We start from the raw sequence: 55,715 nt of genomic DNA on the forward strand, positions 1-55,715 counted from the left end.
CGCGACCGCGCGTGGCCGAACGCGCGCGCGAAACGCCGCCGCCGGGCACCGCCGCCCCGGGCACCGCGCCGCGCGCGACGGTTCCCCCGCGCCCGATCGCCAGCCAGTCGCCGCCGCCGCGCTATCCGCCGCAGGCGCTGCGGCGCGGCGAGAGCGGCACCGTGCTGGTGCGCGTGCGGGTGGGTGCGGACGGCACGCCGGAGGACGTGTCGATCGCCGACAGCAGCGGCTCGCGCCTGCTCGACCGCGAGGCGCTGGAGGCGGTCCGCCGCTGGCGATTCACGCCGGCGACCGCGAACGGCCGGCCCGTCGCGGACACGGTGCAGGTGCCGATCGACTTCCGCACCGAGCGCTGATCGCGCCTTGCAGGCGCGGCTTCAGCCGCGACCGCACGCCGGTTGCGGACGGTTGTGCGCACGCGCTGGGCCGCCGCCGAAGCCGCCCGTAGGCGCACGGCGGGAGTAGCTGAAGCCGCGCCTACAGGGCGGGTTCGAGGGCGAGGCCGGCACGACGCGCGAGCTCGTCGAAGCCGGGGAACGAGGTCGCCACGTTGTCGACGTCGTCGATGCGCACCGGCGCGGCGGCGCGCTGCGCGGCGATCGCGAAGCTCATCGCGATGCGGTGGTCGCCGCGGCTGTGCACGGCGCCGCCGCGCAGCGGCGTGCCGACGATGCGCGCGCCGTCCGGCGCCTCCTCCACCTCGCACCCCAGCGCGCGCAGACCTTCGGCCATCACCGCGATACGGTCGGACTCCTTGACCCGCAGCTCGGCCGCGCCGCGCACGACGGTGACGCCCTCCGCACAGGCGGCGGCGACGAACAGCGCGGGGAACTCGTCGATCATGTCCGGCACGCGATCGACCGGCACCTCGATGCCATGCAGCGGAGCGTGGCGCACCACCAGGTCGGCGACCGGCTCGCCGCCCTGCTCGCGCCGGTTCGTTTGCTCGATGTCGGCGCCCATCGCGCGCAGCACGTCGAGCAGGCCGGTGCGGCGCGGGTTCATCCCCACCGCCTCCAGCGTCAGGTCCGAGCCGGGGATCACGCTGCCGGCGACGAGGAAGAACGCCGCCGAGGAGAAATCGGCCGGGACGTCCACCTCCGTCGCGCGCAGGCGATGCCCGCCGGCGATGCGCGCGAAACCCGGAGCGAACTCGATCGGCCAGCCGAACGCGGCCAGCATGCGCTCGGTGTAGTCGCGCGTGGGATGCGGCTCGCGCACGACGGTCTCGCCCTGCGCGTACAGGCCGGCCAGCAGCAGCGCCGACTTCACCTGCGCGCTCGCGACGGGCGTGGCGTACTCGATGCCGCGCAGCGCCCGTCCGCCGCGGATGCGCAGCGGCGGCAGGCCGCCCGGCTCGGCCTCGATCAGGGCGCCCATCCGCGAGAGCGGGTCGATCACGCGCCCCATCGGCCGCCTGGACAGCGACGCGTCGCCGATCAGCACGCTGTCGAACGGTTGCGCCGCCAGCACTCCGGCCAGAAGACGCATGCCGGTGCCGGCGTTGCCGCAGTCGAGCGGCGCGGCCGGCGGCCGCAGTCCACGCAGTCCGACCCCGCGAACGATGCGCTCGCTGGCGTCGGGCGTCTCGATGCGCACGCCGAGCCGTTCGAACACCCGCGCGGTCGCGCGCGTGTCCTCGCCTTCGAGGAAACCGCGCACGCGGGTCACACCCTCGGCGAGCGCGCCGAGCATGATCGCGCGGTGCGAGACCGACTTGTCGCCCGGCACGCGCAGGCGGCCACGCAGCGGCGCGCCGGGCCGCGCGATCCAGGCGGTCATGCGCGCGCTCCCGTCGCCCGCGCGGCGGCGCGGACGTGCGCGCGCCACGGCATGCGGGGCGCGCGGGAATACGTCGGAAGGGCCGGGCGTCCGGAGGGCTCGCGCATCGTCGAACGGCGTTCGCGTGGCGCGGCAGTATAGCCCCGGCGCCGGCGCCGCCGGACGCGCGCGGCTCAGGCCGTCCGCGTCGCCTTCCCGGCGTCGCGCGCGCCCTTCGCGCCCTTGCGCAGCACGCGGTCGAACAGCGCGATCGCGCGTTTCCACGCCTCGCGCGCGGCGGCCTCGTCGTAGCGCGGCGTGGTGTCGTTATGGAAACCGTGCTGCGTGCCGGGCGGCCGATAGAGGCTGTAGCGCACGCCGGCCTTCTTCAACGCCGCCTCGTAGCCCGGCCAGGTGGCGTTGACGCGTTCGTCCTCCGACGCCAGCACCACCAGCATCTCGGCGCGGATCTTCGGCACGTCCTCCAGCGGCGGCGCCGGGCCGTAGAACGGCGCGGCCGCCAGCACCTCGGGCCGCTGCGTGGCGATCAGGCTGGTCATCGCCCCGCCCCAGCAGAAGCCGATCACGCCCAGCCGGCCGTTGCCGCCCTCGAGCTTGAGCACCATGTCGACCGCGGCGAGGAAATCCTGCCGCGTGCGCGCCTGATCGAGCTTCGCGAACTCGGCGCGCGCGGCGTCCTCGTCGCCCGGATAACCGCCGCGCGGATGCAGCGCATCCGGCGCGAAGGCGATGAAGCCCTCCAGCGCCAGTCGCCGCGTCACGTCCTCGATGTGCGGGTTCAGGCCGCGGTTCTCGTGGATCACCAGCACCACCGGCAGCGGACCGCGCGCCTTCGCCGGACGCACCAGATAACCGCGGCCGGTGCCGTGGCCGGCGGGCGAGGCGAACTCGACGTGGCGGGCCACGATGCGGCGATCGTCGGGCCTGACCTGCTGCGCGGCGGCGAACTGCGGACTGAGCGCGGCGAGCAGCCCGGCGGCGGTGGTCGCGCCCACCGCGAAGCGCGCCGCGCCCGAGAGGAAGCCGCGCCGGTCGATGAGGCCGTGCACGTACTGGTCGAACAGGCGCAGCACTTCCGGGTCGAAGTCGCTGGCCTTCCTGCGGGGAGGCGTGCTCATGGCGAGGCTCGGCGGTCGGCGGGCGTCCGACCTTACTTCAGGCCGGGGGAAGGCGGCGTTCCGGTCGCGCATCGGTCCGATCGGCGGTCGTGGACGCCGCCTGCGCGCGCCGCGCGTAGGCTGGGGCTCCGACACCGGAGTCCGCGATGGCCACCGTTCCGATGCCCGCCGCATTCCTCGGCCACGGCAGTCCGATGAACACGCTCGAGCGCAACCGCTACACCGCGGCATGGCGCGCGCTCGGCGCGAGCGTGCCCAAACCGCGCGCGATCCTGATGGTCTCGGCGCACTGGTACGTCAACGCCACCGCCGTCACCGCGATGCCGCATCCGCGCACGATCCACGACTTCTACGGATTCCCGCAGGCGCTGTTCGACGTGCAGTACCCCGCGCCCGGCGCGCCCGAGCTTGCGGGCGAGGTCGCGGAACTGGCGCGCCCGGACCACGTCGGCGCCGACCTCGACAGTTGGGGACTCGACCACGGCACGTGGTCGGTGCTCGCGCATGCGTTTCCGGCCGCCGACGTGCCGGTGGCGCAACTGTCGATCAATGCGCTCAAACCGGCCGAGTACCACTTCGCGCTCGGCGCCCGGCTCGCCCGCCTGCGCGAACGCGGGGTGATGCTGATGGGCAGCGGCAACGTGGTGCACAACCTGCGCGCGATCGACTGGCGCGACCGCGACGGCGGCTTCGACTGGGCTCGGCGTTTCGACGAGCACGTGCGCGAGGTGCTCACCCTCCGGCCGGAAGACGCGCCCGGGCTCGTGCGTCATCCCGATTACGCGCGCGCGGCGCCGACGCCCGAGCACTTCCTGCCGCTGCTGTACATCGCCGGATTCGCCGCCGCCACCGGCATCGCGCCGCAGGCGCTGGTGGACGGCTACGCCTACGGTTCGCTGTCGATGATCAGCTACGGGGTCGGCGTGCCCTGCCCGCCCGACGCCCACGGCCTGCCCGGCAGCGCGCCGCTGCCCGGCGCGGCGCCCGCCGACGGCAGCAACGTCTGACCGCGCGCCGCGGATCGGTTAGGGTGCGTGCCCCGCCGTCTTCCGGAGCTGTGTCGTGGCGCGCTATGCCGGCCCGCTGATCACCCGCCCGCTCGCCGATGCGTTGCGCGCCGCGCGCGACGCCGGCGACGAAAGCTGGCGCGGCTCCCTCGATCTTGGCCGCTCCGAGGACGACGTCGCGCTCGCGCCGGACGCCTGGAGCTGGCGCGGCGTCCGCTATCCCTATCCGGAGCGGCTGAAGGACCGCACGATCCACTACTGGGACGGCGAGGCGTTCGTGCCCGCATCGCGCTACGCCGGCGCGCTGATCAAGCTGGTGCCGACCGGATGGGGGCCGCCGACGTTCGAGATCGACGGCATCAAGATGCTGCCGACGGCGAAGACCTCGCCGCTGGAGGACGCGCGCCGCAAGGTCGCGCTGGTGGAGCCGCGCGGTCGCGCGGTGCTCGACACCTGCGGCGGCCTCGGCTACTTCGCGGCCTGCTGCCTGGAAGCGGGCGCCGCGCACGTGCGCTCGTTCGAGAAGAACGACACCGTGCTGTGGCTGCGCACGCTCAACCCGTGGTCACCCGATCCGGAGGCGCCCGAAAGCGGCGGCCGGCTGCATCTGGCCCAGGCCGACGCGACGCGCGCCGTCGCCGGACTTCCCGACGCCTCGTTCGACGTCGCCCTGCACGATCCGCCGCGCTTCGGCATCGCCGGCGAGCTCTATGCGCAGGCGTTCTACGACCAGCTCGCGCGCGTGCTGCGCCGCGGCGGCCGCCTGTTCCACTACACCGGCGCGCCCAACGCGCTCACCAGCGGCCGCGACGTGCCGCGCGAGGTGGCGCGTCGCCTCGACAAGGCCGGCTTCCGCACGCAGCTCGCGCTGGACGGCGTGCTGGCGGTGCGGCGATGAGCGGAGGCGGCGCCCGCATCCGCGAGCGGCTCGCCGCCGGCCGGTGCGGTCATGCGTTCGCCAACGCGAAATCCAGCGCCGCGCGCACCGCCGCCACCTGCGCGGCGTTGCATTGCTCCGGCGTGGCGCGCGGGCTGTCGGGGTAGACCTCGGTGGTGGTGACGTAGCGCGCGCGGGTGATGCCGGCGCACAGGCCCAGCTCGCGCAGCGGATAGCGGATGACGCCCGGCGCGACGACCGGGGAGCCGATGATCTTGCCGTCGGCGTCGGCGGGCGCGATGTGCGTCACCTCCGCCACCGCCTCGATGATCGCCTGCTGGAACGCGGGCTGGGGATTCTCGGTGTCGTCGACCAGGTAGAAGCCGTCGGGGATGTGGCCGGGTTCGAACGGCTTGCCGTCGCGCGCGGCGAGCGCGGGCCGGAACTCATGCTCGTCCGAGTCGGTCGTCTCGTGCAGGTCGATGTGCACGAGCACGCGCTCGCGCAGCGGCGCGATCAGCCGCAGCAGCGCCGCCGATTCCTCCGCCGGGCTGCCGTCGCGGAACGAGCGGTTGGGATCGACGGCATGCGGGTTCCAGCGATGGATGCGCTCGTACGCCCACGGGCTGATGCACGGCGCCACCAGCACGTCGAGACGGCCGGCGTAGTCGGCCATGTGCCGCTCGGCGAACTGCAGCGCGCCGTGCACGCCGCTGGTCTCGTAGCCGTGCACGCCGCCGGTGACCAGCGCCACCGGCCGCGTTTCGCTCCAGTCGCGGCTGCGGATCGCGTACAGGGGATAGCACTCCGGCGGATAGTCGAGCTGGCCGTACCGCACCACGTCGAAGCGCGGGCGCAGGCGCTCGATGACGCTGAGCACGTCCTCGGCGTAACTGCGCTTGCGCGTCTGGCGCGCGCGCCACAGCGCGCGCTCCTCCTCGCCCCACGGGCGGCCGGGGATGCCGATCGGATACGGGGTGGTGCTCATGGCGTGGGCGGTGTGGTCGCGACGGGCGGGCGACTGTAGCACCGGCCGTCGTGCCCGGCCTCGTTTCCCAGGCCGGGCGCCCCCTTGCCGGCACGCGGAGCCGATATCGCGTAGGATGGGCCCCGTCCGGCGCCCGGCATCCGCCTCCGGGCGCGTTTTCCAGGGTTCTCGCAGGTCCGCACGGACCGCCGCTCGCGCGGCAACGCGACGTCATCCGCACGCATCTCAGGCGCCGACGCGCACCGGGACTCCCGAGTGCGTTCCACACTCGCAGCGCGGTCAAGGAAAGCTTCGAGTCGCCCCACGGTTCGCCGTGGCTCAACGTCATCCGGAGTTTTTCAATGACCGTCGATACCTCGACCTTCGAGGCCCTCGGCCTGCCGCCCGCCGTGCTGCGCGCGCTCGCCGACAAGAACTACACCACCCCCACCCCGATCCAGCGCCAGGCGATTCCGCTGGTGCTGGCCGGCCGCGACGTGCTCGGCGGCGCCCAGACCGGCACCGGCAAGACCGCCGCGTTCGGCCTGCCGCTGCTCGGCCGTCTCGCCGCCGCGACCGCGCCTGCCGGTCCGCGCGCGCCGCGCGCGCTGATCCTGGTTCCGACCCGCGAGCTGGCCGTGCAAGTCACCGAAAGCCTGCGCGCCTATGGCCGTCATCTGCGGCTGTCGATCGTGCCGATCTTCGGCGGCGCCGGCATGACCCCGCAGATCGACGCCCTGCGTCGCGGCGTCGACATCCTCGTCGCCACGCCCGGCCGCCTGATCGACCACCTCGAACGCGGCACCGCGCGGCTGGACGGGGTGGAGATTCTGGTGCTCGACGAGGCCGACCGCATGCTCGACATGGGCTTCCTGCCGGCGATCAAGCGCATCGTCGGCCGGGTGCCGAAGCGGCGCCAGACGCTGCTGTTCTCGGCCACGTTCGAAGCGCGCATCCGCGCGCTTGCGCTTGAGTTCATGCGCGAGCCGGCCGAGGTGGAAGTGGCCGCGCGCAACACCGTGGCCGCCACCATCCGCCACACCGCGCACCCGGTGGAGAGCGCGCGCAAGCGCGAGCTGCTGACGCACCTGCTGGCTGCGCGCTACCAGGACCGCGTTCTGGTGTTCGGCCGCACCAAGCACGGCTGCAACCGTCTGGCCGAGCAACTGGAGAAGTCGGGCATCCAGGCGGTCGCCATCCACGGCAACAAGAGCCAGGCGCAGCGGCAGAAGGCGCTCGATGCGTTCAAGGCCGGACGCTCGCGCGTGCTGGTGGCCACCGACGTCGCCGCGCGCGGGCTGGACATCCCGCAGTTGCCGCTGGTGATCAACTTCGACCTGCCGATGGTGGCCGAGGACTACGTCCACCGCATCGGCCGCACCGGGCGCAACGGCGCGACCGGCGAAGCCATCTCGCTGGTGGGGCTGGAGGAAGGCGCGCTGCTGGCGCAGGTGCAGAAGCTGCTCGGGCAGCCGATCGAACAGGTGGCGGTGGACGGGTTCGCGCCGTCGCATGCGCTCCGTCTCGAATCGACGGCGACCCCGCGCCGCGCCTCCAAGCCCGCCCGCCGTCCGCACGGCAAACCGGCGACGCGCCACGCGCACGGCCCGCAGGCGAAGCCGCGCGCGCAGGCCCAGCGCAGCCGCGCCGCGCGCTGACGTCGGCACCTCCAACCCGGCATAAGCGACACGCCGACACGCGCTCAAGCCCCTCTCCCGTCCACGGGAGAGGGGTTGGGGTGAGGGCGCGCGGCAGGCGCGCAGGGTTGATCGCACAGGCGGCGGGACAAGTCCCGCCCTACGCAAGGCGTGATCCGTGGGTTGGGCTGAGCCGAAGGCGAAGCCCAACGTGGGCCCCCGCCACGCGATGTCGGGCTTCGCTGCGCTCAGCCCAACCTACGAAACCCAGACGAACGCCCGCCGCGCTGCGGCGGGCCGGATGAGGGGTTGGGGTGAGGGCCAGCGCACTCCGCCCGGCGTCATCCAGCAACGTGCGCCGTATCGCCCGCCGTCGCGGCCTGCATCTGCCGCGCGCGCCGTTTCTCGGCGTACATCGCCTCATCGGCCGCGCGCAGCAGGTCGGGCACGGTGCCGTCCGCGGGCAGGCCCGCGCTGCGACCGAAGCTGGCACTGACCACGCCTACCGCGGCATCGATCGGCGTCGCCCGCAACGCCGCGCGCATGCGTTCGATCACCGCATCGGCGACCGCGGCGTCGGCATCGGGGAGGAACGCGGCGAATTCGTCGCCGCTCAACCGCCCCAGCAGATCGCCGGGGCGCACCGAGGCCGCGCAGCGCGCCGCCAGCTCGGCCAGCACCGCATCGCCCACCGCATGGCCGTGGGTGTCGTTGATCGCCTTCAGCCCGTCCAGATCGAACAGCACCACCGCCACCGGCCGGCCCTCGGTCCGCGCGCGCTCCAGCTCCTGCGTCGCCCGATCCTCGAAGTAGGCCCGCGTCATCACCCGCGTGAGGCGGTCGCGCGTCACCTGATCGCGCAGGCGTTCGTTGCTGGCGTACAGCGCCGGCACCGCGAGGCCGAAGTAGGTGTTGACCGCCAGCCCGATCGCGGCGAACTGCAGCGCCACCACGTCGGTGGCGGCGTCGAACAGCGCGCCCGCGCCGACCGTCAGCAGGCCGAACAGCACCACGCCCTTCAGCGCGGCGGCGCGGTTCTCGCTGTGCACCACCCACAACTGCAGGATCAGCGGCACCACCAGCAGCGCCAGCAGCAGGCTGCGCTCGCCGAGCGCGTGCGCGGCGGCCAGCATCGCCACGGTGGTCGCGGCCATGGCCGCAAGCTTCAGCGCCGCCGTGCGCGAGCCCGGCTCCGGATCGCTCTGGAACGGGCTGAAGCGGGACGCGCCGTGCGCGCGCGCGGCTCCGGCCGCGCGCACGATCCAGCGGATGAACAGCGGGCCGAGCGTGAGCAGCGCGACGAAGTCGCCCATCCACCACGCGGCCATCAGACGTCCGGGCGCGTCGGTCTCGATCAGCCCGGTCGCGCTCAACGCCAGCACGCCGCCCAACGCCGCCAGCGCCGAGCCTGCCGCACCCAGCAGCACGAACTTCGTCACCGCGCCGAGCGTGACATCGCGCGGCCTGCGCGCGTGGTGCCGGCGCAGCAGCATCGCCGGCAGGGCATAGGCCGCACCGTGGGTCAGCGCGAAGGCGACGCTGGATGCGGCCAGCACGCCGGGCCGCACCACCCCGGCGTACTGCAGCTCGGCCAGAAACGTGGCCGCCGTGCCGGCGACGAGGATCGCGGGCAACGCCCGTGCGCCCACCACCAGCAGCGCGGCGAACGTCACCGCCGCCGGCGGGAACCACAGGCTGGCGTGCGGCGCGTGCTCCAGCACCCGCGCCAGCACGAACGTGCCGAGCCAGAGCGCGAGGATCGCCACCTGCAGCCGCACGCCCGCCGCGAATCGCACGGCTGCGGCCCCTGGTCGTCTGACGCCCATCTCGCCCCCTCGGATGTCGGGATGCCGCCCTCCCGTCCGCTGGCGGGGACCGCACACAGGGTAACCCCGCCGAGGCCCGGGCGGGCGACCGGCCGCGTCGCGGCCGACCGGACGCGCGGCTATCCGCGCCAGTTGGCGTGCGTGCGCCAGAACTCGACGCTGCGCAGGTACGCCGCGCGGTCGATCGGCACGCCCGAGCCGCCCTCCTCCACGCCGAGCGCATTGCGCATCATCGTGATCGGCGCCATCGGCGTCTCTTCCGGCTCCATCGTGTACATGCAGCCCACCACGCCCCAGTCGGCGTCGATCCGCGTGCCCTCCCTCGCCAATTGCTCGCGGCTGTAGAGGATCGGGATCAGGTACTTGGCCACCGGCGGTTCGATGCCCTCGAACCAGCGCACCAGCACCGGCAGTTCGTCGGTGGTGCGCGCCTCGTAGTCCGAACGCAGCAGGTGCCGGTTCTCGTCCGTGATCGGTACCGCAAGGCAGCGCGTCGAGGTCCAGTTACGGTGCACGTGCAACTTGCAGAACGGCGCATAGCCGTCGAGCACCTTCAACGGCGGCACGGTGTTGAGATGGCGCTCGAACGCCTCCGGCGTGCAGTCCTGGATGGTGTTGCGGCGCGGCTCGCGCGGAAACAGGCGGGAACGGGCGAACTCGGTGAGGACGATCGACATGGCTCCGGCGGCAGGCGTGGAAAGGCGCGGATTATCGCGGCTGCGCCGCTGCCCGCAACGCACGTCCCGAGCGGCGCGACTATCGCCGCGAGCCGCGACTCCCCGGTACCGCATGCGTGGCGTTGTAGTCGATCGCCTCGCGCAGCAGCGCGCGCAGCGCCTGGGTGTCGACCGCGTCGCCCTGACGGAAATCGATCGCACGCCATCTGTTTCCGCCCAGCCCGGCGTTGAACAGGCCGTGCGGATCGCGCAGACGGGCGCCGTGGAAGAAGGTGAGCTTCACCTTGTCCTTGTGCGCATTGGCGAGCGCGACCATGCCCCCGTGCGACCATACCGGCGTGCCCATCCACTTCCATTCCTCGATCACGCCCGGCTCGACCTCGCGGATCACGCGCCGGATCCCGGCGAGCGTCGCGCCACGCCAGTCGGCCAGTCCGGCGATCAGGCGGTCGATCCGGACCGCGGCATCCTCGCTGCCAGCCCGTGCGGTGACGGGCCTGGCGGCCTTCTTCGGCGCCTCCCTTGCAGCCGTCGTCCCGGCGCGAGCGCGCGCGGCGGCGGGCGGGGATCGGGTTTTCGTTCCGGTCATCGTCGGCTCTCCGTCAACCGCGGATGCGTTCGTCGCCGGCCGGTGCGCCCGCGGCGCGCGCTGCGCGCCACCGCGCCATATGCGGCAACGCGAACAGATGGAGACCGCTGAGCAGCAGCAGCGCGAGCGGAATCAGCGTCAGCACGCCGACCCAGAACGCCAGCGCCTCGCGCCCCTGCACGGCGAAGTTGGCGATCACCGCGAGCGTGAATGCAATCGCCAGCGCGCGGTGCACCCGCCGCACCCATCCCCCGGCGATCATCGGCCGGCCCCCTCACGACGCGACTGGATCAGCTTCCAGCCGTTGCCCGACGGATCGCGGAAGCTCGCATCGACGTTGCCGTAACGTTCGATCGGCGGCTGCGTGAACTCCACCCCGCGGGCGTGCAGGCGCTCGTAGGTCGCGCGGCAATCGTCGACGTTGAGCACCAGCGGCGGCATCGCACCCTTGGCGACGATCCCGTGCAGGGCCTGCGCGGTCGCCTCGTCGTGAACCGGCGGCCCCGGCAGGAACAGGCCGAGCTGGAAGCCCGGCTGATCGGGATGCTGCACCGTCAGCCAGCGGTAATCGCCGTTGCGCACGTCGCTGGCGATGCGCAGGCCCAACTTGTCCACGTAGAACGCCAGCGCCTCGTCCTGGTCGCGCACGTACAGTCCTACCACGCCGATGCCTTCGCTCATATCGCCTCCGTTCCGGTCGATGCGTCCATGCTAGGCATCGCCTCCTGCCGGCGCTTCTCCGAAACTGCGCGAACGAGGTGCGGCCGGTGCGCGGCGGCCAGGAAGCACGGCGGCACGGCGGCGAGCCGGTGCGTCGTCGCCTTCATGCGCGCGCGCAACGCGCCGGGGGTTTCGCCGGTGACGTCGCGGAACACGCGGCCGAAGGTGCCGAGGCTGTTCCAGCCGGTCTGCAACGCGATGTCGAGGATCGGCAGGTCGGTATCGCGCAGCAACGCGATGGCGCGCTCGATCCGGCGCGTCAGCAGGTAGCGGTGCGGTGGAATGCCGAACGCCTCGTTGAACGAACGCGCGAAATGCGCTTCCGACACGCCGCTCACCTTGGCCAGGCGCGAGACCGGCCAAGCCTCGTGCGAGGCCGCATCCATGCGGTCCTTGGCGCGCAGCAGACGGCGCAGCAGACGCGGGTCCTGACCGGTGGCCATCCGCAGCGGCCTACATGCGCTCGCCGGGCAGGCGGCTGGCCTGTTTCACCCAGGCGACGAATTGCGCTTCGTCGAACGGCTGGTCCTCGCGCACATGCAGGTAGCGCGTGTCGCCGCTTTTCGAGGGCTCCGGCGGCACCGGATCGAGCCGGGCGCCGCGGAAGAACGCCACCTTGACGTAGCGCTCGAAGCAGTGAAGGCCGAGGAACCAGCCCTGCCCGTCGATGCCGTACAGCGGCGAGTTCCATTTCACCGCCTTGCGCACGTCGGGCACCGCACGCCCGATCAACGCGTCGAGGCGCTCGCCGACCGCGCGCTTCCAGCCGGGCATCGCGGCGATGTACGCCTGCACCGGCGCATCGCCCTCGCCTTTCGGGATCTGCGGATTGCCGCCGGCCAGCAGCTTCGGCGTGCCGGAGCCCTGCGCGCCCGCCGGTGCCTGTGTTGCGGTTCGGCCTGTGTTCTTCGCGGACGTCCTGCGGGCCACGCCCAGGCCTCCGTGACAAGGGTTGGGGACGGCGGATCGCGCGGCGCGCGGCCGGCAGTATCGGCGTGGAAACGTCCGGGGCGTCCGCTGCGACTGGACGGTGGGCGAAGGCCCGCCTCGCCCCGTTTCCAACGTATATCAGCGCCAGGGGCTTGCGGCAAGGCGCATCGGCAGGGGCAGAGTCGCCGGCCCCGGACCGAGCGAGGTAGCCGTATGCCCCTGTCGCATGACGTCGTGATCGTGGGCGCGGGCCCGACCGGATTGACGCTGGCGGCCGAGCTGAAGCTGGCCGGCGTCGACGTCGCGCTGGTCGAACGCCGGACCGATCAGTCCGTCGCCGGCTCGCGCGCCGGCGGACTGCACGCGCGCACGCTCGAGGTGTTCGACCAGCGCGGCATCGCCGGGCGTTTCCTCGCGCAGGGCCAGACCGTGCCGGTGGTCGGATTCAATCTGGCCGCGCTCGCGATCGACGATCTGCCCACCCGCCATCCCTACACGCTGGCGCTGTGGCAGCACCGGATCGAGCGCGTCCTGGCCGAGTGGGTCGACGAGCTGGGCGTGCCGGTCCTTCGCGGCATCGACGCCGACGGCTTCGCGCAGGACGACGCCGGCGTCGAGCTCGCCCTCGCCGACGGCCGCTGCCTGCGCGCCTGCTACCTGGTCGGCTGCGACGGCGCGCGCAGCCGCATCCGCAAGGCCGCCGGCATCGGTTTCCCCGGCTGGGACGCCACCACGAGCTGGCTGATCGCCGAGGCCGACACCGCCGAGGAACCGCAGTGGGGCTTGCACGAGGACGCGCACGGCGTCCACGCGATCGGCAGGACCGAGGACGGACGCGCACGCATCGTGCTGACCGAGCGCCGGCTCGCGCCGGGCGGCGATCCGACGCTGAAGGACGTCCGCGGGGCGCTGGCCGGCATCTACGGCACCGACTTCGGCATCCACTCGCCGACGTGGGTGTCGCGCTTCACCGACATGGCGCGACAGGCGGCCGAATACCGCCGTGGCCGCGTGCTGCTGGCCGGCGACGCCGCGCACGTGCATCCGCCGCTGGGCGGCCAGGGCCTCAACCTCGGCGTGCAGGATGCGGTGAACTTGGGCTGGAAGCTGGCGCAGGTGGTCGCCGGCCTCACGTCCGGGGCGCTGCTCGACACCTACCACGCCGAACGCCACCCTGTGGCCGCGCGCGTGCTGCGCAACACGATGGCGCAGGTGGCGCTGCGCCGCACGGACACGCGCAGCCGCGCCCTGCGCGGGATGTTCGCCGAGCTGCTGCAGGTGGATGAAGCGCGCCGCCGCCTCGCCGCCGAGATGTCCGGCCTGGACGTGCGCTACGACCTCGGCGCTGGCCATCCGCTGCTCGGTCGCCGCATGCCCGACCTCGACTTCGACACCACGCACGGCCCGCTCCGCACCTACGCGCTGCTGCACGGCGCGCGGCCGCTGCTGCTCGATTTCGACGTGCCCGGCGGCTCGACATCGCGCCGCCCTGGGCGGATCGGGTCCGGCACGTGCGCGCGCGCTGCGCGGGCCCCTGGGACGTGCCGGCGCACGGCACCGTCCCCGCCCCCGCCGCCGTGCTGGTGCGGCCGGACGGCCACGTCGCCTGGGTCGGCGACGGCCGCGATGCCGGACTCGCCGACGCCCTCGCCGCCTGGTTCGGCCCGCCCGCGCGCGAGGCCGGGGCTGTCCGTAAAACCCGCGCCTGATCGCCCCTCGCGCCACGCCGCTCTACGCACCCCCCCCGCGGGCGTCGTGGCTATGATGACCGCCCTGCCGCTTTGCATCGCCTGATGACTCCGCGCCCCGTTCCCGGCTGGTTCGACGCCGACCGCGCCGCGTTCATGCAGTCGATCGTCTCGATCAGCCTGGGCGCGCGCGATGCCCGCCTGCGTCCCTCGGTGACCAAGGGCCTCGGCTGTCGCGTGCTCGCGGGCGGCGAGGTGCGGGTCTACGTCGATGCCGCCGTGTCGCAGGACCTGCTGCGCGACATCGCCGACAACCGCCTGATGGCCGTCGTCTTTTCCGACATCGTCCGCCACCGCACCCTGCAGGTGAAGGCCGCCGACGCCCACGCGCGGACGCCGGACGACGACGACCACGGCGCGGTCGAGGCGTACCTCGCCGGCTTCACCCGCGCCGTCGTCTCCGCGGGCTATCCGGAATCGCTGGCGCGCACCCTGCTCGCGCACGAAGCGGCGGCGCGCGTGGCCGTGGTCTTCCATCCGCACGAAGGTTTCGAGCAGACGCCGGGACCGCAGGCCGGCCAGCCGCTGGAGCCGTCGCGGTGAGCTGCGACCTGTTCGCCATCCGCGAATGCCTCGACGGCGGCGTGCCGGCGGTGGTCGCGACCTGTGCGCCCGACGGCACGCCCAACATCACCTACGTCTCGCAGGTGCATCTGGTCGATGCCGGCCACGTCGCGCTGTCGTTCCAGTTCTTCAACAAGACGCGGCAGAACGTGCTGGTCAACCCGCAGGCGGTGGCCTACGTCATCAATCCGGAGAGCGGCGCGCGCTACCGCCTGCACCTGCACTACCTGCGCACCGAGAGCGAGGGGCCGCTGTTCGAGAGCATGAAGGCGCGCCTGGCCGGTATCGCCTCGCACTCGGGCATGAGCGAGGTGTTCCGCCTGCGCGGCAGCGACGTGTACCGGGTGGAGGCGATCGAGCCGGTGGGCGGCGCGCCCGCGCGGCCCGAGCGCTACAAGCGGCTGCTGCCCCGCGTGCGCGAGACCGGCGAACGGCTAGCGCGCGCCGACACCATGGCCGCGCTGTTCGAGACCCTGCTGGAAGCGCTGGGAACCCGCTTCGACATCCGCCACGCGATGGTGCTGCTATGCGACCGCGAGCGCAGCCGGCTGTTCCTGGTCGCCAGCCGCGGCTACGCCACCTCGGGCGTGGGCTCGGAGATCCCCTACGGCGCCGGCGTGATCGGCGTGGCCGCGCAGCAGCGCGTGCCGATCCGCATCAACTACTCCGCCGCCGAGTACGCCTACGGACGCGCCGTGCGCGACAGCGCGCTGGCGCGCGGGCTGGCCGATCCGCTGGAAACCGCCATTCCCTTCCCCGGCCTGGCCGAGCCCGGCAGCCAGATGGCGGTGCCGATCCTGCTCGGCGAGGACGCGCTCGGCCTGGTGTACGTCGAAAGCGAGGACGAGGGCCGCTTCAACCACGACGACGAGGACGCGCTGGTCTGCCTGGCCGGCACGCTGGGCTGGGCCATCCGCGCGCTCGAGGACGACGCCGAGACCGACGACGCGCCGGGCGCGCAATCGTCTCGGCCGGAACCCGATGGCGCGCCGCCGCTGCTGGTACGCCGCTACGCGCGCGACAACAGCGTCTTCCTGGACGAGGACTACCTGATCAAGGGCGTGGCCGGCGCGATCCTCTGGCGTCTGCTGCAGACCTACACGCGCGAGGGCCGGGTCGACTTCTCCAATCGCGAGCTGCGCCGCGATCCCGCGATCGGCCTGCCCGACGTCACCGACAACCTCGAAGCGCGCCTGATCCTGCTCGCCAAGCGGCTGGCCGAGCGCGGCGGCGCGCTGCGGCTGGAGAAGACCGGCCGCGGCAGGCTGCGCCTGCACGTCGGCCGGCCGGTGGTGCTGTGCGAATCGCCGTGAGCCGCGCTCAGGCCGCCGCGTGCAGCGGCGCCCCGGCCATCGCCGCCTCCAGCCGCCTGCGCGCCTTGCCGTCCAGCAGCGCGGTCGCCGCGGCGTAGATCGCGGCGAACGCCTCCGGCGGCGCCGACGCCCGCACGCCGCCGAGCACCTTCGCCCGGTCGCGCGTGGGGACGGCCGGGATCATGCTGTGCAGGTACAGCGCCATCTTGTCCGGCGGAATCGACGCCACCAGCGCGCGCTCGATGCCGAGGATCTCCTCGTCGCTGTAGTGCGACCACAGCACCGCGTTGTGGTGGCGCTCCTCGTAGCGCATGTGCTCGAGGTTCTCCTGCACGAAGCCGTCGAACTGCACGTACAGCCGCCTGGCCAGCGCGGCGCGCGTGGCGGGCTCGGCGGCCGCCAGCGCCGCGCAGGCGTCCTCGAGCGCGCGGATGTCCTGCTCGTGATGCTCGTGCTCGCCGGCGATGCGGGCGGTCGAACCGGCCGCGCGCGCTTCCATCGCCGCGTGCACGAACGCGTTCTCGGCCTGCAGATGCCCGCGCATCATCGCCAGCGTGGTCCGCGTCTCCTCGACCACTTCGCGGACGCAATCGTCCTCATCCGCGTCCAACTGGCCGATGGCGACCAGCGTGCGCGACAGGCGCGCGCGCAGCGCCTTGTGGATGAGCTCGTAGATGTCGTGGCGGGACTGCATGGGCACACTCCGGTCGAACGGGGGAAGGGAACACCGCCGGCCGTGCGGGCCGGCGAGCGCAGCAGGCTACGCATCCGCGCCGGAGTCGATTGCTAAATGATGGCTAAGGCTTTCCTAAATCTTTGCTAAGCGCATTCGCGCTTGCGCGTATCCCGCACAGCAAAAGGCCCCGGCATGCCGGGGCCCGACAGGACGCACGGAGGCGCTCAATCCGGATCGGCGCCGCTGTCGCGGGCGCGATCGCGCGCCTCGCCGTACTCGCGCTCCTTCTCGCCCAGCTCCTGCTGGGCCCGGCCCTGACGCTCGCGCACCGGGTTGCCGGTGAGATCGCCGACGATCTCGTTGACCTTGCCTTTCAGGTTCTCCTTGGTGCCTTCCTTCCGATGCGGATCCATGATTCACCTCCGAAGACGCGCGGCAGTGCGCATGAGCCGTTCTAGCGTGACGTCGGTGGTATCTCCGTGAGCGCCCAAGTCCCCCGTCCAGTCGCGCGTTGGGTCGGGCCCGCGTCACACGCCGCCCGGCGGCCGCTGCTCGCCCGCCAGACCGTCGCCGCCCGGCCTCGCGCGAGCGCCCTCGTGCGCCGCATCGAGCGGCTCGTTCGACGCCTCCGGCAGCTCCTGCAGATACACATCGACGCGGAACATCCCGCGGGCGCCGCCTTCGTTGCCCTCCAGCGGCACGAAACGCCGCCCGACGATGCGATACGCCTTCGCCGGCGGCTGCGCGTCGGGCGCGAGCGCGACGAGCCGCCCGTCGGCGGGAAGATCGGCAAGCGAAGACACCCGCACCACCTCCTCGCACAGGCAGTCCGCATGAGGACGACAGCGGGCGTCGTCCCACTGGTAGTACCGCACGAGGTAATCCATCTCGACATCGCATCCGCAACGACCGCGCAAGCGCAGGATTGTCGTGCGCGGCAGGTGGAGCGATCGTCACAGCAGCGCCCGTCCGTGCGCCCGCCCCCCCTGGGGCGTGCCCCAGTTGACACGCAGCCGACTCGCGTTCTCCGCCGGCTCCGACGAGCGACGGCACGCTGCGATGGGACATGGTGCTGGCGCGGCGAACCGCGGCGCGATGCCGCGCGCAGGCTCAGCCGCGCTGCAGAACGGGCGCCTGGTGCACGGGCGGCTCGTGCGCGTACTCGTGAGCGACAGCGCGATCCGCCGACCGACCCGGATGCCGCTCGATCGCCTGCAGCGCGCGGAACGACTCGTCGACCGGCGTGCCCACCGCCTGCTCCGTCGGCATGTGCGCGCGCAACGCGGCCGGATCGTTCGGAGCGCCTTGCACGACGAACACGTTCTGCCCTCCCGCCACATGCCCGGTCTGCCGACTGAGAACCACGTGATCGATACGCTTGAAGCCGTTTTCCTTCGCGAGGCGCAGCACGCTGGCGATCATCCGCTCGCTGGCCGCATCCGGCGCGCGGCCGAGGCTCGCATCGAGCGCGTGGACGGCACGCTGCGCCTGGCGGTAGAGCGCGTGGTCGGGATGGTCGGGGTTGCGGGGGTCGGGCGAGCCCGCGGGTGGCGTCACGGCAGGCGCGCGCGCTGGCGCCAGGCGAATGCCGAGGTCCCCGTCGCGAAATCCCTCGATCCGCACCGAGTCGCCCCGGGCATTGGCGACCGTCAGCCGCGAGCCGTCCAGTCGATAAGTGAACGCGCCATCGGCGCTACGGAAGTGCCCGCTCGAAGGGTCGAGAACGCCGCCGTCCAACACCCGACCGTTCCACACCAGCGTCCCGCGTCCGTCCGCGTCCTTGACGACATCGCCCGCGTCCACCTCGTAACGGTCGTGCCCGGTGCCGCCCAGCATGACGTCCGCACCGAGCCCGCCGCGCAGGACATCATCGCCACCTTCACCAATCAGCAAATCGTTGCGCGGCTGCTCGACGCCGTTGCGAACATGGCGGGCGTCGAGGGTGGCGGCGTGCGCGTCGCTCACCTGCTGCGCATGGAGTCCGGCCATGAAACCGCCGCTGCCGTTTGACGCGGGAAAGGCGGACTGCGCAACGCTCTGCCGGGGTCGACGAACACGGACAGCGGCGGAAATGCGTCGGGACCCAGGCGGTCTGCGAGTTCCGGATACTGCTCGCGAAGGTCACGCAGCAGCCGATCCCGCGCCGGCGTCAGCGCCTCGGTGATGGTCGGTACCCGACCGTAGACGCGCACCAGATCGGGGTAGTCGCGGTTCGCCATCGTAACGATGTTGTTCGCACCACGCTCCGACCTCCCATCGAACGCCACACCCCAACGCCTTTCCAGCGCCTCGATGTTCTCGCGGTGCAACTCGAACATGCGATAGACGCTCAGAGCTTCTTCGCGTGTGACGTTCTGCGGATCCTCGTAAAGGCCGAAGATCTGCGCTTCCATGCCACGGCGCTTGCGAAGGCCCGCTTCGTCCCGGCTCGATGTCCCCCAACTGTTGTAACGGATCTGGTACCAGGCCTCCGCACGATCATCCTGCTCGAGCGCCGCTCGAAAGGGGTGCATCGCATCACCGAGCACCCGCCCACTTCCGCGGTTGTACGTTATGGAAACAACGACGGCCCGCTCGTCGGAATAAGGCAACCGCATGCGGTTCGCGGCGTCCTCATAGCGGTCCAAACTGGCGAGTTCGAGCAAGTCACGCGCTTGCTGTCTCGTCAGGACGATAGGCGCTTGCAACCCGAGCGCGGTTCGTTGACCCGGCATCGCCGCATCGATCACGGCAAGATGCTGGCGTTGCCCTTCCGTCAGGGTGATTCCCGCCCGATCGAAGAGCTCGACGTTGTTATCCCGATTGAACGTATAGCCGTACCCGATGGTCGCTTTGCCGTCGCGGGCGTCGTAGGGGCGCGGATGGAAGCCCTCGAAGTGCATGATCATGTCGGCGGCCCGGCGCCGATACTCATCACGCGTGAGCTCGTCGTACCTCATGAAAACAGCCTCCGTGCTATCAACTGTTCAATCCGCGGGCCGCTTGGTCTCGTCTGGCCACCGGCAAGGCGCCTCGCGAACACGACCGAGCATTTCCAGTGCCTCGGAACTCTCGTCGCGCACAAGCGTTTGCGCCAGCGGGATGATGGCGGGCTCGTCCGTGGTCCCTCCCGAGAGCATGCCGATCATTTTCCAGCGCAGCCGGTTACCCTCGAGCCGCGCTGTCGCAAGATGCGTCGAGCCGTTGCGGGAGTTGGTGATGACGACGGTGGCGGTGCCGCCGTCGTAGGTGCCCTTGACGCTGTCGTACTCGCCCTCGTCGATGCGCGACAGTCCGGGCGTCGCCACGTAATGTCCCCCGCAGATGCGGTCGCCTTCCTGCGTAAGGTAAAGATCGAAACGACCGCACTTGTCCGGCGTCGGGTTGGCTTGGTCGCACCACGTCGCCTGCCATGCGCCGGCAAACTTCCCTGACGCTTCCTTCGACGGCCCGCTCGCGCACGCCGGCACCGCGACGATCATGCACCCGAGTCCGCCGATCAGACCTCGGGCGAGGCTGGCTCGCAACTGCTGAATATCCATTGTCGCTAACTCCATCTCCGTTGGTATTTGATGCTTCACCTGACGGTCGCTTCCTGACACGCGCCGTTGCCCGTCGGCTAGCTCATCCTCAAGGGACTTTCCGTAGCAGGAGACACTCAATCCGACGAGCATCGGATCACTCCGATGATGGCGACTCTCCCGGCACGCTCCTCTTCAGAACCTCGTCGTAGGCAAGCACATCGATATCGCCCGAGCCATCGACAACCTCGTCGATCACCTTCCATCGCAAGGCGTTGCCTACCCGCTCGGCGCGCACAGGACGACAGTACCGTTTCGGTTGCTTTGCGCTGTCAGAACGGCTGTTCTGCCGACGACCGTACCGACGATCAATCCTTCGTCGACCTGCCGCAGATTGACCAGCGCACCTCCGAAGTCGCCGGATAGGCGCTCGCCTTCCTGCACGAGCGTGACCACAAAGCCGGCACAGTCGAGGTTCGGGTTGTTCTTGCTGCACCACTCGACCGACCAGGTGCCGGCGAAGTCCGCTTGTGCCGAGGGCGCATCCGCGGCGGTAGCGCAGGCGGTGAGCAGCGTCACTGCGGCGACGAGTGCCAAAAGCGGGTTGATCCGGCCTCCTTGCATGTCCTCTCCTTAGCGGCTCCTTTCGCCCGGGCTGCAAGGGTAACGGCATTTCCCGTCGATAGTCTTTTGGGGGAAGGTGCCATCGCATCGTCCGGCCTGCATCTCGTGTCGCCTACAACGGAAGGAAACCTATAGTCCAGGCAAAGCCGGGCCGCGCCGGGGAACCGGGGAACGTCACCGCTTGACGCGCGCTCAGCCCGCGCGCTCCAGCGCGGTGCGGGTTTCGCGGCTGATGACGTCGGGCTCGCGCAGCGGGCGACCGGCGGCGTCGAAGAAGGACGTGGCGCGTTCGCGGCGCAGCTTCGCGCGAAGGATGCCGGCGAGGATGCGGAGGCCGCCCGCAAGAAAGCCGAGCGGCGTGGCGCGCACCGGCGCGGTGGCGGATTGCGTATTGAGCACGATGCGGTCGCGCGGGCCGAACGCGGCATCCACGGTCTGCGGCGGCGCGTCGAAGCAGGCGGTGACCAGGCCGACGTAGGGCAGCTTCGGGTCGCGCGGGGTGTTGCCGAGCGGCGTACGGCAGCACGCGGCGTACCAGCGCAGGATGCCCTTGGGGCTGAGCGACATGCAGGTGACATGCTCAGTGCCGGCGGTCAAGCGCACCGCCGCCGGTGCGGCCGGCACCACGTCGGTGCCGCCCGCGGCATCCAGCACGCCCGGCACGCCGAGGAAGCGCGCGTACGCCCGGCAGTCCTTGCAGTAGCACGTCGCCCGCGTGTACGCGCGGCGGGCATCCAGCTCGCCCTTCACCGTGCCGCAGCGGCAACGCAGGGGGATTGTCGTATCCATGGCCGTCCTCGTGGCGGGTTCGGTCGACGACCACTGTGCCCGATCGGCGGGCGTCGCGACGCGGAAGGGCGTGGCGGTGGCGGCGGTCGCCGACGTCATGGACAGGAGGCGCACCCGACGCGGCGCGACCTGGCCGGCCGCCCACTCGTCGTTCCCGCGCAAGCGGGAACCCATGGACGTTCCGCCGCGGCGTGCAGGACGTCCATGGATCCCCGCTTTCGCGGGGATGCCGACACCGGCGGAGCAGGCTTCCGGCGTTCCGCGCGGCCAGGCCGAAGGCCGCGACCGGGACCGCCCTCGACCAGACGCCCGTAGCCCGGGTAAGGCCGAAGGCCGCACCCGGACTTGGGTGAAGAACCAAAAACAAGCCGCCGAAGGCGGCCGCCGCGACAAAGGCCCCGGGTGCGCTTCGCTTACCCGGGCTACAGCCGGAATTGGGACGCCATGTGGGGAAGCTACGCAACCGGGCCGGTTCGCTGTCGCCTCCGGGCACGGGAAGAAACGAGTCCGCCCCGTCTGCGCCGCTCTCGTCTGCCGCTATCGCGTCAATCGCGCCTGAGACTGCGCGCCGTCGCGGCCGCGGCCTGCAGGACGCGGATGTACGCAACGCGGGTGCGCGGCGCCTGGCGCGCGGCGTTCTCCAGGCCCTCGACATACGCCGCCGCCAACGCGGACGCGTTGTACTGGTCGCCCAGCTCGCCCATGGTCGCGGACACCGCCTGGCGCACGTGCCAGTCCACGTTCATGCCCTTCTCGGCTTCGTTGGCGAGGTCGACCACGCGCAGCAGATGCGGCGTCACGAGACCGACGACGGTGGCGTTCATCCCTTTCACCCTGCATTCCAGAGGTCAATAGGCTAGCGCGGATGCGAGGCGGCGGGTCGAAGACCCGCCCTACTCGATGGTTACAGGAAGAGCCCGGGTGCGCTTCGCTTACCCGGGCTACGCTGGCTGGCTGTTACTGACGCCAAAGTTGGCGGAATCACCGCGTGCGGCGAGGGTGCACGGTTCGAGGGATTGGAGACATTAAAAGCGTACGCCCCCATCCATGATGGCCGGGCCTACCACGTAACTCGGCACTTGCACCCCTACGAGTGGTAGCCGTCCGACACTCTGCGAGGCTGTAGAGGCTCGCGAACTGTTTCGGTGCCACTCCTGGTCGTACCGCTGCCTCACCTGCACATAGGTGCGGCGCGCGTCGTCCGCGCTCGCGCCTCGCGGGATCTCGCGATAGCCGTAGCGCTTGGCCCAGGTGTTGAACTCGTAGCGCCACCAGGCGTCGCTGAAGTTGGCCCACGTCTTCTGCGGGTCGCCGTAGACCGTCACGCTATCGAGCGTGCGCAGCGGCATGCCGCTGTCATCCATGAGCTCCGCATCACCCGCATCCGGCGACCAGCGTTTTAGGTACTGGCTACCACCCATACTAAAGTGAAGGAGCCCGGCGGACCGGGCTTCTTCGATTACGTATCAAGCGGCACCTTGGGCGCCAGCGCCCCCCGATCCGAAAATGGTTACGAGCCTGATGCCGCTTCGATTCATCTCATACTCGACATGCACCCAACCGAACTCAACCCTGTATCGGTCCCACGCAGGCACAGCCCCGAGAACCCGAATCGTCTGCTCATCACGAGCATCGGTTGGGTTACCCAGGATACTCCGGACATCCTTCTGGCTCATGCCAAACGTGAGGCCGAGTGGAAGGATCCCCCTGTACCCAGCATATCCACGGTGCCCCTCTCGATAGAGGTGGACCGCATCAACAGTGTCCTCGCCATCGAAGGCCAGAGAGTAACCCTCAGCCGGAGCTTCGACATACAGAAATCCTTCTATACGCTCGGCAGGCTTAGTCCCTTCGATAAGACCATCTCGAAAGAGCTGACTGTAGCTTTTTCCTAACAACACCTGAGGCTCCATCATTTGTACCACCCCGCCTTCCTATTTAACTCGTGCAATCGGTTGAAATAGGCATTCACCTGAGCTTCGCTATACCCACGGCGCAGGAACTCTTTTCGCCAGACAGCTTCATCTCTAAGGAAGGTCTGAACAACCCACACAGATACCGGGAGACAGCCTCTTGGGCGTGGGATGGCCGTTCCGCTATGGGACCAGGGGGTGAAACGACGCTGTGGGCGGATTTTCCCCGCCTTACAGGCGCACGTTCCCCGCAACCGATGACAATCGCCGCCTCGCCATCCACAGGTTCGACAGCGCAAACAGCGTCAGCATCTGCTGCGTGTTCTTCAGCAAGCCGCGGTAGCGCACCTTGACGTGCCCGAACTGTCGCTTCACGACCCGGAACGGATGCTCGACCTTGGCGCGCACGCTGGCCTTGTGCTGCTCCCAGCGCTCGGCATGACGACGATCAAGACCATTCTTCATCGCCCGCAGCTTCGAAGGTTTCTCGGCAATCCAGAAGGCGGCATCCACGCCCTGCAGCTCCTCGCGCCGGTCCAGGCCCGTGTAGCCGCTGTCGCCGCTCACAATGTCCTCCCGCCCGTGCAACAGCTTGTGCGCCTGGGTCACGTCGGCCACGTTCGCCGCCGTGCACTCGACGTGGTGCACCAGTCCGGAGTCGCTGTCCACGCCGATGTGCGCCTTCATCCCGAAGTGCCACTGATTGCCCTTCTTGGTCTGGTGCATCTGCGGATCGCGCGTGCCGCTGGCATTCTTCGCCGAGCTCGGCGCGGCAATGATCGTGGCGTCCACGATCGTGCCCGCCCGAAGGCTCAGCCCCTTGCGCGCAAGATGCGCATTGACCCGCTCGAACAGCGCCCGCCCCAGCTCATGCGTCTCCAGCAGCCGGCGGAAGTTGAGGATCGTGGTCTCATCGGGAATGTCGGCCAGACCGCCCAGCCCGGCGAAGCGGCGCATCACCGGCGTGTCGTGCAACGCCTCTTCCATCGCCGGGTCGCTCAAGGCATACCACTGCTGCAGCAGGTGGATGCGCAGCATCGTCGCCAGCGGATACGGCTGTCGGCCGGGACGGCCCGCCTTCGGGTAGTGCGGCTCGATCAGCGACAGCAACGCCGGCCACGGTACCACCTGGTCCATCTCGGCCAGGAACACCTCGCGGCGGGTCCGCTTGCGCTGGCCCAGATCCTCGGCATCACCGAACGTCAGTTGCATTCGAGCGTCATCCCAGCTGCGATGCGGCATTGTCGCGCGATTGGGGGGATTTGTTCAGACCTTCCCTAGGTACGCCCGCAAGGCCGACCTGAGCCGTGAATGGTGGCGAGGCGTCACATATTCCGCCGGTACTCGCCACCCACGTCGTACAGCGCGTGGCTGATCTGGCCGAGGCTGTGGGTCTTGACCGCGTCCATCAGCGCCTCGAACACGTTGCGGCGGTCGCGGGCGGTCTTCTGGAGGAAGGTTAACCCCTCCCCGGCCCTCCCCTGCGCGCAGGGGAGGGAGAGAGGATTCCGAAGCTGCTGGAAGGCGCGGACGTTGGCGATCTGCTGGGCCTTCTCGTCTTCCGTGGAGCGGATCAGCTCGATCTCGGTGGTGATGTCGCCGGCGTGCTCCTTCGGCAGGAAGGTGTTGACGCCGATGATGGGCAGCGAGCCGTCGTGCTTCTTCTGCTCGTAGTACAGGCTCTCTTCCTGGATCTTGCCGCGCTGGTACATGGTGTCCATGGCGCCGAGCACGCCGCCGCGCTCGCTGATGGCCTCGAACTCCTTGTAAACGGCTTCCTCGACCAGGTCGGTGAGCTTGTCGACGATGAAGCTGCCCTGCCACGGGTTCTCGCAGAAGTTCAGCCCCAGCTCCTTGTTGATGATCATCTGGATGGCCACCGCGCGGCGCACCGATTCCTCGGTGGGCGTGGTGATGGCCTCGTCGTAGGCGTTGGTGTGCAGGCTGTTGCAGTTGTCGAACAGCGCGTACAGCGCCTGCAAGGTGGTGCGGATGTCGTTGAACTGGATTTCCTGCGCGTGCAGCGAGCGGCCGGAGGTCTGGATGTGGTACTTCAGCATCTGGCTGCGCTCGTTGGCGCCGTAGCGCTCGCGCATCGCGCGCGCCCAGATGCGGCGGGCGACGCGGCCGATCACGGTGTACTCCGGGTCCATGCCGTTCGAGAAGAAGAACGACAGGTTGGGCGCGAAGTCGTCGATCTTCATCCCGCGCGCCAGGTAGTACTCGACGATGGTGAAGCCGTTGGAGAGGGTGAAGGCGAGCTGGCTGATCGGGTTCGCGCCGGCTTCGGCGATGTGGTAGCCGGAGATCGACACCGAATAGAAATTGCGCACCCGGTGGTCGATGAAGTACTGCTGGATGTCGCCCATCATGCGCAGGGCGAATTCGGTGCTGAAGATGCAGGTGTTCTGGGCCTGGTCCTCCTTGAGGATGTCGGCCTGCACGGTGCCGCGCACGACTTTCAGCGTCTCGGCCTTGATCTTCTCGTACACCTCCGGATCGACGAGTTGGTCGCCGGTGACGCCGAGCAGGCCGAGGCCGAGGCCGTCGTTGCCTTCGGGCAGCATGCCGCTGTACTGCGGGCGCGGGCGATCGCCGAAGAACGCCTCCATCCGGCGCTGCGCCACGTCCCAGCGCGCGCTGTCGGCGCGCAGGTACTTCTCGACCTGCTGGTCGATGGCGGTGTTCATGAACATCGCCAGGATGATCGGCGCCGGGCCGTTGATGGTCATCGACACCGAGGTGGTCGGCGCGCACAGGTCGAAGCCGGAGTAGAGCTTCTTCATGTCGTCGAGCGTGGCGATGGACACGCCCGAGTTGCCGATCTTGCCGTAGATGTCCGGGCGCTCGGCCGGGTCTTCGCCGTAGAGCGTCACGCTGTCGAACGCGGTGGACAGGCGCGCGGCCGGCTGGCCGAGGCTGAGGTAATGGAAGCGGCGGTTGGTGCGCTCCGGCGTGCCTTCGCCGGCGAACATGCGGATCGGGTCCTCGCCGGTGCGGCGGTACGGATACACGCCGCCGGTGTACGGGTAGTAGCCCGGCAGGTTTTCCTTCTGCAGGAAGTTCAGCAGCTCGCCCCAGCTCTTGTAGGTGGGCGCGGCGATCTTCGGGATCTGCTGGTGCGACAGCGACTCGCGGTAGTTGGCGACGCGAATGGTCTTGTCGCGGACCTGGTACTCGTTGAACTCGTCGGTGATCGACTTCAGCCGCGCCGGCCATTCGCGCAGCAGCTTCAGCGCCTCCGACGACAGCGACTGGATGGCGTCGTTGTAGCGCTGGCGCAGGGTGAGCAGGGTGTTGTCGACCGGTAGGGCGGGTCTTGACCCGCCGTCGTCAGGCTGCGCGTCCTCATGGCGGGTCGAGACCCGCCCTACGAGGGCATCGCTGTCGTACAGCTCCAGCGCCTTCGGCAGCTGCGGATCGCCCAGCGCCTCCAGCGCCTGCCAGCAGGCTTGGGCCCGGTCGGCGATCTCGGCTTCGCGCTCGATGCGCTGGTTGATGGCGCGGCCCTGTTCGGCGATCTCGGCCAGATACCGCACGCGGTTGCCGGGGATCAGCACCGTGGCGCGCGGTTCCTTCAGGGTGGTGTCGATGTGGGGGTTGAAGTCGCAGCGGGGGCGGGCGCCACCCCCACCCTGCGCTGGCTGCCCTGCCCCCGCCCCGATGTGCAGCTTCTCGCGCAGCAGCCGGCACAGGTTGACGAACATCCAGCTGATGCCGGGGTCGTTGAACTGGCTGGCGATGGTCGGATAGACCGGGATCTCCTCGTCCTTGAGCTTGAACGCGACGCGGTTGCGCTTCCACTGCTTGCGCACATCGCGCAGGGCGTCCTCGGCGCCGCGCTTGTCGAACTTGTTGAGCACGACGAGCTCGGCGTAATCGAGCATGTCGATCTTCTCGAGCTGGCTCGGCGCGCCGAAGTCGCTGGTCATCACGTACATCGGGAAGTCGACCAGGTCGACGATTTCCGAATCCGACTGGCCGATGCCGGCGGTCTCGACGATGACCAGGTCGTAGCCCAGCCCCTTGAGGAAGGCGATGCAGTCCTTCAGCACGGCGTTGGTGGCCGCGTGCTGGCGGCGGGTGGCCATCGAGCGCATGAACACGCGCCGGGAGCGCAGCGAGTTCATGCGGATGCGGTCGCCCAGCAGCGCGCCGCCGGTGCGGCGGCGGGTCGGGTCGACCGAGATGACGGCGATACGCATCTCCGGGAAGCACGCCAGGAAGCGGTTCAGCAGCTCGTCGGTGACCGACGACTTGCCGGCGCCGCCGGTGCCGGTGATGCCGATGACGGGCGCTGCGCGCCCGCGGGCATCGGGGGATCGGGAATCGGCAGCACCCGCCCACTGGCGGCGCAACATGGCCAGCTCGGCTTCGCCGTACTCGCCGTCCTCGATCGCAGAGAGGGTGCGACCGATCGCGATCTCGTCATCGAGCGTCGGGAGCGTGGCGATCGATTCCCGATTCCCCGCTCGCGATTCCCGCGCCGCGCTCGCGCGGCGGACGACATCCTCGATCATCGCCACCAGCCCCATGTGCATGCCGTCGTTGGGGTGGTAGATGCGCTCGACGCCGTAGGCCTGCAGTTCGCGGATCTCCTCGGGCGTGATCGTGCCGCCGCCGCCGCCGAACACGCGGATGTGCGAGGCGCCGCGCTCGCGCAGCATGTCGACCATGTACTTGAAGTACTCGACGTGGCCGCCCTGGTAGGACGACACCGCGATGGCGTCGGCGTCCTCCTGCAGCGCGGCGCGCACCACGTCCTCGACCGAGCGGTTGTGGCCCAGGTGGATCACCTCGGCGCCCTGCGCCTGGATCAGGCGGCGCATGATGTTGATCGCCGCGTCGTGGCCGTCGAACAGGCTGGCGGCGGTGACGAAGCGAAGCGGCGTGGTGTCGGGCTGGCTGACCGGGACGTGGGCGGCGGGGCTGCTCATCGGCGCGCTCCATACGGAATACGGAATCCGCGGATTGTAGCGCGGCGGGTCGATCGGCCCTGCCGACGCGGCGCGCGCGCCGTGGCCGGCGCTGGACGCGCGCGGCGCGCGTCAGGGCGGCGCCGGCACCGCTTCGTTCGCCAGCGCGTGGGTCAGCTCGCGCCGGCAGGCGACCAGCCCGGCCTCGCTGCGGTGGAATTCGAGCCGCAGGTCCACGTGCGGCCGGTCCAGGATGCGCGCGACGGTGGCCGCGACCACCGCGCAGTCGTCGTCGAACTCGCCGTGGCGGTCGGCATGCGCGGCGTGGGCCGAACCGATGGGCAGTCCGGCGGTGGGCGAGCGGATCCAGTCGAGCTGGCCGCTCTCGATCAGCCGGCGCAGGCCCGGGTCGGCCTCGACGAAGCGCGCCATGCCGACCAGCGGCGTGCCGTGGCGGTGCTCGGGGCGGATCCAGTCGCGGGCGCGCGCTTCCAACGCATGCGCGATCAGATAGAGCAGCGACTTGTTGTAGATGCGCGCGCAGTCGTCGGCCTGTTCGGCGCGGTCGGTGAGCGTGAACAGCGCGGCGCGGCGGATGGCGCCGGAGTCGATCGCCGGCGCATAGCTGTCCATGAACAGCGCGACGGTCGCGGCCGGCGCCCACAGCGCCAGGCTTTCGATGCGACGGCCGAGGCCGAGCATGCCGGCCGCAGGTCCGGCCTCGATCAGGCCATCGGTGGTGAGGAGCTGGACCAGCGGCGCCATCAGCACGGAACCGGCGCTGTGCGCGGCGACATGCAGCTCCACGTCCGGATCGTCCGCCATCCACTCGCCCAGCAGGCGCGCCACCCGCGCGGCGCCGCCGGCCTCCTGCAGTTCGCCGTCCACGCGCCGGATGGCGGTGGTGGCGAGCAGCGCGTTCTCCTTGATCTCCGCCCACAGCGCGCGCCCACCGAGCATGCGCGCGAGCGGTTCGAGGGTGTCGTCGAGGCGGTCGAGCAGCAGATCGCGCGCGCGCTCGAGCGGCCCGCCGGCGCGCTGGCGGCCGGCATCGCGCAGCAGGTTGCCGACCGTGGTCCAGAAATCGGTGTGCCACAGGAAGCACAGCGGGTAGATCTGCTGGTCCAGCAGCGCCTCGCGGTAGTCGGCCACGCGCTGGATCGCCGCCTCCTCGGGCACCAGCCCGCCGTGCGCGTACAGCAGCACGCGCTTCTTGCGCCACCCGCGCGTGAGCCGCGGCAGGTCGTTGCGGACGATGTTGCGCACGTCCTCGACGCTGGTGCCGAAGCGGCCGTCCTCGCGCAGGCGGCCGTCGTTGCCGAGCGAGATCACGTGCGGACGCAGATCGGCCTGCGCGTACGTCGCCGCCTGCCGCGCCAGCGCCGAACGGCTGATCGCCACCGCGCGCGGGCAGCTGAGCTCCACCGGCACCGCGAGCCGCGCGACCCAGACGTCGGTGCCGCGCTGCAGCCACTCGTCGTAGCTGACGTGGCCCAGGCCGCCACGTCCCCACTTCGCGCCCCACGAGTTCTGGAACCAGAAACCGCGTTCGTCGTAGCCGACGATGGCGATCGCGTGGTAGCCGAGGATGTCCTGCGTGGTCCAGCGGATGCGGCCGTCGTCGCCGGGGTCGAGCCAGTCCTCGTGCACCGCGCAGGACGCGAACAGGATGCCGACCTCGGCGAACGCCGCATGCATCGCCACCAGATCCTTGTGGTTGACGCGGAAGTAGGCGCCGAGCGGACGGCGCGCGGCATCGCGCGCGCGCTCCTCGGTGTAGGCCTCGACGTGATCGCCGGTGCGGTACGGCCACAGCCGCTCGGCGCAGACGCCGTGGTGGTGCCAGCCCTTCATCGCGCCGCGGCAACTGGAGCCGGAGTACGCCTCGCCGCGCCACTCGTCGTAGCGGCGCGCCATGTCGTAGAGCATCCGCGTGCTGACGCGGGCGCGGTCGGGTACGGTGCGGCGCGTGCGCAGCAGGTAATGCGCGACGGTGGCCAGCGCGAACGCGGTGCAGGCGCCCTCCGACTGCTGGTCGAGCACCGGCAGGCGCAGGCGCAGGAAGGCATCGGGCGGCACCCGCGCCGGCACTTCCACCAGCGTGGGTTCGAACAGGCGGTCGCGGAAGTCGGCGGTGTCGGGCCGGGCGTCGAGCTGGCGGGCCGGGCGGCGCGTCGTGCGCTTGCGGGGAGTGGTGGTCATCGGTCGTGCCCTCCTTCGACGAACGAGCATGCCGCAGGCTGATCGCACCGACCGCGACGGCACGCGCGCTTCCCGCGTCGGGTTACTCTGCGCGCATGAACGATACGGACACGCTCGCCCGCCTGCGTGAGGAAGCGGGTTCGGGGGATCCCGAGGCGCTCTACCGCCTTGCCGTCCACCTCGTGCTCGCCCATGAGACCGACGAGGCTCTGTCGCTGCATCGCCGCGCCGCGGAGGCCGGCCACTCCAATGCGCAGGTCGAGCTGGCGCGCATGCTGATGCATGGCATCTCGACATCCGCGTCGCCCAAGGCTGCCGTGCATTGGCTGCAGCGCGCGGAAAGCGCCGGCAACGTCGCCGCGGCGTACTACCTGGCGCTGATCGCATTGGGCGGGGTGGCGCTCGCGCGTGACGGCCGCATCAACGAACGCGTGTACGCGGCGGTCGGCGCAGGATTCGCCCCCGCGTTGCTGGCCGCGGCCTTGCATTTCGGGCGCAAGCCGGACCCCGCCGATCAGACGCTCTGCCTCCAGCTTCTGGAGAAGGCGGCCGCACGCGGCGAGACGACCGCGGCATTGCTGCTCGCCGAGCGGCTCCGCCTCGGCGAAGGCTGCGCCGCCGACCCGGAAGCGGCTGCCGACGTGTACAGGCAACTGGCGCGCTTCGGCATCGCCCCGTTGCCGGAAATCCGCGCCCAGCCGCCTCTGGGGGCCGTGACCGCTGCGGCGCCGTGCACGCTGGCGCTGGAGGACGTGTTCGTGCCGCCGCCCGCGCGGCCGCTCGCGGCGAAGCCGCGCGTAGCGGTCGTCGACCGTTTGCTGTCCGCCGACGAATGCCGTCTGCTGGTCGCGCGCGCGCGTCCCCATCTGCGCGAATCGCAGACCGTCGATCCGGCAACCGGCTTGCCGATCAAGCTGCCGATCCGCACCAGCAGCGACGCGAGCTTCGACCCGGTCGGCGAGGACCTGGCGCTGCGCCTGGTGCAACTGCGAATGGCCGTCGCCGCAGGCCGCGAGCTGGTCGATGCCGAGCACCTGACCGTGCTGCGTTACGCACCCGGGCAGGAGTACCGTCCGCATCGCGATTACCGCCCTCCCGGGTCGATCGAACGCGACCGCCCCGCGGCCGGAAATCGCGCCCGCACGATCTGCGTCTATCTGAACGACGTGGACGCCGGCGGCGGCACCGAATTTCCGCTGGCGGGAATAAGTGTCGAGCCGAAGGCGGGACGCGCGGTGGTGTTCGACAACCTGCACCCGGACGGCACGCCCGACCCCGATTCGCTGCACGCGGGCCTGCCGGTCGAGCGCGGCGAGAAGTGGTTGGCGACGCTGTGGATCCGCGAGCGGCGGTATCGGGACTTCTGAGTCGGCGGCAGGCGAACCCGGAACCGTTTCCGCCCGCCGCACGGCGGACATACGCGACCGTACCGTCGCGCCTACACGGGCCCGCTGAAGACGATTGCATTACACTTCGCGCCGGCGACGACCGGCCCGATGCCGTCTTCCGCGCCTGTTTCCTTTCTCTTCAAAGACTTATACCCACCGTTGGCACTCGTTCGCCTTGCGCGAATCGGTCGCCTCCGTCCGGAGCACCCGATGATCTTCGAAACCATCGACACCACCGGCCACGAGCAGGTCGTGTTCTGCCACAACAAGGATGCTGGCCTGAAGGCCATCATCGCCATCCACAACACCGTGCTCGGCCCGGCGCTGGGCGGTCTGCGGATGTGGCCGTACAAGTCGGAGGCGGAGGCGCTGAACGACGTGCTGCGCCTGTCGCGCGGCATGACCTACAAGAACGCGGTCGCGGGCCTGAACATCGGCGGCGGCAAGGCGGTGATCATCGGCGATCCGTCGAAGGACAAGTCCGAGGCGCTGTTCCGCGCGTTCGGCAAGTTCGTCGATTCGCTCGGCGGCCGCTACATCACGGCCGAGGACGTCGGCATCGACGTCAACGACATGGAGTACGTCTACCGCGAAACCGAATACGTCACCGGCGTGCACCAGGTGCATGGCGGCTCGGGCGACCCCTCGCCGTTCACCGCCTACGGCACCCTGCAGGGCCTGATGGCGACGCTGAACCGCAAGTTCGGCAACGAGGAAGTCGGCCACTACAGCTACGCCGTGCAGGGCCTGGGCCATGTCGGCATGGAGTTCGTCAAGCTGCTGCGCGAGCGCGGCGCCAAGATCTTCGTCACCGACATCAACAAGACGCTGATCGACCGCGCGGTCGACGAGTACGGCGCCGAGGCGGTGGCCCCCGAGGAGATCTACGACGTGCCGTGCGACGTCTACTCGCCGTGCGCGCTCGGCGGCACCGTGAACGAGCAGACCCTGCCGCGCCTGAAGGCCAAGGTCATCTGCGGCGCGGCCAACAACCAGCTCGCCAACAACGAGATCGGCGACGAGGTCGAGCGCCGCGGCATCCTCTACGCGCCGGACTACGCGGTGAACGCCGGCGGTGTGATGAACGTGTCGCTGGAGATCGACGGCTACAACCGCGAACGCGCGATGCGCATGATGCGGACGATCTACCACAACCTCACCCGCATCTACGAGATCGCCGACCGCGACCGCATCCCGACCTACAAGGCCGCCGACCGCATGGCCGAGGAGCGCATCGCCATGATCGGCAAGCTCAAGCTGCCGATGGGCCGCACCGCGCCGCGTTTCCACGGCCGCATCCGCGGCGGGCACTGATCGCTCGCGACTCGGGAATCGGAAATGGGGAATCGGTGAAGCCGCTCCCCGTTCCACTCGAGGTTCCTGATCGACCCGTGCGCGTTGCGTCCGATTCCCGATTCCCCATTCCCTTTTGCCGGCCACTGACCCATGCGCCCCTTCCCCCTCGGTGAAGACATCGACGCCCTCCGCGAGGCCGTGCGCCGCTTCGCCGAGGCGGAAATCGCGCCGCGCGCGGCGCAGATCGACCACGACAACGCGTTCCCGCAGGATCTGTGGCCGAAGCTCGGCGAGATGGGCCTGCTCGGCATGACCGTGCCGGGCGAATACGGCGGCAGCGACATGGGCTACCTCGCCCATCTGGTCGCGATGGAGGAGATCTCGCGCGCGTCCGGTTCGGTCGGCCTGAGCTACGGCGCGCACTCCAACCTGTGCGTGAGCAACCTGTACGCCAACGGCACCGAGGCGCAGCGGCGGAAGTACCTGCCGAGGCTGTGCAGCGGCGAGTGGAAGGGCGCGCTGGCGATGAGCGAGCCGGGCGCAGGGTCGGATGTCGTCGGCTCCATGAGCTGTCGCGCCGAGAAGCGCGGCGATGTCTGGGTGGCCAACGGCAACAAGATGTGGATCACCAACGGCCCCGAGGCCGACGTTCTGGTGGTCTACATGCGCACGGCGGGCAAGGAGGCCGGCAGCCGCTGCATCACCGCGTTCATCGTCGAGCGCGGCATGAAGGGCTTCCGCACCGCGCAGAAGCTCGACAAGCTCGGCATGCGCGGCTCCAACACCTGCGAGCTGGTGTTCGAGGACTGCGAGATCCCCGACGAGAACGTGCTCGGCGAGGTCAACCAGGGCGTCAGGGTGCTGATGAGCGGGCTCAACACCGAGCGGCTGGTGCTCACCGGCGGCCCGCTCGGGCTGATGCAGGCCGCGCTCGACGTCGCCCTGCCCTACGTGCGCGAACGCAAGCAGTTCGACGCGCCGATCGGCACCTTCGGGCTGATGCAGGGCAAGATCGCCGACATGTACACCGCGCTGCAGTCCAGCCGCGCGTTCGCCTACCAGGTCGCGCGCGACTACGACGCCGGCCACCGCAGCCGCGTCGACGCGGCGGCCTGCCTGCTGCACGCCTCGGAAGCCGCGGTGCAGGTCGCACTGGAAGCGATCCAGGCGCTCGGCGGCAACGGCTACATCAACGAGTACCCGACCGGCCGCATCCTGCGCGACGCCAAGCTCTACGCGATCGGCGCGGGCACCAACGAGATCCGCCGCATGCTGATCGGCCGCGAACTGTTCGAAGGCCGCGACTGATCTAGCATGGCGGTCGCGATGGCGACCGCCGTGCCCCCGCTCGTCACCCGACCGCTGGCCCGCGACGACTGGCCGGCGATCGAGCGCCTGTTCGGCGCCAACGGCGCCTGCGGCGGCTGCTGGTGCATGTGGTGGCGGGTGCCGATGGGCGGCAGGACCTGGGACGCCGCCAAGGGCGAACCCAACCGCCGCGCCTTCCGTGCGCTGGTGGAGTCGGGCCGGGCTTCGGGCGTGCTCGCGTTCGCGCAGGACGAGCCGGTGGGCTGGTGCGCGGTCGGGCCGCGCGGCGAGTTCCCACGGCTCGAGCGCAGCAGGGGGCTCGCGCGCGACTGGGACGCGCGCACCTGGTCGCTGAACTGCCTGTTCGTGCCGGCCAAGCATCGCGGTCGCGGCGTGGCCTCGGCGCTGGTGGCCGCCGCGGTGGCGCATGCGCGGACGCGGGGCGCGCGCGAACTGGAGGCCTATCCGCAGGCGGTGCGTCCCGGCGTGCCGCTGGCCGGTGCGTTCGCGTGGACCGGCGTGCCCAGCCTGTTCCTGGCGCAGGGCTTCGAGCCCGTCGTCCCGCACGAACGCGGGCGCGGGCTCTACCTGCTGCGCCTGTGAGGCGCAGACCTCGCGCACTTCGCACGACGCCCCTGCCGGGGCTCGCTACACCTGCCGCGGCGCCGCGATCGCAGGCGCCCGGCCGTCCGCGAAGTACTTCCGGTCCAGCCACGCCACCGCCGCCAGCGAGGCCAGCAGTGGCCCGAACCAGGCGATCAGGGAGTACCAGGACGGCGGCGCGAAGCCGAGCGCCTGCACGATCCGGTTGAGCCCGATCGACAGGAAAGCGACGTGGGTGGCGACGCCGCAGCCCATCATCGCGCTGTAGTGTTCCTTCAACCACCAGCGTGCGGACTGCAACGGACGTGCACGGCGATACAGCATCTCGACGCCGGTGGCGGCGCCGACCAGGCTGAAACCCATCAGCAGGGGCTGCGAGACCCGCCAACCGGCCGCGAACACCGCCACCGACGCGACGAGATTGAGTAAAGCCACCGTCAGATACGCGCGATCGCGAAAAGCCGCCTGGTCGCGCTTGCGGCGCACCGCGCGCCATCCCAGCCACATCACGGTCGCGGTGATCAGCACCAGATAGGCGAGAAACGTCCCGGTCACGTCGTGCCCGCGGGCGAACGCCATCGCGGTGATCGGCAGCGCGCTGATCGTCACGCCGACCATCGCCAGCAGGTAGACCTTGCCGCTGCCCCGATGCAGCGGGCCGCCCTTGCGCGCGAACGCGGCGGACCAGAACGTCAGCAGCGCCGCGGTCCCGAACAGTGCATGCGCCAGCACCAGTGTGCGATATGCGTCCATCGATCCGACTCCATCGCCGGCGACGGCCGGCGCACGATCGCAGTCTCCGTTCGCGCGTCCGCCCGCGGCAGAGGCATGAAGTCACCCGACGGGGGTGAGAAAAGTCACCTCCTGCGCCAGCGGCCGCGTACGGCGGTTGCACGCTCCTATACTCGCCGCATGCACGCCGATGCCGCCCGCGAACACGATGCCGAGCCGGCGCCCGAACGCGCCGTCGACGTTCCGTCGGCGACCGCCTCGATCTGGCACGGCGGACTGCTCTCGCCGCTCAACCTCGCCGCGTACGCCACCTGGCTGCCGGTCGCCCTGGTGATGCTGGCCTCGGCGCGGCGCGACGGCCTCGACCGCGGCGAACTGTTCGGCCTGGGCTGCCTGCTCGGCTTCATGGCGCTGTTCCTGACGCGCATCGCGATGGAACGCGCGCCCGCGCTGCACGATCGCTGGTGCGCATCGCTGCTGCTGGCGCAGGGTGCGCTCGCGCTGCTCGCGACATGGCTGCTGCGCGGCGGCATGGGCGCGATCCTGCTGGTGCTGGTGGCGGTGCAACTGTTCGCCGCCCTGCCCTGGCGCCGCGCGCTGGGATGGCTGGCGGTGTTCAACCTCGGGCTGGTGGCGATCTGGCGCTTCGGCTTCGGTCTGGAGTGGGCGCGCGTTCCGCTCGAGCTGTTGCCGATCCTCGGCTTCCAGGCGTTCGCCGGGCTGACCGCGCATTACGCCACCGCGATCGAACGCACCCGCGACGAGCTGGCGCGGGTCAACGCGCAACTGCTGGCGACGCGGCGCCTGCTCGAGGAAAGCGCGCGCGGCGAGGAGCGGCTGAAGCTCTCGCGCGAACTGCACGACGTCGCCGGCCACAAGCTGACCGCGCTCAAGCTCAATCTGGCGCGCCTGCATCGCAACGGCGATGCGCCGGTGCGCGAGGAGGTGACGATCGCCGCCCAGCTCGCGCACGAGCTGCTGGACGACATCCGCGCCGTGGTCGGCGCGCTGCGCCGCCACGACGGCATCGATCTGCGCGGCGCGCTGCAGACGCTCACCGCGCGCATTCCCGGCCCGCGCTTTTGCATCGACGTTTCCGACGATGCGCGGCCGGGCAGCGTCGCCGCCGCGGAGACGCTGCTGCGTTGCGCGCAGGAAGCGATCACCAACGCGCTGCGCCACGGCCACCCGCGCGAGATCGCGATCGTCTGCCGCCGCGAATCCGGCGGCGTCACGCTGCGCGTGCTCGACGACGGCGCGCAGGCACCGGAGCTGACGTTCGGCAACGGCCTCACCGGCATGCGCGAGCGGCTGCAGCAGCTCGGCGGCACCCTGCACGTGGCCGCGCGCGCGCCGCGCGGCGTGGAACTGGTCGCGCGGCTTCCCGCGGGCGTCTGATGACCGCGCCGGTCCGCATCGCCATCGCCGACGACCAGGCCCTGGTGCGCCGCGGGCTGTCGGCGCTGCTCGCCGATCTGGGATTGCACATCGCCCTGGAGGCCGACGACGGCGCCGCGCTGCTGGCGGGCGTGGCGAAGCGTCCGGTCGATGTGATCCTCAGCGACATCCGCATGCCGGGCATGGACGGCATCGCACTGGTGCGCGCGCTGCGCGAGCGTCGCGACGCCACGCCGGTGATCCTGCTGACCACCTTCGACGACAGCGCGCTGATGCTGGCGGCGGTCGACGCCGGCGCGCAGGGTTTCCTGCTCAAGGACGCCTCGCCCGAGGATCTGCGCGAAGCGATCCTGCGCGTGGCCGCCGGCGAAACCCTGCTGCAGCCCGTCAGCCTCGGGCCGGTGCGCGCCGCGTGGCCCGACCGCGACGCCGGACCGGCCGACCCGCACCTCACCGAACGCGAACGCAGCATCCTGCGTCTGGTCGCCGGCGGCTATTCCAACAAGGAGATCGGCCGCAGCCTGCACCTGTCCGAGGGCACGGTGAAGAACTACATCTCCGACATCCTGCTGAAGCTGGACTGCCGTGACCGCACCCACGCGGTCCTGAAGGCGATCACCCGGCGTCTGCTGTGAGCGGCGACGGGCGCCGCCAGCCGCGCGCGCCGCCCGATTGCTCCTCATGCTGCAGCGCCGCATAATCGACCGATTCCGGCTCACCCGCCAGCCCCGCACACGGAGCCCGCCATGAGCGACATCGTCATCGTCGGTGCCAAGCGCACCGCCATCGGTTCCTTCCTCGGCCAGTTCACCGGCGTGCCGACGCCGACCCTCGGCGCGGCGGCGATCCGCGGCGCGCTGGAGCAGGCGGGCGTCGCGCCCGACCAGGTCGACGAGGTGTTCATGGGCTGCGTGCTGCCGGCCGGCCTCGGCCAGGCGCCCGCCCGCCAGGCCGCGCTCGCTGCCGGCCTGCCCGCCGCCACCGGCTGCACCACGGTCAACAAGGTGTGCGGCTCGGGCATGAAGGCGATCATGCTGGGGCACGACCTGATCAGGGCCGGCTCCGCCAGCGTCGTCGTCGCCGGCGGCATGGAGTCGATGACCAACGCGCCGCACCTGCTCAACGGCTCGCGCACCGGCATCCGCTACGGCGCCGCCGAGTTCCTCGACCACATGGCGTGGGATGGCCTGACCAACCCCTACGACGGCAAGGCGATGGGCGTGTTCGGCGACATGATGTGCGAGAAGTACGGCTTCGACCGCGCCGCGCTCGACGCCTTCTCCGCCGAGAGCGTGCGCCGCGCGCAGGCGGCGGTGTCCGGCGGCGCCTTCCGCGACGAGATCGTCCCGGTGACCGTCAAGGGCCGCAAGGGCGAGGTCGTGGTCGACACCGACGAGGAGCCGGGCAAGATCGATCCCTCCAAGATTCCGACCCTGCGCCCGGCGTTCGGCGGCGTGATCACCGCGGCCGCCTCCTCCAAGATCTCCGACGGCGCCGCGGCGACCGTGCTGATGCGCGCCGAGGACGCCGCCGCGCGCGGGGTGCGGCCGCTCGCGCGGATCGTCGCCCACGCCACCCAGTCGCAGGCCCCGGAGTGGTTCACGACCGCGCCGGTGGGCGCGATCGAGAAGGTGCTGCGCAAGGCCGGCTGGTCGGTCGCCGACGTCGATCTGTTCGAAGTCAACGAAGCGTTCGCGAGCGTGGCGATGGCGCCGATGAAGGATCTCGGCATCGCGCACGAGAAGCTCAACGTGCATGGCGGCGCGTGCGCGCTCGGCCATCCGATCGGCGCCAGCGGCGCGCGCCTGGTGGTGACGCTGCTCAACGCGATGCGCCAGCGCGGCGCGAAGCGCGGCGTGGCGACGCTGTGCATCGGCGGCGGCGAAGCGACCGCGCTCGCGGTGGAACTCATTTGATCGTCCGGAGTTAACGCCGGACTAACGAATTGGTGGCGGCCACCCGCTTGACACGCGTAATTGGCTTGTCATCATGTCATTGGCGCGCATTTTGCGCGTTGCCAAACTAACGACGAGGAAACTAGACCATGTCCATGAACAAGGCGCTGATCGCCCTGGCCCTGGGTTTCGCCCTGGCCGCGTGCTCGAACCAGAAGCAGGCTGAAGACGCCGCTGCCGACGCCAACGCCGCGGCCACCGAGGCCCAGGCTGCCGCCGACCAGGCCGCCGCTTCGACCGACGCCGCCGCCGCTGACGCCGCCCAGGCTTCGGCCGACGCCGCCGCCCAGGCTGCCGACGCCGCCGCGACCCAGGCCGACGCCGCTGCCGCTGCTCCGACCGCCGGCGCTGCCGACGCCGCCGCCGACGCTGCCCAGCAGTCCGCCGACGCCGCCGAGCAGGCGAAGGACGCGGCCGAAGAGACCGCCGAAGAGAAGAAGTAATCTCCTCTTCACGCGGTACACGCGAAAAGGAAGGCCGCCGGTAACCCCGGCGGCTTTTCCGTTTGCGGGGCCGGTGCGACGACGCGCTCGCCTCCACCGTTGTGGTAATAAGCCCACCGTGTGACCCACACATCGGAGACCAACCCCATGAACACCAAGCTCTTCGTGCTCGTCGCCGCTGCCGCGCTCGCGCTGTCGGCCTGCAAGAACGAGACCCCGACCGCCCAGAGCGAGGCCAACGAGGCCGAAGCCTCCGCGCAGCAGGCGGCCGACGCCGCCGCCCAGGCCGCCGATGCCGCGGGCAACGCCGCCGCCGAGGGCGCCGAGGCCGCGGCCGCCGCCACGGGCGAGGCGGTGGGCGAGGCCGCGCAGAACGTCGACGAGGCCACCGACCAGGCCCAGGCCGCCGCCGCCGAAGCGGCTGCGGGCGCCGCCAACGCCACCGCCGAAGCCGCGCAGAACGTCGCCAACAAGGCGGAGAACGCCGCCGAGAAGGCCGAAGCGAAGGCCGAAGAAGAGAAGAAGGACTGACGTCCCCGCAGCACGCACGAAGGCCCGCGCAAGCGGGCCTTCTTTTTTCGCCCTCTGGTCCGCGATATTGGCCGCGCGCGCACTCTGTGGTCTTATGCGCGGCCCGACCCGACACGCATCGACCATGCCGATCCTCGCCTCGCAGATCGATCCGCGTTCCCAGGATTTCCGGGACAACGCCGCCTACCACCGCGCGCTCGTCGAGGAGCTCGAGGCGCGGCTCGCGCGCGCCGCGCAGGGCGGCGGCGAGAAGGCGCGCGCCAAGCACACCGAGCGCGGCAAGCTGCTGGTGCGCGACCGCATCACCGCCCTCCTCGATCCCGGTTCGCCCTTCCTCGAGATCGCGCCGCTCGCGGCCGAGGGCATGTACGACGACCAGGCGCCCGCGGCCGGCATCGTCTGCGGCATCGGCCGGGTGATTGGGCAGGAAGTGGTGGTGGTCGCCAACGACGCCACCGTCAAGGGCGGCACCTACTTCCCGATGACGGTGAAGAAGCACCTGCGCGCGCAGGAGATCGCGCGCGAGAACCGCCTGCCCTGCGTCTACCTGGTCGATTCCGGCGGCGCGTTCCTGCCGCTGCAGGACGAAGTGTTTCCGGACAAGGAGCACTTCGGCCGCATCTTCTACAACCAGGCGCGGCTGAGCGCGGAGAACATCCCGCAGATCGCGGTGGTGATGGGCTCCTGCACCGCGGGAGGCGCGTACGTGCCGGCGATGTGCGACGAGAGCGTGATCGTCAAGGAACAGGGCACGATCTTCCTCGGCGGCCCGCCGCTGGTGAAGGCGGCGACCGGCGAGGTGGTGGACGCCGAGGCGCTCGGCGGCGCCGACGTGCACACCAGCGTGTCCGGCGTGGCCGACCACTTCGCCGAGGACGATCGGCATGCGCTCGCGATCGCGCGCGAGATCGTCGGCCATCTCAACCGGCGCAAGCAGCCGCCGGTGGCGATCCGCGAGGCGCGCGAACCGCTCTACCCGGCCGAGGAGCTGTACGGCATCGTGCCGAAGGACATGCGCCGGCCGTTCGACATCCGCGAGGTGATCGCGCGCATCGTCGACGGCAGCGAGTTGCAGGAATTCAAGGCGCGCTACGGCAAGACGCTGGTCACCGGCTTCGCGCACATCCACGGCTACCCGGTCGGCATCGTCGCCAACAACGGCATCCTGTTCTCCGAGAGCGCGCTCAAGGGCGCGCACTTCATCGAGCTGTGCAACCAGCGCGGCATCCCGTTGGTGTTCCTGCAGAACATCACCGGCTTCATGGTGGGCCGCAAGTACGAGAACGCCGGCATCGCCAAGGACGGGGCCAAGATGGTGACCGCGGTGGCGTGCTCGCACGTGCCGAAGTTCACCGTGGTGATCGGCGGCAGCTTCGGCGCCGGCAACTACGCGATGTGCGGCCGCGCGTACGGCGCGCGCTTCCTGTGGATGTGGCCGAACGCGCGCATCTCGGTGATGGGCGGCGAGCAGGCGGCGAGCGTGCTCGCCACCGTCAAGCGCGATGCGCTGGAAGCCGCCGGCAAGACCTGGAGCGCGGAGGAGGAAGAGGCGTTCAAGGCGCCGATCCGCGAGCAGTACGAGACGCAGGGCAATCCGTACTATGCCACCGCGCGGCTGTGGGACGACGGCATCATCGACCCGGCCGACACGCGCCGGGTGCTGGGCCTTGCCCTGTCGGCCGCGCTCAACGCGCCGATCGAAGGGCCGTCGCGCTTCGGGGTGTTCCGCATGTGACCTGGCGGTGGCGGCCGGCGCGGGGCCGGGCCGCACCGCAGCGGGGGCGCCACAGGCGACGACCGCGCGTCCACCCGGCCGTGCGGTCGAGTACCGGCGCGCCAAACGTGATCGCCCGATGAACGTCGGGCCCGCGGCGCGGAGGAACGGCGACCGCCGTCCCAACCGCGCATGGCCGCGCTGCTAGCCTCGACGGACGCTCCCTCACGAGACCGTCATGGCCATCTTCAATCCCCCGTCGAACCCGAAGAAGGACGCCGCCCCCGCCCCGCCCGCCAGCGCGCTGCCCAGGGAACCGGACCCGCGCACCGAGATCGGGTTCGGCCCGCCCGTCGCCGCGCCGCCGGGACCTTCGGCCGCGCCCGCCGCGACCGCGCGCGCCGCCGAGCCGGCCGCCAAGGAATCGCTGATCGCCGCGGACCTGACCATCGAGGGCCGGATCCAGGGCGCCGGGCATGTGCGCATCGCCGGACGGTTCAAGGGCGACATCACGGTCGACGGCGACCTGACCATCGAGGTGGGCGCCAAGGTCGACGGCGGCGTGCGCGCGCGCCGCGTCACCGTGGCGGGCGAGCTGGAAGGCAACGTCGAAAGCGCGCAGCGCGTCGAGCTGCTGGAGACCGGCGTGATCGCCGGCGACGTCAAGGCCGGCACGGTGGTGGTCGCCTCCGGCGCGCGCATGCGCGGTCACGTCGAGTTCGGCTGGGAAGACGGCGCGCCCGCAAGGCCGGAGCACGGCAGCCGCGAATGAACGCCGGACGCACCGCCGCGCCCGGCGCCACGCGCGTGTGTCCGCATTGCCGGGCGACGATCCTGGAGAGCGCGGCGGTGTGTCCGGCCTGCCGGCATCACCTGCGCTTCGAGGATGCCGCCGCCCGCACCGCCGCCCGGCGCACGACGCCGCTTCAGGTGGAAGGCACGCTGTGCGGCCCGTCCGGCGAGCGGGCGTGGGAGTACACCGTGGTGGTGGCGATCCGCGACGAGCGCGGCGAGGAGATCGCGCGCCACGTGGTGGGCGTGGGCGCGCTGGCGGAGGGCGAATCGCGCACCTTCTCGCTGGGCGTGGAGGCGGTCGAAGTGGCGGCGCCGGCGCGGGTGCGACGCCGGCGGTGAGCGCGGCGGGCCTCGCCCGGCCGCGCGGCACGCGCTCCGGGGCCCGCTCAGCCCCCGAACGCCGCGCGCATCGCCGCCTCGTCGGGACGTTCGATCACCCCGCGCTCGGTGACGATGGCGTCGATCAGCGTGTGCGGCGTCACGTCGAACACCGGATTCCAGGCGCCGACCCGCTCGGCCGCCGTACGCACGCCGCCCAGCGAGAACAGCTCGGCGGCATCGCGCTCCTCGATGTGGATGGCGTCGCCGTCGGGGGTGTGCATGTCGACCGTTGACGAAGGCGCCACCACCATGAAACGCACGCCGTGGTGACGCGCGGCGATCGCGAGCTGGTAGGTGCCGATCTTGTTGGCGGTATCGCCGTTGGCGCAGATGCGGTCGGCGCCGACGATCACCCACCGCACCGCGCCGGTCTTCATCAGGTGGGACGCGGCGGCGTCGGCGATCAGCACCGGCGCGATGCCGTCCTGCTGCAGCTCCCAGACCGTCAGCCGCGCGCCCTGCAGCCACGGCCGCGTCTCGCCCGCGTACACGCGCTCGATGCGGCCCTGCGCCACGCCGGCGCGGATCACGCCGAGCGCGGTGCCGAAGCCGGCGGTGGCCAGCGAGCCGGTGTTGCAGTGGGTGAGCACGCCGCTGCCGGGTTCGATCAGCGCCGCGCCGAGCGCGCCCATGCGGCGGTTGGCGGCGAGATCCTCCTCGGCGATCGCCTGCGCCTCGCGCTCGAGCACGCCGCGCCAGTCGGCGCCCGCGCCCTGCAGCGCGCGCCGCATGCGGGCGAGCGCCCACGCCAGATTCACCGCGGTGGGCCGCGCCGCGTTGAGGCGCTGCATCGCCGGTTCCAGCGCGACCGCCGCCTGCGCGCCGTCGGCGGCCTCCACGCGGCGCGCGGCCAGCACCACGCCCCAGGCCGCGGCGATGCCGATCGCCGGCGCGCCGCGCACCACCAACTGACGGATCGCCTCGGCGACGCCGTCGCTGTCCTCGTAGCGCAGATGCTTCACCTCGAACGGCAGCGTGCGCTGGTCCAGCAGTTCGAGGGCCTCGCCCGTCCAGCGGATCGGGCGGATGCGGTCGTAGCGGTCGAAATCGAAAGCGTCCATCGCGCCATTGTAGGCGCGTGCCTCCGTGCGCCCCGCGACGATGGACGCGGGCCGGCCGTCAGCGGTCTTCCTCGACCCAGGGGCCGCTCTCCTCCTCCGGCGCGCCCCACGGGCGGGGGTGGTCGTCGCGCCAGCCCCATCCGCCGCGCCGGCCGACCTCGAACTCGCCGCGGCAACCGTGATCGACCCAGATCCCGCCGCGCTGCACGCCCCACGAGCGGCCTTCGATGCACGGGCTGCGCGAGAACTGCCGCACCAGCCGCACGCCGCCGCGGATATCGACCGGACAGAAGCGCGAGCGGTTGTCGCCCGACTCGCAGCGCACCAGGCGCGCCGGTTCCTGCCAGCCGCGCCGCACGCGGAACTCGGCGCGGCAGCCGCCGGCGACCCAGACGCCGCGGCGGTCCTGGCCCCAGGTCTGGCCCTCGATGCACGGCGATGCGGAAAGCTGGCGCAGCAGGCGCACGCCGCCGCGGGCGCTGACCGGGCAATGCGTCCAGCGGTTGTTGCGCGACTCGCAACGCACCACGTCGCCGCCGCCCCAGCCCGGGGATCCGCCATAGCCGATCACGAACTCGGCGCGGCAGCCGTCGTCCACCCACACGCCGTCCCGGCGCACGCCCCAGGAGCGGCCTTCCACGCACGGCGTGTCCGACAGTTGGCGCGCCAGCCGCACGCCGCCGCGGGTGTCGGCGGGGCAGAAGCGCGAACGGTTGTCGTCGGACTCGCAGCGCACGACGTTCTCGCCGTAGTGCTGACCGGCGTACTGCGCGCGCGCGGCCGGCGCGCAGGCGGCCGCCGCGAACGTGGCGATCATCAGGACCCAAGCGGCACGCATCGTCGTCGCTCCCAGGTTGGACACCGCCGAATCTAGCCCGTGCAAATGAACCCCGTCCGAAAACTTCACGGGCGGGTAACGCGCGTGCAGTCGCCGTTCACCCGGCTCAGGCGCGGTCGAACGCGAAGGCAAGCACGTCGGCGATGCGGTCGGTGTCCAGCATCGCCATCAGCAGGCGGTCGACGCCGAGCGCGACCCCCGCACAGGCCGGCATGCCCGCTTCCAGCGCGGCCAGCAGACGCTCGTCCTGCGGCGGCGCAACATGACCGCGCGCCAGACGCGTGGCGCGGTCGCGCTCGAAGCGCGCGCGTTGCTCGGCCGCATCGAGCAGCTCGTGATAACCGTTGGCGAGTTCCAGCGGACCGAGGTAGAGCTCGAAACGCTCGGCGACCGGCGGATCGCCGTGGCGGATACGCGCCAGCGCGCATTGCGAAGCGGGGTAGTCGATCACCGCCAGCAGTTGCTCGCGCGGGAACGCCGGCTGGATGCGATGGGTCATCAGCAGGTCGAGCCAGTCGTCGCGGGCCAGTCCGTCGGGATCGATGCGGACGTCGCCGAGCGCCGCGCGCAGTTCGGCTTCGCTGGCGGTGAAGGGGTCGAGGCCGAGTGCGTCGCGGTAGAGATCGCGGAACGTGGTCTCGCGCAGGCGAGCCTCGCGCCCGACCAGCGCCAGCGCGGCCTGCACCAGTTCGGCGGTCTCGCGCGCCAGCCGGCGGTGGTCCCAGCCGACGCGGTACCACTCCAGCATGGTGAACTCGGGGTTGTGCCGGCCGCCGGCCTCGCCGTCGCGGAACACGCGGCCCAGCTCGTAGCAGTCGCCGATGCCGGCGGCGAGCAGACGCTTGAGCGCGAACTCCGGCGAGGTGCGCAGCCAGCGCGTGCGCGGCGCGCCGTCGGTGCGACCGGAGAACTCCAGCGAGAACGAGGCGATGTTGGGGTCGGTGTTGCCGGCCATCGACAGGACCGGCGTCTCCACTTCCAGCACGCCGCGTCGGGCGAAGAAGTCGCGGATCGACGCGTTGAGGCGGGCGCGCAGGCGGAGCGCTTCGACGGGCGCCGAGGGGCGCCAGTCGGCGGGCGGTGCGTCGCCGGCGCTTGTCCCCCTCACCCCGGCCCTCTCCCCCGCAAGCGGGGGAGAGGGGGACGAAGCGGCGAGGCGAGAAGACGAAACGTCGCTGGCGCTTGCCCCCCTCACCCCAGAGGAGCCTTCAAAGCACTCGCGTTCCATGCGACGCCCGCCGTATCCCCCTCTCCCCCGCTTGCGGGGGAGAGGGCCGGGGTGAGGGGGGCGCGCCTGCAAGGCGCGCCAGATCGCATCGACCACCGCCTCCGGGTGCTGCAACACCTCGTGATCCCAGAAGCGCAGCACCCGCCATCCAGCCGCTTCAAGCCGCGCGGTACGTCGGCGATCGGCCGCCGCATGGCCAGCCTCCGCATGCTGTCCACCGTCGAGCTCCACTGCGAGCGCCCTTTCGACGCAAGCGAAATCGAGGATGAAGCCCAACGCGCGGTGCTGCCGCCGGAACTTCGCGCCAAGCTGATGGTTGCGCAGATGCCGCCACAGCAGTGCCTCGGCGTCGGTCTGTTCCTTGCGCAATCGTCTGGCGTGATCCATCTCCCTCGCCTCGGCCGGATTCAAGCGCCCGGCTCCGCCAGAAACGCCAGCAGGCGCGCCTCGTCCCAGATCTCGATGCCGAGCTCCTGCGCCTTGGCGAGCTTGCTGCCGGCCGCTTCGCCGGCGACCACGATCGAGGTCTTCTTCGACACGCTGCCCGACACCTTGGCGCCGAGCGCTTCGAGCCGGGCGGTGGCGTCGTCGCGGCTCATCGACGACAGCCCGCCGGTGAGCACCACCGTCTTGCCGGCCAGCGGGCCGTCGCTGGCGCGCTGCGGCGGGCCTTCGGGCCAGTGCACGCCGTTGGCGCGCAGCGCGGCGATCACCTCGCGGTTGTGCGGTTCGGCGAAGAAATGCGCGATGCGCGAGGCGACCACCGGACCGATGTCGGGCACCGTGAGCAAGGCCGCCTCGCCGGCGGCCATGATCGGATCGAGCGCGCCGAAGTAGCGCGCGAGCGTCTTCGCCGTGGTTTCGCCGACGTCGCGAATGCCGAGCGCGTACAGCAGGCGCTCCAGTGTGGTGCGGCGGCTGCGGTCGATCGCGGCCAGCAGGTTCTCCGCCCATCGGGTGGCGATCTTGCCCGCCTTGACCGTCTCCGGCACCGTGCCGTCGCGCTCGTCGGCGCGGCGCTTCATCTGCAGGAAATCGTCGAGCGTGAGCGTGTAGAGATCGGCCACGGTCCTCACGTAGCCGAAATCCACCAGCGCCTCGACGAAGCGCTCGCCCAGGCCTTCGATGTCCATCGCGCGGCGCGAGGCGAAATGCAGAAGCGCCTGCTTGCGCTGCGCCGGGCAGTACAGGCCGCCGGTACAGCGCGCGACCACCTCGCCCTCCTCGCGCTCGACGGCGGAGCCGCACACGGGGCACGCCGTCGGCAACGCATACGGGGGGTGCAACGGCTGTCCGTGCGTATCGAGTGGGCGCCGTTCCTCGATCACGCGCACGACCTCGGGGATGACATCGCCCGCACGCCGCACGATCACGCTGTCGCCGACGCGGACGTCCAGCCGCGCCACCTGATCGGCGTTGTGCAGGGTCGCGCTGGTGACGGTGACGCCGGCGACCTGCACTGGCTTCAGCCGCGCCACCGGCGTCAGCGCGCCGGTGCGGCCGACCTGCACGTCGATCGCCTCGATCACCGTCGCCTCTTCCTGCGCCGGAAACTTGTGCGCCAGCGCCCAGCGCGGCGCGCGCGAGACGAAGCCCATCGCACGCTGCTGGTCGTAGCGGTCGAGCTTGTAGACCACGCCGTCGATGTCGTACGGCAGGGCGTTGCGGCGCGCGCCGATCTCGGCGAAATACGCCAGCAGGCCATCGAGGCCGCGCGCGGTGCGCGTCTCCGGGCAAACGGGAAAGTGCAGCGTGCGCAGCCAGGCCAGCGTCTGCGAATGCGTCGGCGGCAGCGCGGCCCCTTCCACCTCGCCGAGCGAATAGGCGAAGAACGACAGCGGACGTTGCGCGGTTACGCGCGGATCGAGCTGACGCAGCGAACCGGCCGCGCCGTTGCGCGGGTTGGCGAGCGTCTTCTCGCCATGCTCGCGCGCCCAGGCGTTGTAGCGCTCGAACGCCGCGCGCGGCATGAACACCTCGCCGCGCACCTCCAGCACCGGCGGCGCGTCTTCGGGCAGGGTCAGCGGAATGGCGCGGATGGTGCGCAGGTTGGCGGTGACGTCCTCGCCGGTGCTGCCGTCGCCGCGCGTGGCGCCGCGCACGAAGCGGCCGTGCTCGTAGCGCAGGCTGATCGCGAGACCATCGAGCTTCGGTTCGACCGAGAACACCGGCTCGGCATCGCCGGTTTCCTTCGCGATGCGCGCGACGAAGTCGGCCACCTCCTCGTCGCTGAAGGCGTTGGCGAGCGACAGCATCGGCACCGCGTGGCGCACCGGCGCGAACCGTTCCGAGGGCGCATTGCCCACCCGCGCGGTGGGCGAGTTGGGATCGGCCAGCTCCGGATGCCGCTCCTCCAGCGCCTGCAGCTCGCGCAGCAGGCGGTCGTACTCGCTGTCCGGGATCGACGGGTCGTCGAGGACGTAGTAGCGGTAGTTCGCCTCGTCGACGAGGCGGCGCAGTTCGGCGATGCGGGCGGCGGGATCGGCGCTCATCGGGAAACTTTAACGCGGGCCGCGCACCCTCGGGTCGGCCCCAGGTGGCCGCGGCGCGTGCGGCGGGCGAGCCTGAGCGCGGAAGCGACGGAGTCGAGGCCATGACGCAACTGGCGCGGATCGGCGGCAGCACGCCGCAGTTCCACCGGTGGGACGATCTTCTGCGCGACGCCGCGGGCGATGCCGGCGCGCTGCTGGCCGCGTTGCAGCAGGCGCCGGCCGCGGACCGCGCGGGGCTGGCGGCACGCACGCTCGATGCCCTTAGCGATGCGCAGTTGTCCGCGCTCGCGGCGCAACCGCGCGGCGCCGAGACCCTGCGCGCCCTGCGCGACGCGGCGGCGGACGCGCCCGCCGGCGCGCCGGGCGCGGATGCGCGCGTGGCACGTGCGGACGGCGCGCTGCGGCAGGCCGACGAGGCCCGGTTGGCGAAGGAGAAACAGGAGCTGCTGCTCGATCTGGGCCAGATCGCGCTCGACATCGTCGGCATCTTCGAACCTACGCCGTTCGCCGATCTGACCAACGCCGGCATCTCGATCTGGCGCGGCAACTGGCTCGATGCCGGGCTGTCGGCCGTGGGCGTGATCCCCTACCTCGGCGATGCGGCCAAGCTGGGCAAGCTCGGCAAGTTCGGCAAGGTGATCGAACGGGCGGTCGAACTGGCGAAACTCGACCCCGGCTTCGCCGACCAGCTTCGGCCCGCGCTGAGGAAGATCAAGGACGCCATCGACGCCGCGCCGGTCGATTCCCTGCCCGGCCCGGCGCGCGATGCCGTGCGGTCGATGAAGGGCAAGCTGGACGAGTTCTTCTCCGGCGCGGCCAAGACCCCCACGACCGGTCCGCGAATGGCGGATGGCACGCCGCTTCCGGCCAACGTGAAGTTGGATCTGCGTGGAACGAGCGTGATCGATCCCGCTGCCGCTAGCCGCTTGACGGACGCCTCACGTTTGCCGCAGGTGAGCAATGGTAAGGTCGAGGTGACCCACGGACCCGAAGCAGGGACCACGAAGACCGTGATTCTTTCGAAGGAGGCGGGGCAGACGGTGACCAAGGACGGTTACACCATCACCAAGGACGCGAACGGCTTCCCGATCTTCAACAGCAGGTTCGACACCTTCGTTCCCGATCATCTGCTGGGCACGGGCAAGGAGGCCGATCATTTCCGCTACGCCAACGAGCGTCTAGGCACTCTACTGCGTCAGAACCCCGAGCTCGCCAAAGACATGGGGCTCGACGCGGCGCAAGTGAAGCATCTGACCAAGCAGCCGCCCTCCTCGGCGCCGCCACCGGGTTTGACGTGGCACCATCACCAGGACGTCGGCCGCATGCAGCTGGTCGTGCGTGCCGAGCACCAGGCCCATGTGCCGCACACCGGTGGCATGTCGATCTGGGGCGGTGGCTACAAGTAGACTCAGGCGCCCGATTCCTTTCGACCCTGGGCCATGACCATCGACTGGGAAGAGTATCTCGACGTTCCGCCGGCGAGCGATGCCGACATCGCTCGCGTGGAGCACACGTTGGGCGTCACGCTGCCGGATGATTTCCGCGATGCCTTGCGCCGGCATCAGGGCCGCCTGCCGACACGGAACGTCCTGCATGCCGACGCAATGAATCCCGTGACGTTCGGACCGCTGCTGCACGTCAGCAGCACGGCAGATGGCTATGCGGCCGACTACGAGATGACGCGGGTGGCGGCCGTGTGGCGGCGGTTGTATCCGAAGGTCGTGCCGATCGCCGACAACGGTGGCGGCAGTTGCTTCGCCTACGACTACGCCGCTGGAGAAAGGCAGCCGCCGATCGTTTTTCTCAACCACGAAGCCGAGCCCACCGACCCGGCAGGAAAAATCCGCGTGGCGGATTCGTTTGCCGAGCTTCTTGCGAAGCTTCGCGAACAGTGACCCACCGGTCCCCGGAAGCGACGGAGCATGTCCGAGCAGAGGATTTCACCCGAGTTGAAGCCGAGCGATGTGCGGTTGGAGAGAATCGGCGCGATCCTCGGAACGCTCCTGCCTGCAGAGGCGGACTGGATCACGGCCGAAGCGACCGTCGGCGACGACTGGTCGGAAGTCCGCTTTACCTACGGCGGCGCCGATGGAACGCCGCGGTATTTCTCGATGGCCGAGCATCCGGCGACCGCGGCCGGCGATATCGGCGATGTCCTCATCGACATGCGCGAGCGGTTGCGGCAGGACGGCGGTGAGGTGTGGAACGGTTGCCGCTTCACCTTGCAGCGCGATGGGCGCTTCTCGCTCGACTTCGCCTTCGACCAGGCGACTTCGTAGCGGGCGCATGCAGGAGGCCCGCGTGAAGTCGTCCGATCTCATCCTCGCCTCGATCGCGGAGCGCCTGGCGACCGATCCGAAGGTCAACGCCGCGCCGTGGGATCAGTACGCACTCGTCGCCTGGTACGGCGACGGCGTGAGCAAGCTCAACGGGTTCCGCTACCGCGGCGATGCGCCAGGCGAGCCTGCCACTCCGGCCTCGTTCGAGATCGAGGACCTGCTGGACGATCTGCGTGCGGCAACGCAGGTGGAAGGCAAGGGGCCGTGGCGCGCGTGCGTGGTTCGGCTGGATCGCGCCGATGGGAAGGTGACGGTGGATTTCGAGTACGAGCGGCCCGAGGTGTGGGAGGTCACGCCGGCGACGGTGCGCCGGGTCGCGGAGCGCGCGAGATCCGCGGACGCCCTCACCCCAACCCCTCGTCCGCAGCACGGGAGAGGGGCCACGTTGCCGTAGGTTGGGCTGAGCGCAGCGAAGCCCAACATCGCGCGGCCTCGTACATCAAACATCGCTTCAGGTGCAGACGAGCCATGCGCGCCTGCGGCGCGCGCCCTCACCCCGACCCCTCTCCGGCCCGCCGCAGCGCGGCGGGCGTTCGTCGGCGCGCGAGCCTGCGGCTTGCAAGCGCGCCTCCCCACCCCGCACGCGGGAGAGGGGCTCAAACGCGGTGAGCGCTCGGTCGCGGCTGAAGCCGTTCCTGCAACGGGGTTACCAGCGGGTGGGTCTGGTGAGCGGCGGGGCTTCGCGCTGGCGGTCGTAGGCGCGCATCTCGTCGCGGATGTGGGCGATGCGCTGGCGGCCGAGGGCGTTGCGCTGGTCGTCGAGCACCACGCCGTCGAGCAGCTCGGCCATGCGCTGGGCGGTCGGCAGCATCGTTTCCCAGGCGTCGAGTGCGGAGATCGGCGCCGGCAGCGTGAGAAAGAACGCCAGCGCGGGCGTCTCCAGCGCCTGGATGTTGGCCATGTCGAAGCTGCCCGGCTTCATGATGTTGGCGACGCTGAAGATCGGGCCGCGCTCGGGGTGGTTCTCGATCAGGCGGTGGAACACGCCCATATGGCCGTACACCAGACCGGCCTTCTCGGCGGCGACCACGATGTCGGGGCCATGCAGCTTGCGGCCGGCGCGCGCGGCGAGGTAGACGGTGACGATCTTGTCGAACTCCTCGCTGACGCGGCGGCCGAGTTCGCTGTGCGGCGGCGCCGGGCGCTCGCGCGGCGCGAGGTCGAGTTCGGGCTGGGCGATGGCGGGTTCGGCGCCGATCTCGCGTTCGAGCTGCTCGGCGAGCGTCGGCTCGTCGGCCGCCTCCGCGCGCGTCTCGCGCGGCATGCGGCGGCCCTGCCCCGGCTTGCGCGGGCGACCGAAGAAGTAGATCGCGCCGATCAGCAGCAGGCCGGCGACGAGGATGCCCAGCCGCAGCAGCATCATGTCAGACATCGGATCCTCCTCGGCCCTCAGGCGGCGCCGGCCAGGCGCGTGGCCTCGGCCAGATCGACCGACACCAGGCGGCTCACGCCGGGCTCGCGCATGGTCACGCCCATGAGCTGGCGCGCCGCCTCCATGGTGGCCTTGTTGTGGGTCACGAACAGGAACTGTACCTGTTCACTCATCTCGGACACCATCGCGCAGAAGCGGCCGACGTTGGCCTCGTCGAGCGGCGCGTCGACCTCGTCGAGCAGACAGAACGGCGCCGGATTCAGGCGGAAGATCGCGAACACCAGCGCCACCGCGGTCATCGCCTTCTCGCCGCCGGACAGCAGCGAGATGTTGGACACCCGCTTGCCCGGCGGGCGCGCCATGATCGCAACGCCGGTGTCGAGCAGGTCCTCGCCGGTCAGCTCCAGATAGGCGTGGCCGCCGCCGAACAGGCGCGGATACAGCTCCTGGATGCCGGCGTTGACGCGGTCGAAGGTGTCCTTGAAGCGGCCGCGCGTCTCGCGGTCGATCTTGCGGATCGCATCCTCGAGCGTCTCCAGCGCGGTGGTGAGGTCGGCGTGCTGGGCGTCCAGGTACTCCTTGCGCTGCGCGGCCTCGGCGTGTTCCTGGATCGCCGCGAGGTTGACCGGCTCGAGCCGGCGCAGGCGCGCATCGAGGTCGGCGACCGCCTTTTCCCAGGTCGCCGCGTCGGCGTCGTCGGACAGGCCGTTGAGCACGTCATCGAGCACGAAGCCGCCTTCCTGGATCGCCTGCGTCAGGCCTTCGGCCTTCAGCATCAGCGCCTGCAGTTCCAGCCGGCGCTGACCGATCGCCTCGCGCTGCTGGATCGCCTGCTCGTCGCGCTGCTGGCGGATCTGCTCGAAGCGGCGCAGCTCGTGGTCGATGCCGTCGAGCGCGCTGCGCGCGGACGCGAGGTGCTGCTCGGCCAGCACGCGCTGCTCCAGCGCGACCTGCCGCTGCTGCTCCAGCTCGCGCACCGGCGCGTCGCCCTCGGCGAGCTGGCGGCCGAGTTCCTCCAGCCGCAGGTCGAGCTGGCCGCGCTGGCCGCCCATGCGTTCCAGCGCCTGCGACAGCGCGGCGATCTGGGTGCGCTGCGATTCCAGCGTGAGCGCGAGCGCATGCGCGGCGTCGCGCACCTCGCGCGCGGCGGTGCGGGCATGGTCGCGGGCTTCGCCGAGCGTGCGGCGCTCGGCTTCGAGCCGCTGGCGGGTCTCTTCCAGCTCGGCCATGCGCGTGACCGCGTCCTCCTGCCGCGCGCGGGCCTCGCGCGCCTGCTCGCGGGCGGTCTCCAGCGTGGCCGCGAGCTGCGCGAGTTCGGCATCGATCTTCTCGATGCGTCCGCGCGCGGAATCGATGCGGCCCTGCTGGCTCTGGATCTGCCCGGCCAGTTCCGACACCCCGCGGTGCGCCAGGTACAGGCTGCGCTGGGCGTCCTCGCGCTGCTGCTCGCTGGCGAGCAGGCGGTCGCGCAGTTCGGTCAGGCGCGCTTCGAGCTCGCGCTCGCGCGCCTGCAGCGATTCGATCTCGGCGCGCAGGGCGTGGATCTCTTTTTCGCGCAGCAGCGCGCCGGAGGTCGGCGCGGTGGCGCGCGACACCCGCAGCCAGCCGCTGCCGAGGCGCTCGCCGGAGCGGGTGATGACCGACTCGTGCGGCCCGAGCGACGGCAGCAGCGCGCGCGCGGCGGCGAGGTCGTCGGCCACGTGCAGCGGCGCCAGCAGCGCGCGGATCGCGGCCGGGCCCTGCACTTTCGATGCGAGCGACGTGGCGGAATACGTCGCGGCGTCGCGCTGCGGCGACACCAGCGCCAGACGGCCATCGGCCAGTTCGGCCAGCGCATCGACCAGCGTCTCCGGCGCATCGACCAGCACCGCCTCGATCAGTTGGCCGAGTGCGGCCTCCACCGCCCCTTCCCAGCCGGCCTCGACGTCGAGCGCCTCGCCGACGCGGGTGGCGTTATCGAGCCCGCGCGCCTGCAGCCAGGCCAGCGCGGCGCCCTGCTCCTGGCCGAGTGCGGCATGCTGCAGCGTCTCCAGCGAGGACAGCCGGCCGCGCGCGGCCTGCGCCTGCTTGCGCACGTCGGCCAGCTCCTGCTGGGTCGCGCGCTGCTGCTCCTGCACCTCGGCGACCGCGCGCTTGCGGGCTTCCAGGTCCTCGGTCAGCACCTCGAGCGCGGCCTTGCGCTCCTCGTGCTGAAGCTGCAGTTCGGCGAACGCTTCGCTGAGCGCGGTGAGGTCGAGCCCGGCCCGCTCGGCGGTGAGCGCCTCGCGGCGGCGTTCGGCGTCCAGCGCCTGGCGGTCGAGGTGCTCGATGCGGGTGCGCTCGACGTCGGCCGCACGCGCGGCCTCGGCCTGCGCGCGGCTGTGCGCCTCCCACCGCTGCTGCCAGTCGGCCAGCTTCGCCTCGGCCTCGCGCAGCGCCTCCTGGCGCGCCTCGTCCTCCTCGCGCAGCTGCTCCAGGCGCGGTTCGTCGCGCTCGACCGCCTCGCGCAGCACCTGCAGCTTGGTCGCGTCGCTGCCGATGTGCTGGCCGAGTTCGGCCAGCGCCTGTTCGGCCTCCTCGCGCGCGCGCTGCAGGCGCGCGGTCATCTCGCGCTGGTGCTGGATCTGCTGTTCGATACGCGCCAGCGTGGCGCTGACCTCGTAGCTGGCGGCCTGCGCCTTGCTCAGCGCCTCGGCGGCCTCGTCGCGGCGGGCGCGGCCGGTTTCCAGTTCGCGCTCGGCCTCGCGCTGCTCGGCGATCAGCTGCTGCAGGCGGGTCTCCTGCTGCGAGAGCTTCTCGCGCTGGGCCTGCAACTTCGCATCGAGCGCGCGGTATTCCAGCGCCTTCCACTCCGCATCCTTGACCTTGCGCTCGGCCTGCAGCGCCTGGTACTGCTCGGCCTGGCGCGCCTGGCGGCGCAGGTGTTCGAGCTGCTTGCCGACTTCCTCGCGCAGGTCGTTGAGGCGGTCGAGGTTCTCGCGGGTGTGGCGGATGCGGGTCTCGGTCTCCTTGCGGCGCTCCTTGTACTTGGAGATGCCGGCCGCTTCTTCGAGGTAGACGCGCAGTTCCTCGGGCTTGGCCTCGATGATCTGGCTGATCATCCCCTGCTCGATGATCGAGTAGCTGCGCGGACCGAGGCCGGTGCCGAGGAACAGGTCGGTGATGTCGCGCCGGCGGCAGCGCGTGCCGTTGAGGTAGTAGTTGCTCTGGCCATCGCGGCCGACCGTGCGCTTGACCGAGATCTCGTTGAACGCGGCGTACTCGCCGGTGATCGTGCGGTCGGAGTTGTCGAAGATCAGCTCGACGGTGGCCTGCGACACCGGCTTGCGGGTGGTGCTGCCCGCGAAGATCACGTCGGTCAGCGAATCGCCGCGCAGGCGGCTGGCCGAGCTTTCGCCCATCACCCAGCGCACCGCGTCGATGATGTTCGACTTGCCGCAGCCGTTGGGCCCGACGATGCCGGTCATGTTGGTCGGCAGGTGCAGCG

The 55,715-nt window shown here is 71.0% G+C and carries 54 protein-coding genes and 1 pseudogene (1 of these 55 running past the window's edge); 24 read left to right on the forward strand and 31 right to left on the reverse strand.

The window, feature by feature from the left end; genetic code table 11:
* Positions 1–356 (forward strand): energy transducer TonB (locus tag FQY64_RS04460; protein WP_146472505.1); only part of this gene is annotated, 356 nt, incomplete at its 5' end.
* A 121-nt stretch (positions 357–477) separates the two neighbouring features.
* On the opposite strand, the gene aroA is transcribed toward FQY64_RS04460, so the two are convergent.
* The gene (gene aroA, locus FQY64_RS04465) at positions 478–1,782 is read right to left on the reverse strand and encodes a 3-phosphoshikimate 1-carboxyvinyltransferase (RefSeq protein WP_146472506.1); all 1,305 of its coding nucleotides are present in this window, start codon (positions 1,780–1,782) and stop codon (positions 478–480) included.
* Positions 1,783–1,955: 173 nt separating this feature from the next.
* On the reverse strand, positions 1,956–2,900 hold the full coding sequence (locus tag FQY64_RS04470; RefSeq protein WP_146472507.1) for a dienelactone hydrolase family protein: 945 nt from the start codon (positions 2,898–2,900) through the stop codon (positions 1,956–1,958).
* A 146-nt stretch (positions 2,901–3,046) separates the two neighbouring features.
* Between FQY64_RS04470 and ygiD the strand changes: the two genes are divergently transcribed.
* Both ygiD and FQY64_RS04480 read left to right on the forward strand, forming a co-directional pair.
* On the forward strand, positions 3,047–3,907 hold the full coding sequence (ygiD, locus tag FQY64_RS04475) for a 4,5-DOPA-extradiol-dioxygenase (RefSeq protein ID WP_229814837.1): 861 nt from the start codon (positions 3,047–3,049) through the stop codon (positions 3,905–3,907).
* 55 nt (positions 3,908–3,962) lie between these two features.
* Complete coding sequence (locus FQY64_RS04480) at positions 3,963–4,805, forward strand: class I SAM-dependent methyltransferase (RefSeq protein ID WP_146472508.1); 843 nt, start codon at positions 3,963–3,965, stop codon at positions 4,803–4,805.
* A gap of 49 nt (positions 4,806–4,854) precedes the next feature.
* Here the strand turns inward: FQY64_RS04480 and FQY64_RS04485 are convergent, their stop codons facing one another.
* A complete protein-coding gene (locus FQY64_RS04485) occupies positions 4,855–5,772 on the reverse strand; it encodes a M14 family metallopeptidase (protein WP_146472509.1) in 918 nt (305 codons plus the stop codon).
* A 341-nt stretch (positions 5,773–6,113) separates the two neighbouring features.
* On the opposite strand from FQY64_RS04485, the gene FQY64_RS04490 reads away from it, so the two are divergent.
* Positions 6,114–7,409 carry a DEAD/DEAH box helicase gene (locus FQY64_RS04490; protein WP_146472510.1) on the forward strand — a complete coding sequence of 432 codons (1,296 nt, stop codon included), beginning with the start codon at positions 6,114–6,116 and terminating at the stop codon, positions 7,407–7,409.
* A 320-nt stretch (positions 7,410–7,729) separates the two neighbouring features.
* Here the strand turns inward: FQY64_RS04490 and FQY64_RS04495 are convergent, their stop codons facing one another.
* The 7 genes from FQY64_RS04495 to FQY64_RS04525 form a co-directional block, all read right to left on the reverse strand.
* Entirely contained in the window at positions 7,730–9,184 is a 1,455-nt protein-coding gene (locus tag FQY64_RS04495) for a GGDEF domain-containing protein (RefSeq protein ID WP_186760852.1), read from the reverse strand.
* Between the two features lie 149 nt (positions 9,185–9,333).
* Positions 9,334–9,891, reverse strand: coding sequence for a DUF3228 family protein (locus FQY64_RS04500; RefSeq protein ID WP_146472512.1), 558 nt, complete (start codon positions 9,889–9,891; stop codon positions 9,334–9,336).
* A gap of 79 nt (positions 9,892–9,970) precedes the next feature.
* Positions 9,971–10,480, reverse strand: coding sequence for a DUF1801 domain-containing protein (locus tag FQY64_RS04505; RefSeq protein WP_146472513.1), 510 nt, complete (start codon positions 10,478–10,480; stop codon positions 9,971–9,973).
* Positions 10,481–10,493: 13 nt separating this feature from the next.
* Complete coding sequence (locus FQY64_RS04510) at positions 10,494–10,742, reverse strand: hypothetical protein (RefSeq protein ID WP_146472514.1); 249 nt, start codon at positions 10,740–10,742, stop codon at positions 10,494–10,496.
* The gene (locus tag FQY64_RS04515) at positions 10,739–11,161 is read right to left on the reverse strand and encodes a VOC family protein (RefSeq protein WP_146472515.1); all 423 of its coding nucleotides are present in this window, start codon (positions 11,159–11,161) and stop codon (positions 10,739–10,741) included. Before FQY64_RS04515 ends, FQY64_RS04510 begins: the two co-directional genes overlap by 4 nt.
* On the reverse strand, positions 11,158–11,643 hold the full coding sequence (locus FQY64_RS04520; protein ID WP_146472516.1) for a helix-turn-helix transcriptional regulator: 486 nt from the start codon (positions 11,641–11,643) through the stop codon (positions 11,158–11,160). The genes FQY64_RS04515 and FQY64_RS04520 overlap by 4 nt, the downstream gene beginning before the upstream one ends.
* A 10-nt stretch (positions 11,644–11,653) precedes the next feature.
* On the reverse strand, positions 11,654–12,046 hold the full coding sequence (locus tag FQY64_RS04525; RefSeq protein WP_308435000.1) for a DUF1801 domain-containing protein: 393 nt from the start codon (positions 12,044–12,046) through the stop codon (positions 11,654–11,656).
* Positions 12,047–12,343: 297 nt separating this feature from the next.
* On the opposite strand from FQY64_RS04525, the gene FQY64_RS04530 reads away from it, so the two are divergent.
* From FQY64_RS04530 to FQY64_RS04540, 3 genes are read left to right on the forward strand one after another with little or no spacing between them, the layout of a single operon-like run.
* Complete coding sequence (locus FQY64_RS04530; protein ID WP_222431751.1) at positions 12,344–13,924, forward strand: FAD-dependent oxidoreductase; 1,581 nt, start codon at positions 12,344–12,346, stop codon at positions 13,922–13,924.
* A complete protein-coding gene (locus tag FQY64_RS04535) occupies positions 13,924–14,421 on the forward strand; it encodes a hypothetical protein (protein WP_146472518.1) in 498 nt (165 codons plus the stop codon). The genes FQY64_RS04530 and FQY64_RS04535 overlap by 1 nt, the downstream gene beginning before the upstream one ends.
* Complete coding sequence (locus FQY64_RS04540; RefSeq protein ID WP_146472519.1) at positions 14,418–15,755, forward strand: GAF domain-containing protein; 1,338 nt, start codon at positions 14,418–14,420, stop codon at positions 15,753–15,755. The genes FQY64_RS04535 and FQY64_RS04540 overlap by 4 nt, the downstream gene beginning before the upstream one ends.
* Before the next feature lie 7 nt (positions 15,756–15,762).
* On the opposite strand, the gene FQY64_RS04545 is transcribed toward FQY64_RS04540, so the two are convergent.
* The 10 genes from FQY64_RS04545 to FQY64_RS04590 form a co-directional block, all read right to left on the reverse strand.
* Positions 15,763–16,449: a hemerythrin domain-containing protein gene (locus tag FQY64_RS04545; RefSeq protein ID WP_146472520.1), complete on the reverse strand. Its 687-nt coding sequence runs from the start codon at positions 16,447–16,449 to the stop codon at positions 15,763–15,765.
* Between the two features lie 206 nt (positions 16,450–16,655).
* Positions 16,656–16,844, reverse strand: a complete 189-nt coding sequence (locus FQY64_RS04550) for a CsbD family protein (protein WP_146472521.1) — start codon at positions 16,842–16,844, stop codon at positions 16,656–16,658.
* 114 nt (positions 16,845–16,958) lie between these two features.
* The gene (locus tag FQY64_RS04555; protein WP_146472522.1) at positions 16,959–17,318 is read right to left on the reverse strand and encodes a hypothetical protein; all 360 of its coding nucleotides are present in this window, start codon (positions 17,316–17,318) and stop codon (positions 16,959–16,961) included.
* Positions 17,319–17,541: 223 nt separating this feature from the next.
* Complete coding sequence (locus FQY64_RS14695) at positions 17,542–18,420, reverse strand: XVIPCD domain-containing protein (RefSeq protein ID WP_186760853.1); 879 nt, start codon at positions 18,418–18,420, stop codon at positions 17,542–17,544.
* Positions 18,393–19,370, reverse strand: a complete 978-nt coding sequence (locus FQY64_RS04565) for a glycoside hydrolase family protein (protein WP_146472523.1) — start codon at positions 19,368–19,370, stop codon at positions 18,393–18,395. Before FQY64_RS04565 ends, FQY64_RS14695 begins: the two co-directional genes overlap by 28 nt.
* A 27-nt stretch (positions 19,371–19,397) precedes the next feature.
* On the reverse strand, positions 19,398–19,952 hold the full coding sequence (locus FQY64_RS04570) for a hypothetical protein (RefSeq protein ID WP_146472524.1): 555 nt from the start codon (positions 19,950–19,952) through the stop codon (positions 19,398–19,400).
* Between the two features lie 258 nt (positions 19,953–20,210).
* A complete protein-coding gene (locus FQY64_RS04575) occupies positions 20,211–20,555 on the reverse strand; it encodes a hypothetical protein (RefSeq protein WP_146472525.1) in 345 nt (114 codons plus the stop codon).
* Between the two features lie 192 nt (positions 20,556–20,747).
* On the reverse strand, positions 20,748–21,344 hold the full coding sequence (locus FQY64_RS04580; protein WP_146472526.1) for a DUF6151 family protein: 597 nt from the start codon (positions 21,342–21,344) through the stop codon (positions 20,748–20,750).
* 545 nt (positions 21,345–21,889) lie between these two features.
* On the reverse strand, positions 21,890–22,168 hold the full coding sequence (locus FQY64_RS04585) for a hypothetical protein (RefSeq protein WP_146472527.1): 279 nt from the start codon (positions 22,166–22,168) through the stop codon (positions 21,890–21,892).
* A gap of 201 nt (positions 22,169–22,369) precedes the next feature.
* Positions 22,370–22,708, reverse strand: coding sequence for a hypothetical protein (locus tag FQY64_RS04590; RefSeq protein ID WP_146472528.1), 339 nt, complete (start codon positions 22,706–22,708; stop codon positions 22,370–22,372).
* A 63-nt stretch (positions 22,709–22,771) separates the two neighbouring features.
* Between FQY64_RS04590 and FQY64_RS04595 the strand changes: the two genes are divergently transcribed.
* Positions 22,772–23,239, forward strand: a complete 468-nt coding sequence (locus FQY64_RS04595) for a hypothetical protein (protein WP_146472529.1) — start codon at positions 22,772–22,774, stop codon at positions 23,237–23,239.
* A 249-nt stretch (positions 23,240–23,488) separates the two neighbouring features.
* On the opposite strand, the gene FQY64_RS04600 is transcribed toward FQY64_RS04595, so the two are convergent.
* The 3 genes from FQY64_RS04600 to FQY64_RS04610 form a co-directional block, all read right to left on the reverse strand.
* Complete coding sequence (locus tag FQY64_RS04600; protein ID WP_146472530.1) at positions 23,489–24,469, reverse strand: IS5 family transposase; 981 nt, start codon at positions 24,467–24,469, stop codon at positions 23,489–23,491.
* Between the two features lie 113 nt (positions 24,470–24,582).
* Complete coding sequence (locus FQY64_RS04605) at positions 24,583–28,194, reverse strand: methylmalonyl-CoA mutase family protein (protein ID WP_146472531.1); 3,612 nt, start codon at positions 28,192–28,194, stop codon at positions 24,583–24,585.
* Between the two features lie 111 nt (positions 28,195–28,305).
* Positions 28,306–30,375 carry a C1 family peptidase gene (locus tag FQY64_RS04610; protein WP_146472532.1) on the reverse strand — a complete coding sequence of 690 codons (2,070 nt, stop codon included), beginning with the start codon at positions 30,373–30,375 and terminating at the stop codon, positions 28,306–28,308.
* 95 nt (positions 30,376–30,470) lie between these two features.
* Between FQY64_RS04610 and FQY64_RS04615 the strand changes: the two genes are divergently transcribed.
* The 4 genes from FQY64_RS04615 to FQY64_RS04630 all read left to right on the forward strand — a co-directional run bounded on the left by FQY64_RS04615 (position 30,471) and on the right by FQY64_RS04630 (position 34,970).
* Positions 30,471–31,742, forward strand: coding sequence for a 2OG-Fe(II) oxygenase (locus FQY64_RS04615; protein WP_146472533.1), 1,272 nt, complete (start codon positions 30,471–30,473; stop codon positions 31,740–31,742).
* A gap of 231 nt (positions 31,743–31,973) precedes the next feature.
* Positions 31,974–33,077, forward strand: a complete 1,104-nt coding sequence (locus FQY64_RS04620; RefSeq protein WP_146472534.1) for a Glu/Leu/Phe/Val dehydrogenase dimerization domain-containing protein — start codon at positions 31,974–31,976, stop codon at positions 33,075–33,077.
* A 132-nt stretch (positions 33,078–33,209) separates the two neighbouring features.
* Entirely contained in the window at positions 33,210–34,367 is a 1,158-nt protein-coding gene (locus FQY64_RS04625; RefSeq protein WP_146472535.1) for an isovaleryl-CoA dehydrogenase, read from the forward strand.
* 18 nt (positions 34,368–34,385) lie between these two features.
* Positions 34,386–34,970, forward strand: coding sequence for a GNAT family N-acetyltransferase (locus FQY64_RS04630; RefSeq protein ID WP_222431752.1), 585 nt, complete (start codon positions 34,386–34,388; stop codon positions 34,968–34,970).
* A gap of 45 nt (positions 34,971–35,015) precedes the next feature.
* On the opposite strand, the gene FQY64_RS14925 is transcribed toward FQY64_RS04630, so the two are convergent.
* Complete coding sequence (locus tag FQY64_RS14925; RefSeq protein WP_222431753.1) at positions 35,016–35,723, reverse strand: DUF2306 domain-containing protein; 708 nt, start codon at positions 35,721–35,723, stop codon at positions 35,016–35,018.
* Positions 35,724–35,882: 159 nt separating this feature from the next.
* Between FQY64_RS14925 and FQY64_RS04635 the strand changes: the two genes are divergently transcribed.
* The 8 genes from FQY64_RS04635 (at position 35,883) to FQY64_RS04670 (ending at position 42,877) form a co-directional block, all read left to right on the forward strand.
* Entirely contained in the window at positions 35,883–37,100 is a 1,218-nt protein-coding gene (locus tag FQY64_RS04635) for a sensor histidine kinase (protein ID WP_186760854.1), read from the forward strand.
* Positions 37,100–37,735, forward strand: a complete 636-nt coding sequence (locus tag FQY64_RS04640) for a response regulator (protein ID WP_146472537.1) — start codon at positions 37,100–37,102, stop codon at positions 37,733–37,735. The genes FQY64_RS04635 and FQY64_RS04640 overlap by 1 nt, the downstream gene beginning before the upstream one ends.
* A gap of 111 nt (positions 37,736–37,846) precedes the next feature.
* Positions 37,847–39,016, forward strand: coding sequence for a thiolase family protein (locus FQY64_RS04645; protein ID WP_146472538.1), 1,170 nt, complete (start codon positions 37,847–37,849; stop codon positions 39,014–39,016).
* 128 nt (positions 39,017–39,144) lie between these two features.
* The gene (locus tag FQY64_RS04650) at positions 39,145–39,498 is read left to right on the forward strand and encodes a hypothetical protein (protein ID WP_146472539.1); all 354 of its coding nucleotides are present in this window, start codon (positions 39,145–39,147) and stop codon (positions 39,496–39,498) included.
* A 147-nt stretch (positions 39,499–39,645) separates the two neighbouring features.
* Positions 39,646–40,029 (forward strand): hypothetical protein, encoded by a 384-nt coding sequence (locus FQY64_RS04655; protein WP_146472540.1) that lies wholly within the window; start codon positions 39,646–39,648, stop codon positions 40,027–40,029.
* Positions 40,030–40,153: 124 nt separating this feature from the next.
* Positions 40,154–41,764: a carboxyl transferase domain-containing protein gene (locus tag FQY64_RS04660; protein WP_146472541.1), complete on the forward strand. Its 1,611-nt coding sequence runs from the start codon at positions 40,154–40,156 to the stop codon at positions 41,762–41,764.
* 217 nt (positions 41,765–41,981) lie between these two features.
* A complete protein-coding gene (locus tag FQY64_RS04665) occupies positions 41,982–42,515 on the forward strand; it encodes a bactofilin family protein (protein ID WP_146472542.1) in 534 nt (177 codons plus the stop codon).
* Positions 42,512–42,877 carry an FxLYD domain-containing protein gene (locus tag FQY64_RS04670; protein ID WP_146472543.1) on the forward strand — a complete coding sequence of 122 codons (366 nt, stop codon included), beginning with the start codon at positions 42,512–42,514 and terminating at the stop codon, positions 42,875–42,877. Before FQY64_RS04665 ends, FQY64_RS04670 begins: the two co-directional genes overlap by 4 nt.
* Positions 42,878–42,924: 47 nt before the next feature.
* Here FQY64_RS04670 and mtnA read toward each other — a convergent pair whose 3' ends face one another.
* The 5 genes and pseudogenes from mtnA to ligA form a co-directional block, all read right to left on the reverse strand.
* Entirely contained in the window at positions 42,925–43,980 is a 1,056-nt protein-coding gene (mtnA, locus tag FQY64_RS04675) for an S-methyl-5-thioribose-1-phosphate isomerase (protein WP_146472544.1), read from the reverse strand.
* 58 nt (positions 43,981–44,038) lie between these two features.
* A complete protein-coding gene (locus tag FQY64_RS04680; protein WP_146472545.1) occupies positions 44,039–44,818 on the reverse strand; it encodes a DUF3011 domain-containing protein in 780 nt (259 codons plus the stop codon).
* Between the two features lie 106 nt (positions 44,819–44,924).
* Entirely contained in the window at positions 44,925–45,926 is a 1,002-nt protein-coding gene (gene epmA, locus FQY64_RS04685; protein WP_268245297.1) for an EF-P lysine aminoacylase EpmA, read from the reverse strand.
* A gap of 198 nt (positions 45,927–46,124) precedes the next feature.
* Positions 46,125–46,433, reverse strand: a pseudogene (locus FQY64_RS14930) (endonuclease domain-containing protein); the annotation flags it as partial.
* 20 nt (positions 46,434–46,453) lie between these two features.
* A complete protein-coding gene (ligA, locus tag FQY64_RS04690) occupies positions 46,454–48,538 on the reverse strand; it encodes an NAD-dependent DNA ligase LigA (protein ID WP_146472547.1) in 2,085 nt (694 codons plus the stop codon).
* Between the two features lie 101 nt (positions 48,539–48,639).
* Here ligA and FQY64_RS04695 point away from each other — a divergent pair, with 101 nt between their 5' ends.
* Genes FQY64_RS04695 through FQY64_RS04710 form a run of 4 tightly spaced genes read left to right on the forward strand, consistent with a single transcriptional unit; the run spans position 48,640 to position 51,271 of the window.
* Positions 48,640–49,944: an HNH endonuclease gene (locus tag FQY64_RS04695; protein ID WP_146472548.1), complete on the forward strand. Its 1,305-nt coding sequence runs from the start codon at positions 48,640–48,642 to the stop codon at positions 49,942–49,944.
* Between the two features lie 33 nt (positions 49,945–49,977).
* The gene (locus FQY64_RS04700) at positions 49,978–50,433 is read left to right on the forward strand and encodes an SMI1/KNR4 family protein (RefSeq protein WP_146472549.1); all 456 of its coding nucleotides are present in this window, start codon (positions 49,978–49,980) and stop codon (positions 50,431–50,433) included.
* Positions 50,434–50,460: 27 nt separating this feature from the next.
* Positions 50,461–50,817 carry an immunity protein YezG family protein gene (locus FQY64_RS04705; RefSeq protein WP_146472550.1) on the forward strand — a complete coding sequence of 119 codons (357 nt, stop codon included), beginning with the start codon at positions 50,461–50,463 and terminating at the stop codon, positions 50,815–50,817.
* A 22-nt stretch (positions 50,818–50,839) separates the two neighbouring features.
* On the forward strand, positions 50,840–51,271 hold the full coding sequence (locus tag FQY64_RS04710; RefSeq protein ID WP_186760855.1) for a hypothetical protein: 432 nt from the start codon (positions 50,840–50,842) through the stop codon (positions 51,269–51,271).
* A 252-nt stretch (positions 51,272–51,523) separates the two neighbouring features.
* Here FQY64_RS04710 and zipA read toward each other — a convergent pair whose 3' ends face one another.
* Together zipA and smc are read right to left on the reverse strand one after the other, a co-directional pair.
* Positions 51,524–52,249 carry a cell division protein ZipA gene (gene zipA / locus FQY64_RS04715; protein ID WP_146472551.1) on the reverse strand — a complete coding sequence of 242 codons (726 nt, stop codon included), beginning with the start codon at positions 52,247–52,249 and terminating at the stop codon, positions 51,524–51,526.
* A gap of 17 nt (positions 52,250–52,266) precedes the next feature.
* Positions 52,267–55,715, reverse strand: the 3' portion of a protein-coding gene (smc, locus tag FQY64_RS04720; RefSeq protein WP_146472552.1) for a chromosome segregation protein SMC. The gene runs 55 nt beyond the window's last position; 3,449 of the gene's 3,504 nt are visible here — the last part of the coding sequence; its start codon lies off the right edge, out of view; it ends in the stop codon at positions 52,267–52,269.

Source organism: Vulcaniibacterium thermophilum, from assembly GCF_007923255.1.
GTDB lineage: Bacteria > Pseudomonadota > Gammaproteobacteria > Xanthomonadales > Xanthomonadaceae > Lysobacter_F > Lysobacter_F thermophilum.

Bases quoted from the DNA above. Each gene is read 5' to 3' on its own strand.
- FQY64_RS04645 (WP_146472538.1), top strand. From the start codon at position 37,847: ATGAGCGACATCGTCATCGTCGGTGCCAAGCGCACCGCCATCGGTTCC.
- FQY64_RS04615 (WP_146472533.1), top strand. From the start codon at position 30,471: ATGAACGATACGGACACGCTCGCCCGCCTGCGTGAGGAAGCGGGTTCG.
- FQY64_RS04485 (WP_146472509.1), bottom strand. From the start codon at position 5,772: ATGAGCACCACCCCGTATCCGATCGGCATCCCCGGCCGCCCGTGGGGC.
- FQY64_RS04600 (WP_146472530.1), bottom strand. From the start codon at position 24,469: ATGCAACTGACGTTCGGTGATGCCGAGGATCTGGGCCAGCGCAAGCGG.
- FQY64_RS14925 (WP_222431753.1), bottom strand. From the start codon at position 35,723: ATGGACGCATATCGCACACTGGTGCTGGCGCATGCACTGTTCGGGACC.
- FQY64_RS04515 (WP_146472515.1), bottom strand. From the start codon at position 11,161: ATGAGCGAAGGCATCGGCGTGGTAGGACTGTACGTGCGCGACCAGGAC.
- FQY64_RS04575 (WP_146472525.1), bottom strand. From the start codon at position 20,555: ATGCAAGGAGGCCGGATCAACCCGCTTTTGGCACTCGTCGCCGCAGTG.
- FQY64_RS04500 (WP_146472512.1), bottom strand. From the start codon at position 9,891: ATGTCGATCGTCCTCACCGAGTTCGCCCGTTCCCGCCTGTTTCCGCGC.
- zipA (WP_146472551.1), bottom strand. From the start codon at position 52,249: ATGTCTGACATGATGCTGCTGCGGCTGGGCATCCTCGTCGCCGGCCTG.
- FQY64_RS04580 (WP_146472526.1), bottom strand. From the start codon at position 21,344: ATGGATACGACAATCCCCCTGCGTTGCCGCTGCGGCACGGTGAAGGGC.
- FQY64_RS04665 (WP_146472542.1), top strand. From the start codon at position 41,982: ATGGCCATCTTCAATCCCCCGTCGAACCCGAAGAAGGACGCCGCCCCC.
- FQY64_RS04470 (WP_146472507.1), bottom strand. From the start codon at position 2,900: ATGAGCACGCCTCCCCGCAGGAAGGCCAGCGACTTCGACCCGGAAGTG.
- FQY64_RS04585 (WP_146472527.1), bottom strand. From the start codon at position 22,168: ATGAACGCCACCGTCGTCGGTCTCGTGACGCCGCATCTGCTGCGCGTG.
- FQY64_RS04695 (WP_146472548.1), top strand. From the start codon at position 48,640: ATGACGCAACTGGCGCGGATCGGCGGCAGCACGCCGCAGTTCCACCGG.
- FQY64_RS04630 (WP_222431752.1), top strand. From the start codon at position 34,386: ATGGCGACCGCCGTGCCCCCGCTCGTCACCCGACCGCTGGCCCGCGAC.
- FQY64_RS04570 (WP_146472524.1), bottom strand. From the start codon at position 19,952: ATGGATATTCAGCAGTTGCGAGCCAGCCTCGCCCGAGGTCTGATCGGC.
- FQY64_RS04550 (WP_146472521.1), bottom strand. From the start codon at position 16,844: ATGGATCCGCATCGGAAGGAAGGCACCAAGGAGAACCTGAAAGGCAAG.
- mtnA (WP_146472544.1), bottom strand. From the start codon at position 43,980: ATGGACGCTTTCGATTTCGACCGCTACGACCGCATCCGCCCGATCCGC.
- FQY64_RS04520 (WP_146472516.1), bottom strand. From the start codon at position 11,643: ATGGCCACCGGTCAGGACCCGCGTCTGCTGCGCCGTCTGCTGCGCGCC.
- FQY64_RS04670 (WP_146472543.1), top strand. From the start codon at position 42,512: ATGAACGCCGGACGCACCGCCGCGCCCGGCGCCACGCGCGTGTGTCCG.
- FQY64_RS04605 (WP_146472531.1), bottom strand. From the start codon at position 28,194: ATGAGCAGCCCCGCCGCCCACGTCCCGGTCAGCCAGCCCGACACCACG.
- ygiD (WP_229814837.1), top strand. From the start codon at position 3,047: ATGGCCACCGTTCCGATGCCCGCCGCATTCCTCGGCCACGGCAGTCCG.
- FQY64_RS04510 (WP_146472514.1), bottom strand. From the start codon at position 10,742: ATGATCGCCGGGGGATGGGTGCGGCGGGTGCACCGCGCGCTGGCGATT.
- FQY64_RS04680 (WP_146472545.1), bottom strand. From the start codon at position 44,818: ATGCGTGCCGCTTGGGTCCTGATGATCGCCACGTTCGCGGCGGCCGCC.
- FQY64_RS04530 (WP_222431751.1), top strand. From the start codon at position 12,344: ATGCCCCTGTCGCATGACGTCGTGATCGTGGGCGCGGGCCCGACCGGA.
- FQY64_RS04545 (WP_146472520.1), bottom strand. From the start codon at position 16,449: ATGCAGTCCCGCCACGACATCTACGAGCTCATCCACAAGGCGCTGCGC.
- FQY64_RS04590 (WP_146472528.1), bottom strand. From the start codon at position 22,708: ATGGATGACAGCGGCATGCCGCTGCGCACGCTCGATAGCGTGACGGTC.
- FQY64_RS04620 (WP_146472534.1), top strand. From the start codon at position 31,974: ATGATCTTCGAAACCATCGACACCACCGGCCACGAGCAGGTCGTGTTC.
- FQY64_RS04565 (WP_146472523.1), bottom strand. From the start codon at position 19,370: ATGAGGTACGACGAGCTCACGCGTGATGAGTATCGGCGCCGGGCCGCC.
- FQY64_RS04655 (WP_146472540.1), top strand. From the start codon at position 39,646: ATGAACACCAAGCTCTTCGTGCTCGTCGCCGCTGCCGCGCTCGCGCTG.
- FQY64_RS04625 (WP_146472535.1), top strand. From the start codon at position 33,210: ATGCGCCCCTTCCCCCTCGGTGAAGACATCGACGCCCTCCGCGAGGCC.
- FQY64_RS04700 (WP_146472549.1), top strand. From the start codon at position 49,978: ATGACCATCGACTGGGAAGAGTATCTCGACGTTCCGCCGGCGAGCGAT.
- FQY64_RS04660 (WP_146472541.1), top strand. From the start codon at position 40,154: ATGCCGATCCTCGCCTCGCAGATCGATCCGCGTTCCCAGGATTTCCGG.
- FQY64_RS04490 (WP_146472510.1), top strand. From the start codon at position 6,114: ATGACCGTCGATACCTCGACCTTCGAGGCCCTCGGCCTGCCGCCCGCC.
- FQY64_RS04640 (WP_146472537.1), top strand. From the start codon at position 37,100: ATGACCGCGCCGGTCCGCATCGCCATCGCCGACGACCAGGCCCTGGTG.
- FQY64_RS04610 (WP_146472532.1), bottom strand. From the start codon at position 30,375: ATGACCACCACTCCCCGCAAGCGCACGACGCGCCGCCCGGCCCGCCAG.
- ligA (WP_146472547.1), bottom strand. From the start codon at position 48,538: ATGAGCGCCGATCCCGCCGCCCGCATCGCCGAACTGCGCCGCCTCGTC.
- FQY64_RS14695 (WP_186760853.1), bottom strand. From the start codon at position 18,420: ATGGCCGGACTCCATGCGCAGCAGGTGAGCGACGCGCACGCCGCCACC.
- FQY64_RS04650 (WP_146472539.1), top strand. From the start codon at position 39,145: ATGTCCATGAACAAGGCGCTGATCGCCCTGGCCCTGGGTTTCGCCCTG.
- FQY64_RS04705 (WP_146472550.1), top strand. From the start codon at position 50,461: ATGTCCGAGCAGAGGATTTCACCCGAGTTGAAGCCGAGCGATGTGCGG.
- FQY64_RS04635 (WP_186760854.1), top strand. From the start codon at position 35,883: ATGCACGCCGATGCCGCCCGCGAACACGATGCCGAGCCGGCGCCCGAA.
- FQY64_RS04555 (WP_146472522.1), bottom strand. From the start codon at position 17,318: ATGGATTACCTCGTGCGGTACTACCAGTGGGACGACGCCCGCTGTCGT.
- aroA (WP_146472506.1), bottom strand. From the start codon at position 1,782: ATGACCGCCTGGATCGCGCGGCCCGGCGCGCCGCTGCGTGGCCGCCTG.
- FQY64_RS04505 (WP_146472513.1), bottom strand. From the start codon at position 10,480: ATGACCGGAACGAAAACCCGATCCCCGCCCGCCGCCGCGCGCGCTCGC.
- FQY64_RS04535 (WP_146472518.1), top strand. From the start codon at position 13,924: ATGACTCCGCGCCCCGTTCCCGGCTGGTTCGACGCCGACCGCGCCGCG.